General features: G+C 38.0%; 41 protein-coding genes and 8 pseudogenes. 40 read left to right on the top strand and 9 right to left on the bottom strand.

Translation table 11 applies throughout. The annotated features are described in order from the left end of the window. Nucleotides 1-942: 942 nt before the first annotated feature. The 5 genes from ACU52_RS10765 to ACU52_RS10740 all read left to right on the top strand — a co-directional run bounded on the left by ACU52_RS10765 (nucleotide 943) and on the right by ACU52_RS10740 (nucleotide 8,645). Nucleotides 943-2,691 (top strand): hypothetical protein, encoded by a 1,749-nt coding sequence (locus ACU52_RS10765; protein WP_147630846.1) that lies wholly within the window; start codon nucleotides 943-945, stop codon nucleotides 2,689-2,691. A 589-nt stretch (nucleotides 2,692-3,280) separates the two neighbouring features. Then, nucleotides 3,281-4,105 carry a GLPGLI family protein gene (locus ACU52_RS10755; RefSeq protein ID WP_162207769.1) on the top strand — a complete coding sequence of 275 codons (825 nt, stop codon included), beginning with the start codon at nucleotides 3,281-3,283 and terminating at the stop codon, nucleotides 4,103-4,105. Between the two features lie 151 nt (nucleotides 4,106-4,256). Then, the gene (locus ACU52_RS10750; protein ID WP_082335257.1) at nucleotides 4,257-5,054 is read left to right on the top strand and encodes a GLPGLI family protein; all 798 of its coding nucleotides are present in this window, start codon (nucleotides 4,257-4,259) and stop codon (nucleotides 5,052-5,054) included. Between the two features lie 168 nt (nucleotides 5,055-5,222). Continuing rightward, a complete protein-coding gene (locus ACU52_RS10745) occupies nucleotides 5,223-6,038 on the top strand; it encodes a GLPGLI family protein (protein WP_082335256.1) in 816 nt (271 codons plus the stop codon). A gap of 60 nt (nucleotides 6,039-6,098) precedes the next feature. Beyond that, nucleotides 6,099-8,645, top strand: coding sequence for a carboxypeptidase-like regulatory domain-containing protein (locus tag ACU52_RS10740; RefSeq protein WP_162207768.1), 2,547 nt, complete (start codon nucleotides 6,099-6,101; stop codon nucleotides 8,643-8,645). Nucleotides 8,646-8,949: 304 nt separating this feature from the next. On the opposite strand, the gene ACU52_RS10735 is transcribed toward ACU52_RS10740, so the two are convergent. Beyond that, nucleotides 8,950-11,250: a transglycosylase domain-containing protein gene (locus tag ACU52_RS10735; RefSeq protein ID WP_053398772.1), complete on the bottom strand. Its 2,301-nt coding sequence runs from the start codon at nucleotides 11,248-11,250 to the stop codon at nucleotides 8,950-8,952. Nucleotides 11,251-11,362: 112 nt separating this feature from the next. On the opposite strand from ACU52_RS10735, the gene pyrB reads away from it, so the two are divergent. The 13 genes and pseudogenes from pyrB to ACU52_RS15615 all read left to right on the top strand — a co-directional run bounded on the left by pyrB (nucleotide 11,363) and on the right by ACU52_RS15615 (nucleotide 24,650). Beyond that, entirely contained in the window at nucleotides 11,363-12,310 is a 948-nt protein-coding gene (gene pyrB, locus ACU52_RS10730) for an aspartate carbamoyltransferase (RefSeq protein WP_021854340.1), read from the top strand. Between the two features lie 26 nt (nucleotides 12,311-12,336). Further along, nucleotides 12,337-12,792 (top strand): aspartate carbamoyltransferase regulatory subunit, encoded by a 456-nt coding sequence (pyrI, locus tag ACU52_RS10725; protein WP_021854339.1) that lies wholly within the window; start codon nucleotides 12,337-12,339, stop codon nucleotides 12,790-12,792. A 96-nt stretch (nucleotides 12,793-12,888) separates the two neighbouring features. Next, nucleotides 12,889-14,169: a serine hydroxymethyltransferase gene (glyA, locus tag ACU52_RS10720; protein WP_021854338.1), complete on the top strand. Its 1,281-nt coding sequence runs from the start codon at nucleotides 12,889-12,891 to the stop codon at nucleotides 14,167-14,169. Between the two features lie 345 nt (nucleotides 14,170-14,514). Continuing rightward, nucleotides 14,515-14,832, top strand: a complete 318-nt coding sequence (rplU, locus tag ACU52_RS10715; protein ID WP_021854337.1) for a 50S ribosomal protein L21 — start codon at nucleotides 14,515-14,517, stop codon at nucleotides 14,830-14,832. A gap of 19 nt (nucleotides 14,833-14,851) precedes the next feature. After that, nucleotides 14,852-15,115, top strand: coding sequence for a 50S ribosomal protein L27 (gene rpmA / locus ACU52_RS10710; RefSeq protein ID WP_021854336.1), 264 nt, complete (start codon nucleotides 14,852-14,854; stop codon nucleotides 15,113-15,115). A 142-nt stretch (nucleotides 15,116-15,257) separates the two neighbouring features. Continuing rightward, a complete protein-coding gene (gene serS / locus ACU52_RS10705; RefSeq protein WP_053398771.1) occupies nucleotides 15,258-16,547 on the top strand; it encodes a serine--tRNA ligase in 1,290 nt (429 codons plus the stop codon). 104 nt (nucleotides 16,548-16,651) lie between these two features. After that, nucleotides 16,652-19,009, top strand: coding sequence for a bifunctional dihydroorotate dehydrogenase B NAD binding subunit/NADPH-dependent glutamate synthase (locus ACU52_RS10700; RefSeq protein ID WP_053398770.1), 2,358 nt, complete (start codon nucleotides 16,652-16,654; stop codon nucleotides 19,007-19,009). Beyond that, nucleotides 19,009-19,377: a DMT family protein gene (locus ACU52_RS10695; protein ID WP_021854333.1), complete on the top strand. Its 369-nt coding sequence runs from the start codon at nucleotides 19,009-19,011 to the stop codon at nucleotides 19,375-19,377. The genes ACU52_RS10700 and ACU52_RS10695 overlap by 1 nt, the downstream gene beginning before the upstream one ends. Before the next feature lie 31 nt (nucleotides 19,378-19,408). Further along, nucleotides 19,409-20,143: a PP-loop family protein gene (locus tag ACU52_RS10690; RefSeq protein WP_053398769.1), complete on the top strand. Its 735-nt coding sequence runs from the start codon at nucleotides 19,409-19,411 to the stop codon at nucleotides 20,141-20,143. 147 nt (nucleotides 20,144-20,290) lie between these two features. Further along, nucleotides 20,291-21,499: a hypothetical protein gene (locus tag ACU52_RS10685; RefSeq protein WP_053398768.1), complete on the top strand. Its 1,209-nt coding sequence runs from the start codon at nucleotides 20,291-20,293 to the stop codon at nucleotides 21,497-21,499. Nucleotides 21,500-21,518: 19 nt separating this feature from the next. Then, nucleotides 21,519-22,400: a nucleoside phosphorylase gene (locus tag ACU52_RS10680; protein WP_053398767.1), complete on the top strand. Its 882-nt coding sequence runs from the start codon at nucleotides 21,519-21,521 to the stop codon at nucleotides 22,398-22,400. Nucleotides 22,401-22,420: 20 nt separating this feature from the next. Then, entirely contained in the window at nucleotides 22,421-23,242 is an 822-nt protein-coding gene (locus tag ACU52_RS10675) for a carboxylesterase family protein (protein ID WP_053398766.1), read from the top strand. Between the two features lie 250 nt (nucleotides 23,243-23,492). Continuing rightward, nucleotides 23,493-24,650, top strand: a pseudogene (locus ACU52_RS15615) (IS256 family transposase). Between the two features lie 458 nt (nucleotides 24,651-25,108). Here ACU52_RS15615 and ACU52_RS10665 read toward each other — a convergent pair. The 5 genes from ACU52_RS10665 to uvrB all read right to left on the bottom strand — a co-directional run bounded on the left by ACU52_RS10665 (nucleotide 25,109) and on the right by uvrB (nucleotide 33,054). Next, the gene (locus ACU52_RS10665; RefSeq protein ID WP_053398765.1) at nucleotides 25,109-26,356 is read right to left on the bottom strand and encodes an ABC transporter permease; all 1,248 of its coding nucleotides are present in this window, start codon (nucleotides 26,354-26,356) and stop codon (nucleotides 25,109-25,111) included. Next, entirely contained in the window at nucleotides 26,353-27,558 is a 1,206-nt protein-coding gene (locus ACU52_RS10660; RefSeq protein WP_021855327.1) for a pyridoxal phosphate-dependent aminotransferase, read from the bottom strand. Before ACU52_RS10660 ends, ACU52_RS10665 begins: the two co-directional genes overlap by 4 nt. 94 nt (nucleotides 27,559-27,652) lie before the next feature. After that, nucleotides 27,653-29,986 (bottom strand): putative porin, encoded by a 2,334-nt coding sequence (locus ACU52_RS10655; RefSeq protein ID WP_053398764.1) that lies wholly within the window; start codon nucleotides 29,984-29,986, stop codon nucleotides 27,653-27,655. 257 nt (nucleotides 29,987-30,243) lie between these two features. After that, complete coding sequence (locus ACU52_RS10645; RefSeq protein ID WP_053398763.1) at nucleotides 30,244-30,885, bottom strand: DUF4468 domain-containing protein; 642 nt, start codon at nucleotides 30,883-30,885, stop codon at nucleotides 30,244-30,246. A 132-nt stretch (nucleotides 30,886-31,017) separates the two neighbouring features. Beyond that, entirely contained in the window at nucleotides 31,018-33,054 is a 2,037-nt protein-coding gene (gene uvrB, locus ACU52_RS10640; RefSeq protein WP_053398762.1) for an excinuclease ABC subunit UvrB, read from the bottom strand. 168 nt (nucleotides 33,055-33,222) lie between these two features. On the opposite strand from uvrB, the gene ACU52_RS10635 reads away from it, so the two are divergent. The 6 genes and pseudogenes from ACU52_RS10635 to ACU52_RS10610 all read left to right on the top strand — a co-directional run bounded on the left by ACU52_RS10635 (nucleotide 33,223) and on the right by ACU52_RS10610 (nucleotide 38,751). Further along, complete coding sequence (locus ACU52_RS10635; RefSeq protein WP_021855322.1) at nucleotides 33,223-34,050, top strand: outer membrane protein assembly factor BamD; 828 nt, start codon at nucleotides 33,223-33,225, stop codon at nucleotides 34,048-34,050. 16 nt (nucleotides 34,051-34,066) lie between these two features. After that, nucleotides 34,067-34,405, top strand: a complete 339-nt coding sequence (locus ACU52_RS10630; protein ID WP_021855321.1) for a DNA-directed RNA polymerase subunit omega — start codon at nucleotides 34,067-34,069, stop codon at nucleotides 34,403-34,405. Further along, nucleotides 34,402-34,860, top strand: coding sequence for a DUF4293 domain-containing protein (locus tag ACU52_RS10625; protein WP_053398761.1), 459 nt, complete (start codon nucleotides 34,402-34,404; stop codon nucleotides 34,858-34,860). Before ACU52_RS10630 ends, ACU52_RS10625 begins: the two co-directional genes overlap by 4 nt. Nucleotides 34,861-35,041: 181 nt before the next feature. Next, nucleotides 35,042-36,493 (top strand): tRNA uridine-5-carboxymethylaminomethyl(34) synthesis GTPase MnmE, encoded by a 1,452-nt coding sequence (gene mnmE, locus ACU52_RS10620; RefSeq protein WP_053398760.1) that lies wholly within the window; start codon nucleotides 35,042-35,044, stop codon nucleotides 36,491-36,493. Nucleotides 36,494-36,743: 250 nt separating this feature from the next. Continuing rightward, a pseudogene (locus ACU52_RS10615) lies at nucleotides 36,744-37,648 on the top strand (helix-turn-helix domain-containing protein). Between the two features lie 92 nt (nucleotides 37,649-37,740). Continuing rightward, entirely contained in the window at nucleotides 37,741-38,751 is a 1,011-nt protein-coding gene (locus ACU52_RS10610; protein ID WP_053398759.1) for a site-specific integrase, read from the top strand. 234 nt (nucleotides 38,752-38,985) lie between these two features. Here the strand turns inward: ACU52_RS10610 and ACU52_RS10605 are convergent, their stop codons facing one another. Together ACU52_RS10605 and ACU52_RS10600 are read right to left on the bottom strand one after the other, a co-directional pair. Beyond that, complete coding sequence (locus tag ACU52_RS10605; protein ID WP_053398758.1) at nucleotides 38,986-41,031, bottom strand: ATP-binding protein; 2,046 nt, start codon at nucleotides 41,029-41,031, stop codon at nucleotides 38,986-38,988. A 12-nt stretch (nucleotides 41,032-41,043) separates the two neighbouring features. Then, nucleotides 41,044-42,447 carry an SIR2 family protein gene (locus ACU52_RS10600; protein ID WP_053398757.1) on the bottom strand — a complete coding sequence of 468 codons (1,404 nt, stop codon included), beginning with the start codon at nucleotides 42,445-42,447 and terminating at the stop codon, nucleotides 41,044-41,046. Between the two features lie 131 nt (nucleotides 42,448-42,578). Here ACU52_RS10600 and ACU52_RS10595 point away from each other — a divergent pair, with 131 nt between their 5' ends. The 16 genes and pseudogenes from ACU52_RS10595 to ACU52_RS10515 all read left to right on the top strand — a co-directional run bounded on the left by ACU52_RS10595 (nucleotide 42,579) and on the right by ACU52_RS10515 (nucleotide 57,020). Continuing rightward, nucleotides 42,579-42,998, top strand: coding sequence for a hypothetical protein (locus ACU52_RS10595; RefSeq protein ID WP_053398756.1), 420 nt, complete (start codon nucleotides 42,579-42,581; stop codon nucleotides 42,996-42,998). Nucleotides 42,999-43,180: 182 nt separating this feature from the next. Continuing rightward, the gene (locus tag ACU52_RS10590) at nucleotides 43,181-43,828 is read left to right on the top strand and encodes a hypothetical protein (protein ID WP_053398755.1); all 648 of its coding nucleotides are present in this window, start codon (nucleotides 43,181-43,183) and stop codon (nucleotides 43,826-43,828) included. A 923-nt stretch (nucleotides 43,829-44,751) separates the two neighbouring features. Next, the gene (locus ACU52_RS10580; protein WP_053398783.1) at nucleotides 44,752-45,099 is read left to right on the top strand and encodes a hypothetical protein; all 348 of its coding nucleotides are present in this window, start codon (nucleotides 44,752-44,754) and stop codon (nucleotides 45,097-45,099) included. Between the two features lie 236 nt (nucleotides 45,100-45,335). Then, nucleotides 45,336-45,553: pseudogene (locus ACU52_RS10570) on the top strand (hypothetical protein). Between the two features lie 18 nt (nucleotides 45,554-45,571). After that, on the top strand, nucleotides 45,572-45,829 hold the full coding sequence (locus ACU52_RS10565; RefSeq protein WP_005650248.1) for a DUF6926 domain-containing protein: 258 nt from the start codon (nucleotides 45,572-45,574) through the stop codon (nucleotides 45,827-45,829). A gap of 7 nt (nucleotides 45,830-45,836) precedes the next feature. After that, nucleotides 45,837-46,247 (top strand): annotated as a pseudogene (locus tag ACU52_RS10560) (PcfK-like family protein). Between the two features lies 1 nt (nucleotide 46,248). Then, nucleotides 46,249-46,449 (top strand): annotated as a pseudogene (locus ACU52_RS14825) (PcfJ domain-containing protein); the annotation flags it as partial. After that, a pseudogene (locus tag ACU52_RS10555) lies at nucleotides 46,440-46,958 on the top strand (hypothetical protein); the annotation flags it as partial. The pseudogenes ACU52_RS14825 and ACU52_RS10555, both read left to right, overlap by 10 nt. A gap of 19 nt (nucleotides 46,959-46,977) precedes the next feature. After that, the gene (locus ACU52_RS10550) at nucleotides 46,978-47,628 is read left to right on the top strand and encodes a hypothetical protein (RefSeq protein ID WP_053398752.1); all 651 of its coding nucleotides are present in this window, start codon (nucleotides 46,978-46,980) and stop codon (nucleotides 47,626-47,628) included. Nucleotides 47,629-47,646: 18 nt separating this feature from the next. Further along, entirely contained in the window at nucleotides 47,647-48,477 is an 831-nt protein-coding gene (locus tag ACU52_RS10545) for a M23 family metallopeptidase (protein WP_053398751.1), read from the top strand. Nucleotides 48,478-48,488: 11 nt separating this feature from the next. Then, nucleotides 48,489-48,782: a hypothetical protein gene (locus tag ACU52_RS10540; protein ID WP_164487895.1), complete on the top strand. Its 294-nt coding sequence runs from the start codon at nucleotides 48,489-48,491 to the stop codon at nucleotides 48,780-48,782. A 3-nt stretch (nucleotides 48,783-48,785) separates the two neighbouring features. Beyond that, nucleotides 48,786-50,591: a hypothetical protein gene (locus ACU52_RS10535; RefSeq protein WP_053398749.1), complete on the top strand. Its 1,806-nt coding sequence runs from the start codon at nucleotides 48,786-48,788 to the stop codon at nucleotides 50,589-50,591. A gap of 8 nt (nucleotides 50,592-50,599) precedes the next feature. Further along, nucleotides 50,600-52,893 (top strand): annotated as a pseudogene (locus tag ACU52_RS10530) (MutS N-terminal domain-containing protein). A 12-nt stretch (nucleotides 52,894-52,905) separates the two neighbouring features. Next, a pseudogene (locus ACU52_RS10525) lies at nucleotides 52,906-54,440 on the top strand (glucosaminidase domain-containing protein). Between the two features lie 250 nt (nucleotides 54,441-54,690). Then, a complete protein-coding gene (locus tag ACU52_RS10520; RefSeq protein ID WP_053398748.1) occupies nucleotides 54,691-55,302 on the top strand; it encodes a hypothetical protein in 612 nt (203 codons plus the stop codon). 5 nt (nucleotides 55,303-55,307) lie between these two features. After that, nucleotides 55,308-57,020, top strand: a complete 1,713-nt coding sequence (locus ACU52_RS10515) for a zincin-like metallopeptidase domain-containing protein (RefSeq protein WP_053398782.1) — start codon at nucleotides 55,308-55,310, stop codon at nucleotides 57,018-57,020. 69 nt (nucleotides 57,021-57,089) lie between these two features. On the opposite strand, the gene ACU52_RS10510 is transcribed toward ACU52_RS10515, so the two are convergent. Beyond that, entirely contained in the window at nucleotides 57,090-57,458 is a 369-nt protein-coding gene (locus tag ACU52_RS10510) for a hypothetical protein (protein WP_053398747.1), read from the bottom strand. Nucleotides 57,459-57,671: the final 213 nt, after the last annotated feature.

Here is a 57,671-nt window from a genome sequence, read left to right as displayed (position 1 = left end):
TCTTTTTGATACTAAAACACGTCTTAAGCCATTCAATATGTTATTACACTTATGTCACGATTTTATGACGAAATAGAAAATTAAGCGCTCTAAAATGTATTGATTCGGTAAAGTTTATTTACATAATCACATAAAAGGCATGCTTTTATAAGACAATTCAGCCACTTTCGAGGCACAAATCACCCGTATTCTGGTTCCCAAAAGCCGATTTATATTATTAAAAAAAGAACGTTTGGGCATAAAAACACGCCAATTTAATTGCGCACATCGGCACAACTCCGCATAATACATTGAAACTCACTTGTTTACCCTTACACACAAAAACTATCTGTTTTCACGGCCAGCAAATTTTAATTTTTAAATATCGCCGTCTGAGAGCTCCATCTAAAACCAAATAGAAAGCAATCATGCGATAGTATTGACATTATGTCAATTTACGCCATCAACATAAATAACAAGTTCTTAAATAGATGAAAAGAAACAGAACACTGCATTTACCTATTCTAAATTTACGACACATTTACGAAAGCTAACAATCTCACATTGCAAAAAAAATGTTTAAATTAAAAGCAAAAACATGGTATGCCAATAAACAAATTAAATGAATTTCCGTATATTTGCATAATATAGGATTTGGCTCGGCAATACGAAAAATCAAAAACAAGTTTTTTGCTTTTTGCAATGCTCTCGCCTTTCGCTATATTTGCATAATATAGGATGCGACTCGGCAATGCAAATTCAAAAAAAGTGTTTTTTGTTTTGCATTGCACTCGCCTTTCGCTATATTTGCACTGCGCAGGACTCGTCAGTTCACCGCACAAGACGCAAAAACGCAATATATAAAAGAGCTGATGCCAAGTGTTTAAACCAACTTTACAAGCTATGCTTTCGGTAAGGCTTAATGCTGGTAAATTTAAACTAAGATAAAAGACTACAAGGCATATGACTTTAACTTCTTTAATAACAAAAGCACTCCCCTTCTTGTTGCTCTACACAACATTCTTTTCATGTCGTGACGGAGGCCGAATTGAAAGTATATTGCGCACGACAGACAGTCTTATGGAAGGACATCCAGACAGCGCATTGTCCATATTGAGGCGCGACTCGCTTGAGATATGCCGTTCTGGCAAAGACTATCGCTTATGGTACGCATTGTCGCGCACCGAAGCCGACGACAAATGCTATATTCTACATGTGTCAGACTCAACCATACGCGCTGCAGCAAACTATTATAATAGTCATGGCAGTGACCTTCAGCGCGTCCGTGCTAATTATCTTCTCGGCCGCGTCTATTGCGACATGCATCTTTATGGTCATGCCCTGACCTCGTTCAACAAAGCAATTAAAGTGGAGTCTGAAAACGATTCTGCCATAAACCGCTACAAAGCCCGTTCTGCCACATGGGCAGGATATGTTTATGAAGTGAAGGGCTTGCATAAAGATGCGTTGCGATATAATAAGTTGGCATACGGATATGCCAAGCAGGCAGGTGCACAGGTTACAGAAGTTTATTCATTGAGAGATATTGGACGATCGTATCGTGATTTGAACAGAAATGACATTGCTATACCTTATTATCAAAAGGCTGCAAAAAAAGCGAAGGCTATTAATGACAGTTATCTATATAATATGGTAAGAGGTGAATTGGCTGCTATATATATGAAAGAAGGTTTATTGGATAAAGCAAAATATATATTTAATATACCATTGAATGGCTATACAGAAAATAACAAATCAGCGAATTATTATATAAGAGCTGTATACTATGAAAATACAGAACATCTTGATTCTGCAATTTATTATAATAAAAAAGGGATGCAATATGGTTCTTTAAAACAAAACTTACAGGCATCTTTGGATTTAGCCAATTTATATATTAAAGCCGGTGATCAAGCTGATGCAATAAGTTATTATAGTCTCTATTCAAATTATGTAGATTCGTTAATGAAAAATCAGATTGTAGAATATGGAGACTTTATGTCCGGCATGGAACGTATGCTTGATGTTGAACGTAGAAATGCTGATTTGACATCTTCGCGTTTACATCTTGTCATATCATTGTTTGTTCTGATATTATGTATAATCATTTTCTGTCTTGCCTTAGCAAAAATATACCAAAAACGTAAGAAAAAGTATTTAGAGCAGCAAGAGCGCGTAAGACGATATCTCCGTGAACGAAGTTTAAAAGAACAGCAGCGTTCACAACAAAACAAACAACGTATAGAACTTCTTGAAAATGAACTGTCAGATTCAAATAAGATGTTGTCAGAACTCCATCAAAAGCTTATCCGCAATGAAACGGAGATGCTAAAATATAAAGAAACTCTATATGCCTATGAGCAAAAACACCAAGAGCTGTTAGTTGCTGACTTGGCTGATACGGATGTATATAAATTGTATCATACTCCAAATGCCGTACCGTCTTCTGCTGATTATCACAGACTTGTTGAAGCCTTGAATAATGCATACAACAATTTTACAAAACGTCTTAAAGAGTTTTATCCAGACATAAATGATAATGAAGTATGGATTTGCTGTATGGTGAAAGCAGGTCTTTCATCTAAAGAAATATGCAATATCTCACCTTATTCATATAGCTCTCTCGGAATGGCAAAGTCACGCTTATACTTTAAAATGTTTCAAAAAAAGGGAGGAGCAAAAGATCTTGACCATTTCATAAAAGAACTTTAGCGCTATTGTAAATAACTGAAAATCAATAGATTGTAATTTTGTGAAGTTTTGTGAAGTGAAATATTATCATATATTTCGCTATTATTTGTACTTTTGTATAAGTTGAATATGAAACTATGAAAAAGCCGTATCCTTATTATTTGCGATATGTGCAATCTTCGTTTTCGTAGCAATAATGCCTGATGGTTTGGCAGGAGATTCTGGATAAGGCATTATAATTGGTAATAGACTTATGTAAATTTTGGGTGGACAAAATATGATTATATTTAAGCTTTTAATAACAGTTGTGCTGCTTGCGGTGGGTATATATTTTGATATACGTAAGAGAAGAAATGCTCTCGCATGTTTGTTCTTTTACGTTTCTTTTCTCACAATGTTTGCCAACGTATTTGAAGATTTGACCAACTGGCATGAACTGGCCGTAATAGCAACTTGCCTGCTGATATTTGCGGGGATATTGCTTATTGTGAGAAAAATAAAAAACAAGTATAAAAGATAATTGTAAGTTGCTGATTTTATGATAGAAGAAATCTTAATGTATTTCTTCAATAAAGTTATGTACATACTGAATGAATATAAGAATTTAAATATGGCATATAAATTGGTTCTTTTGTTGTATTTCTTTATCAACTGCTTTACACTTTCAGCCCAGACAACTGACAGCGTGATAATGAGTATTGTTTATACATCTGAATACAACTACTCAAAGTATAGAAAGTCTGACCGCTGTGATATGATGCGTCTTGATATAGGAAAACGTTCATCACACTTTTTCAGCGACTATTTTGAGCAGAAACTGGCAAAGATGGACAGCATGAATATGAGTGGAAGTATAAGCATAATGCGTTTGGAAAAAGAGACGCGCGCCCTTGAAGTTGGTCAGACCTATGGCATTTATAAGAATTTTCCGTCAGACGGACGATTGACTTACACTGAGGATATACTTGACAACAGATTTGTTTGTGAGGAGGATATGCCACAAATAAACTGGAGTATTGTTGAAGGTGATACCGTTATCTGCGGTTACAGATGCTTAAAGGCTGAAGGAGAATTACGTAGACGCAAATGGAATGTATGGTTTGCTCCTGAAATTGCTGTAAGCGATGGCCCATGGAAACTTTGTGGACTGCCCGGACTGATATTGCAGGCTGTTGATACGGAAAACATCTTCTCGTTCAGATGTGTGGGTATAGAGAAGTCTGAGGGCAAAGCCTTAAAGATGGTTAACAGAAAATATGAAAGGTGTACACCGGAAAAGTTATATACAATTAGCACAAAATTTCTTTCGGATCCTTTAACTTATATGCGTGACATATATGGACTTATAATTCCGCAAGAAGTTATAAACCAATTTGTTCCTGAAGCTAATGCCAAGGCGAAGTTGCATTTTCTAGAGTATTATGACAAAGAATAAACAATATATATGTATGTCCTTAATTGCCAACGTAAGTATGAGGTCATTGAAGATGTGACAGTGTTTAGTTGCTGTCTTCATGAATTGTAACCAGCCATAAGAAAATACTTGTATGACAGATATTTCGTAATGTCCTTTAAATAAATAATATATGAGAAAATACATCTTATTACTTTTCCTATTGCATTTGGCAGCACTGTCGGCCGAGACAGCCGACAGTGTTATGCTGCACATCGTATATAATACAACTTATGCCACATACGGCAACGGACATAAAACTCATGACGTTATGGCATTGGATGTGGGGCATACCATGTCTCATTTTTATAGCGAGGCTCAAAGGCTGCGTGACGAGCAGATGAAAAAGATAAATGAAAGCAATCTGCCACTTGACATAGCCATAAGCAGCGCAAAGAACGTGGGCGGAGGCGGTTTGCAATGGCATGTATGCAAGCGCCCTTCAGGTGGTGACAGCATAACGTTTTATGATACGTTTGGGTTAGACGGAGTGAAATACACTGAAGCTGACAAACGGCTGCAGTGGAATATCGAAGATGGCGACACCACGATATGCGGATACAGCTGTGGCAAGGCATGGACGAATATAGGTGGAAGACGATGGACTGTATGGTTCACAGCAGACATTCCGGTAAGCGACGGTCCATGGAAACTGCGCGGACTGCCGGGACTCATACTCAAAGCTGTTGAATCCGACGGAATATATTCATTCTGCTGCACATCTATAACAAGCGGAAACGGAATGTTTGTGGAAATGCCTTCGGGAAATTATACAGATTGCACTTACGATGAATACAAAACGATTTATTATAAATATAACGACGACCCAATACAGTTTCTTGTCACCCGTACCGGCAACTCACTGCCCATTCCCGGCAGTAAACGGAAGAGCGCGATAATATCAATAGACGAAAAACCGTTTACGCACTGATTACGTCCCTCTCTCTGCGCCTTTTGCGTTATGACATATACTTGTCGCGCTACAAAATTTAAAGTTTTAAGCATGTAAGGAAACAATGCCATGACAAATTGGATTGCAACTTAATGAAGAGAGGCTGATAATATGTTGATGCATTGCATAAAAATAATAAGCTAAGATATGAGAAAATACATGATGATATTCTTGTTGTTGTCGTTTATGACGCTGTCTGCATCCACAGCTGACAGTGTTCGACTTAGCGTAACATATCAGGTGCGATATGCTAATGCAGAAGGTGAAAACGAAGCTAAACAGGATGTGATGAAGCTTGACGTAGGCAACAGTGCGTCACACTTTTACAGTTGGATGAACAGAATGAAAGAAGCCCTGATGGACAGCATGAATGCTACAGGGCAAATAAACTTAGAGAAGATACGCAAGCAGGTTAAGCCATATCAAAGCGGGCAGGCGTATCACATTTATAAGAATATTCCATCACCGGGAAGACTGGTGTATGTCGACAGAGTGCTGATAGATTTCTTTAAATATGAAGAAGACATGCCACATATAGAATGGACTCTGACAGGAAGCGACAGCACCGTGGCTGGCTATAGATGCCAAAGCGCTGTGGGCGAATTGCGCGGGCGCAGATGGCACGTATGGTTTACCACCGACATACCCATAGCTGACGGCCCGTGGAAATTGTGCGGCTTGCCTGGACTGATACTAAAGGCTGCTGACGAAACAGGAACATTCTCGTTTGCATGCACAGCCATAGAAAAAGGCGACGGGCGACTGTTGGCGGTCGACAAGCAAAAGTATGTAGACTGTACTCCTTTGGAGCTGCAAGACATCTACAAGGAATATTTTGCCAACATAAAACTTTATATGGAAAAGGTAAACGGTGTTCCGTTCACCAAACATTATATGGAAACAGGAAACACTGAAGCATTGAAGAAAAAGCCGGTGAATCTGATGGAGACATACAGGCCTTAACCTTTCAGCCTTAGTAATGAAACCGCTTATGATTATATGAAAAATAAATTATGCCCAATTATGAAAAAGATATTTGTCCTGATTTTACTTATGATTCCACTGCTGCTTAATGCCCGGACATTTACGGGCGTTGTTAAGGATGAGGGCGGTAAGCCGCTCCCCGGAGTGTCGGTTATGCTTAAAAGCACAGCAGGACGCATAAGAGCATACGCCATAACGGCTAAGACGGGAGCCTTTACGCTGAAGTATGAAGGAGAAGACGGACAAACCGACTCGCTCGTATTCAGAAGTATGGGCTATGCCACGGTTACGCTGGCTGCAAAGACATATAAAGACGGACGGACAATAACCATGAGGGAAGAAGCTTTCGCGCTAAAAGAAGTGAAGGTGAAACCGGACAAGATAACGCAGCGCGGCGACACGATAGACTATCTGGTGAGCAGTTTCCGTCAGAAAAACGACCGCTCTATAGCCGACGTCATATCACGTATGCCCGGAATGGAAGTTGGAAAAGACGGCAGCATAACATATCAGGGCAAAAGTATTAACAAGTTTTATATTGAAGGCATGGACCTCATGGGCAGCAAATATGGCGTAGCGAGCAACAACATAGATGCCGGCAAAGTGAAGAAGGTGCAGGTGATGGAGAATCATCAGCCTGTGAAGACACTTAAGGATGTTGTGTTCAGTGACCAGGCTGCGCTTAACATCGTGCTCGACGAGAAGGTGAAGGATATGTGGCAGGGAGAACTGTCGCTTGGCGGAGGCGCCACTCTGCAGGGCAAAACAGACGCATTGTATGACAGTCGGGCACTGGCAATGCTGTTTTCGCGCAAGATGCAGAGCATATCAATGTATAAATGCAACAATACAGGCAAGGACATAAGCAGCGAAGTTGGCTCATTGGCATCGCTCGAAGAGAGCGTGCCGACTGCGGGCGGACTGCTTTCAGGCATTGGTCTTGGCAGAACAGGACTTGACGAAAGCCGAACCATGTTTAACAACACACATATACTTGCCACCAACTGGCTGTTTAAGACGGCGGCAGACAACGACCTGCGACTTCAACTTACGGGGCTGTTCGACAAGAGTCTGGAGCGGCAGCAGTCGCAAACGGTTTATACCGACTTAGGCAGCGGAGCCGTGATAACACAGGACAACGACGCACGGGCATACCGCAACGAATATGAAGGCGAACTGATGTATAAAGAGAATAAAGACCGGCTATATCTTGTAAACACCCTTAAAGGATATGCTGACTTTAACCGCAGCCTCGGTACATCTGTACTTAACGGACAGACAACGCAGCAGAGCGTAAGACCGCGTGAAAGATATGTGGCAGACAATCTGCGTTTCATTAAGAATTTTTCAGGCGGAAACAGCTTCTCGTTAAGTTCAGCTGCAGCTTATCATTATAAACCCGGAACGCTGCTCATATCAGACGGATCGGCAGAGACGCTCAACATAGGTCAGTTAGACTGGAAAACTTATACAAACTTCAGGCACAGATTGTGGTTGCTGAATATTACATATACCGTAGGATTTGACCTGAAACGGCAGAACATTGATGTAGAAAACGCAGTGAACACAGCCACCGATAAATATGATGAATATAGGGTTTACGTATCTCCTGACATAAGCATCAAGACACACGACGTAAGTATCAGTCTTAATGTGCCGATAAACTGGCGATACCGCAGTCTGAATTCGCTGTCGGCACATAAGTTTACGGCAGACCCTTCACTCTATTTCAGCTATGAGCCAACGGCTCGATGGCAACTTACGGCATGCGGCTCATATTCATGGATGCCGCAGGACGCGCTGACATCCATGCCGACTCTGGTGTTCACCGACTATATAACAGCACGTCGCGGCAACGGACAGCTTGACTATATTGACGCTTTCGTATTGAATGCCGCTGCAAGATACAAGAACGTGATAAGCGGATTTTTTGCCAATGGCGGAATCGTCTACAGCCGTATGGGCAACATGCTGATGTATAAGGGTGAACTTGTAGATAATGTTTATTGCAGCACTCCGTCAGACCAACGCTCGTCCGTAAGCATGATTACGCTTAACGGCTCGGCAAGTAAGAGCTTCGACTGGGCCGGTCTGTTGCTTAAATTATCTGCACGGCAGACATGGAACAACTACAGCATGCTCATAAATGACAATGTGCAGCCATTCAGAATGGGAAGCAGCGAGATAAAGCTCAACATCTCTATTAAGCCTCTATATTGGCTTTCTGCCGACTTGACGTCTTCACTAAACCGTAACCATCAGACCAATCAGGAGAGTACAGACGGTTATGACGAAACATTATGTTATTTTACCCATAAACTGCGCACATATATCATGCCTGGCAACTGGATTATTGAGTTTGACAACGAGATGTATCACAGCAACGACGAATCGGTGTCGACAACATTGTTTTCCGACCTTTCGATAACATACAAGACACGACACATTGAGATAGGCGCAGCTTGTCATAACCTGTTTGGTAAAGATCTGTTTGAGCGCCGATATTTCACAGACACACAACGCATATATACATCCACCCGTCTGCGTCCACGAGAAATATTGTTCAAGGTACGTTTCAGTTTGTAGTGACAGAATGACCGTAAAAATTCATAGCGTTGCTGGCTAAAAGAACAGAATCGTCATCAGAATTGAAACTGTATTTTTGCTTTATGTTGAACGGATCTTAGTACTATTTTTCGCTAATATAAAATAGAAATGCGGCTGAAAGTATGGATGTGCAAAAAAGATAAAAATATATATGAACTAATGACTGATTTGAAGTAAATGTGATGGTATCTGAAAAAATAAGAGGGTGAGGCTAAACAATTAGCCCCACCCTCTTATTTTTGTATTGCTCAATAATAACGAACTATCGGATAATAATTAATTGCTATTCGAACACCTCTTCAATACCTCCTGCGCTATAGTCATCAAACTCTGAAACACAGGGGTTGAAATCTTCAGGTATATCAAACTTCTCGTTAGGATCGTATCCCAAAGAACGGTCGGCAAACACCTTCTTCATGTAATACGCCCATATAGGCAAAGCCATATTGGCGCCCTGTCCCATCCTGGTAGAGTCGAAGTGAATGTCACGATCTTCACCGCCAACCCAACAGCCGCTTACCAAAGATGGCGTGAAACCCATAAACCAAGCATCGGCATTACGGTTGGTGGTACCAGTCTTGCCCCCCATATCACACTCAACCTTATACTTATATCTCATTCGGCTACCTGTACCACCATCCATCACAGCCTTAAGCATCTCGAGCATTTTATAAGCACTCTCTTCGCTTATCACCTCATTCATACGTGGCTGGAACGTGGCTATTACGTTGCCTTCGTTGTCCTCTATCTTTGAAACAAACATAGGCGAACAATGTATTCCATGATTTGCAAACGTAGTGTAAGCACTTACCATCTCACATACAGAGGCTTCGTTAGGGCCAAGACAAAGTACAATAGACGGATATACGCCATAAGTGTTTATACCGAAATCACGCAATATACGCAAAAAATCCTGAGGATTAATACGACTCATCAAATACGCAGATATCCAGTTGTTCGACTGTGCAAGCCCCCATTTCAGAGTTACCATTTGTCCATATCTTGACCGACTGCCATTTCTTGGTGTCCAGTTGCCATAAGATCTCTGAACATTGGGTGCAACATCACAAGGCGACATACCGTTAGACATACTTAAAGCATAAAGGAACGGCTTTATCGTTGATCCTACCTGCCTGCGCCCCTGTGTAGCCATATCATAAGTAAAATGAGTAAAATCTACGCCTCCCACATAAGCCTTGACAGCACCATTATGCGGATCCATACTAACAAAACCAGAACGCAAGAATGATTTTATATAACGAATTGAATCAAGCGGTGTCATCACTGTATCTACATCACCATGATACGTGAATACGGACATCTCAACAGGTGTTCTAAATGCTTTTTGTATTTCATTTTCCGTAGCACCTTGCTCTTTCATTGCCCTATATCTCTCGCTCTGTCTTATAGACCTGTTCAGAATTCCTTTTACCTCTGCAGCAGTAAGAGCATTAGTAAACGGAGCGTTTGGCTTTGTTCTGTTCTCTTTCGTAAAAGCCGGCTGAAGATAATTCCCCACATGCTTCAATACGGCCTCCTCAGCATACTTCTGCATTCTGGAATCTATTGTTGTAAAAATCTTCAAACCATCTGTATACACATTATAAGGTTCACCATTCTTCTTATGATTCTTATTACACCAGCCATACAAAGGATCAGTCTCCCATGCCAAAGAATCAATTGTAAACTGAACCCTATTCCAAGATGGATAATCTTCCAACGTTGGTTTTTGAGCCATAATGTATTGTCTTAAAAACTCCCTAAAATAAGTTGCAATACCATCCTTATGGTCAACACGATGAAAATTAAGAGCCAAAGGCTCATCATGAGCTTTCTGATATTCTTCATTTGTAAGATATCCAGCTTTCAACATTTGCCCCAGAACAACATTACGACGATCTGTACATCTTTCAGGATATCTTACAGGATTAAAATAAGAAGGATTCTTACACAAGCCAATAAGTGTGGCAGACTCTGTCAATGTAAGATTTTTAGGATCCTTGTCAAAATAAACATCAGCAGCGGTCTTGATGCCTACGGCATTATGGAGAAAGTCGAAATAATTAAGGTACATTGTTATTATTTCTTCTTTTGTATAAAAACGCTCAAGTTTCACAGCAATAACCCATTCTATTGGCTTCTGCAACAAACGTTCAAGTGTGCTTTTAGCTGTAGCTGAATAGAGTTGCTTTGCAAGTTGCTGGGTTATTGTTGAACCGCCACCTGCGCTTTTCTGTCCTAAAATTCCACGTTTTACAACAGCACGAGTTAATGCGATAAAATCTATGCCGGAATGATCGTAAAATCGTTCGTCTTCTGTAGCGACCAAAGCCTGAACCAAATAAGGTGATATACCATCATAATCAACATGTACCCTATTTTCACGATTCATATTATATGTACCAAGAATCTTGCCGTCTACAGAATAAACCTGAGAGGCATATCGGCTAATAGGGTTTTGCAAATCTTCCAAATCTGGCATATAACCAATCCATCCAAACCATATGGAAGTAAAACTAACAGCCAAAAATACTATAACCGCACAAAGCGTTCCCCAAAGGATACGCACAAATGTTTTTCTCATTATTTATAATAAAAAACTAATTAGCTGCAAAAATACTATTTTTCTTTTGAAATATCAATCATAAATTAAAAATAATGCTTAACTTAGCGGTCGAATTAGAAACACTACATTAATGGGAAAACATAATTTTGTAACTATTGCTGATTTATCAAAGGAGAAAATTCTTTACATGATAAAGTTGGCACAAGAGTTTGAAAAACATCCTAACAGAGAAATTCTAAAAGGCAAGGTTGTAGCTACGCTTTTCTTTGAACCTTCTACACGTACTCGCCTAAGTTTTGAAACTGCAGCAAATAGACTTGGAGCACGTGTTATAGGATTTAGTGACGCGAAAGTAACAAGCGCGACTAAAGGAGAAACATTAAAGGATACGATATTAATGGTATCCAACTACGCCGATGCGATTGTAATGCGCCACTATATTGAAGGTGCTGCACAGTATGCAAGTGAAGTTGCCCCAATACCAATTATTAATGCTGGAGACGGTGCACACCAACACCCCTCACAATGTATGCTTGATTTATACTCAATATACAAGACGCAAGGCACACTTGAAAATCTGAATATATGTCTCGTTGGTGATTTGAAATACGGAAGAACTGTTCACTCACTTATCATGGCAATGAGACACTTCAATCCAACGTTCCATTTCATTGCACCAAAGGAACTTGCAATGCCTAATGAATATAAAATTTATTGTAAAGAACATAATATAAAATATGTGGAACATACGGCATTCAACGAAAAAATAATAAACGAGGCCGACATTCTATATATGACACGAGTACAGAAAGAAAGATTCTCTGACTTAATGGAATATGAGAAAGTAAAAAATGTTTATATTCTAAAAAACGACATGCTCAATAACGCAAGGGATAACATGAAAATATTGCATCCGCTTCCACGTGTTAACGAAATAGAATATGAGGTTGACACAAATCCGCATGCATATTATATCCAGCAGGCACAAAACGGCCTTTATGCACGTGAGGCTATCATATGCGACGTGCTAGGCTTGTCTATGGATGAAATCACTAACGACCCTACTATTATTAAATAAGCAGAACTTTATTAAGCCAGTAAACAATGAGCAAGAAAGAAAGATTGGTAGCAGCAATAGAAAATGGTACCGTCATTGACCATATACCTTCAGAAAAGACATACGAAGTGGCCAATATTTTAGGACTTCAGAATTTGAAAACTGTAGTTACTATAGGCTATAATTATCTGTCAAAGAAAATCGGACATAAAGGAATTATCAAAGTCGAGGACAAATTCTTCACAGATGAAGAAATCTCAAGACTTTCTGTTGTTGCTCCAAATGTCGTTCTCAACATCATACGCAACTATGAGGTTGTTGAGAAGAAAAAAGTCGTTACACCCAACGAACTTCAAGGAATCATCAAATGCAATAATCCTAAGTGTATTACAAATAATGAACCGATGAAAACCGTGTTCCATGTAATAGATAAAGAAAATGGCATTATTAAATGTCATTATTGCGACAAGGAACAAGATATTAATAAGGTTAAACTCGTATAAGTTATAGAATAATTATCTTGCATGCATCGATATTTTTTTATATTTTTGCATAACTATTAATAACCTAAACACAACATTCATATTAAAATCTATCGTATGGAAAGAGATCAAGTAATTTTCGACCTCATCGAAAGAGAACATCAAAGACAGTTAAAGGGAATGGAACTCATTGCCTCAGAGAACTTTGTAAGTGATGAAGTTATGCAGGCTATGGGCTCATACTTGACAAACAAGTATGCAGAAGGCCTTCCAGGAAAACGCTATTATGGCGGTTGCGGTGTGGTAGACGAAGTTGAAACACTGGCTATCGAACGCGTAAAAAAACTTTTTGGTGCAGAATTCGCAAATGTTCAGCCTCACTCTGGAGCACAGGCAAATGCTGCTGTTCTTTTAACTGTATTAAATCCAGGAGATACGTTCCTTGGGCTTAACCTTGCCCATGGAGGTCACTTGTCTCATGGCTCAAGTGTAAACACATCAGGTATATTATATAATGCTGTAGGATACAATCTCGACAAAGAAACTGGTCGCGTTGACTATGACGAGATGGAAAAACTGGCAATCGAGCATAAGCCCAAATTAATCATTGGCGGTGGTTCAGCATATAGCCGCGAATGGGATTACAAACGCATGCGTGAAATTGCAGACAAAGTAGGAGCAATTTTGATGGTTGACATGGCTCATCCTGCAGGTCTTATTGCCGCTGGCCTTTTGGATAATCCTGTTAAATATGCACATATTGTAACATCTACAACTCACAAAACACTACGTGGCCCAAGAGGCGGTATTATCCTTATGGGTAAAGACTTTGAGAATCCATGGGGTAAGAAGACACCTAAAGGTCAAATCAAGATGATGAGTCAGCTTCTTAACAGTGCTGTATTCCCTGGTACACAGGGCGGACCGCTGGAGCATGTAATAGCAGCAAAAGCAGTAGCATTTAATGAAGCACTACAACCAGAATTTAAAGAATGGGCTATGCAAGTTAAGAAAAATGCGACTGTACTTGCTGACGAACTCATTAAACGCGGCTTTACTATCGTAAGTGGAGGAACAGACAACCACTCTATGCTCGTTGACCTGCGTTCTAAATATCCTGATCTTACAGGAAAAGTTGCAGAAAGTGCATTAGTTGCTGCTGATATAACCGTAAATAAGAATATGGTTCCGTATGATACACGCAGTGCATTCCAAACATCAGGAATACGTCTTGGCACTCCTGCTATAACAACAAGAGGAGCAAAAGAAGACCTCATGGTTCTTATCGCAGACCTTATTGAAGAAGTTCTGAACAGTCCTGAAGATGAAAACGTAATTTCTTCAGTGCGTCAAAGAGTGAATGAAACAATGTCAAAATACCCACTTTTTGCATATTAATATAAACAGAAAGTAATATATTATTATGGCATGCCTACATTACCTGAGGCATGCCATATTATTTATATTTACATTGACGACAAATAGATAAATAATATCCATATATAACACTAAAACGATAAGACTACCCAAATACAGAACAAAGCAAGATGTAAAATCGCACAATGATAGACCAAGAAAGGATTTTTAAATATTTTTATTACAACAACCAAACCAACAAACACAAAAAATTTGGAAGTTTAAATTATTTGTTATAATTTTGCAGCCGATTTAGTCCGTATAGGCTCAAACAAGCTATGACACGATGTCATACGCCTTACGGAAAAAACCGTTTAACATAATAAAATGTACGCAATTGTAGAAATTAACGGTCAGCAGTTTAAGGCAGAACAGGGCAAGAAACTGTTCGTTCACCACATGAAAGATGTGAAAGAAGGCCAGGCTGTTGAATTCGACAAGGTACTGCTTGTCGACAAAGAAGGTTCAGTACAGGTAGGTGCACCAACCGTAGACGGTGCAAAGGTAGTATGTGAAGTTGTAAATCCTCTTGTAAAAGGTGACAAAGTCATCGTTTTCAAGATGAAGCGCAGAAAAGATTACCGTAAGAAGAACGGACATCGTGCTCAATTCACTGAAGTACAAATCAAAGAAGTAATCGCTTAAATTTTAGGAGGAACAAAAAATGGCACATAAAAAAGGTGTAGGTAGTTCTAAGAACGGACGTGAGTCAGCTTCTCAAAGATTAGGCGTTAAGATTTGGGGTGGTCAGAAAGTAATTGCTGGTAACATTATTGTTCGTCAGCGTGGTACTAAGCACAACCCTGGCAAGAACGTAGGTATTGGTAAAGATGATACTCTTTATGCTTTGGTTGACGGCGTGGTTAATTTCCACAAGGGCCGCAGAGACAAGAGTGTTGTATCTGTAATACCTGAAGCAGAAGCTTAAACAAAAGAATTTTTAATTATTTATTCCAAACAAACACAAGAATCCCTTTTCTCACACGAGAATCGGGATTTTTGCTTTTTTTAGTCGCTACAAAAAATATTTTTTGTAAATTTGCATCTGTTATTATAAAATATAAATTTGTATGCTTACACTAAAACTCATCAGTGAAGAAACTGAACGTGTAATTAAAGGGCTTGAGAAAAAACACTTTAATGGTGCCAAAGAGGCTATTGACAATGTCTTAGCATTGGATAAGACCAGACGTGAAACCCAGCAAAAGCTTGACAAAAATCTGCAGGAATGCAAATTGTTGTCAGCACAAATTGGCTCTCTAATGAAAGAAAAGAAAACAGACGAAGCCAATGCGATTAAAGAAAATGTATCCAAGCTAAAAGAAAGTGCCAAAAATCTTGAGCATCAATTAGATAAAACCCAAGAAAAACTGACAGAACTACTCTGTACAATCCCCAACATTCCAAACGACGATGTTCCGGAAGGTAAAGATGCATCAGATAATGTTATCGTAAAAGAAGGCGGACAAATACCCGACCTTCCAGAAGATGCTTTATGCCATTGGGATCTATGCAAAAAATTCAATTTAATAAACTTCGATTTAGGTGTAAAAATTACAGGAGCCGGATTCCCTATATATATAGGAAAGATGGCACGTTTTCAAAGAGCGCTCGAAGCATTTTTTCTTGAAGAAGCACGTAAAAGCGGATACTTGGAAATACAACCTCCATATGTAGTAAATGAAGCATCTGGATACGGAACAGGCCAGTTACCAGACAAGGAAGGTCAAATGTATCATTGCAACATGGACAATCTTTATCTTATTCCTACAGCAGAAGTTCCTGTAACCAATATATTCAGAGACGTCATATTGGACGAGAAAGATCTTCCAATCAAAAGATGTGCATATTCTGCATGTTTCAGACGTGAGGCTGGTTCATATGGTAAAGACGTGAGAGGACTTAACAGATTACATCAATTTGATAAGGTTGAAATTGTCCGCATAGATAAGCCAGAACATTCTTATGAATCACTTAATGAAATGCTTGCACATGTTGAAGGATTGTGTCAGAAACTAGAATTGCCATATCACATTTTACGTCTTTGTGGAGGAGACATGAGTTTTACATCAGCTATTTGCTATGACTTTGAAGTCTATAGCGCTGCACAAAAGAAATGGCTCGAAGTTTCATCTGTCAGCAACTTCGAAAGTTATCAGGCTAATCGTCTAAAATGCCGCTATCGCAATTCTGAAACAAAAAAAACAGAACTGTGCCACACATTAAATGGCTCTGCATTAGCTTTACCTCGCATTGTAGCTACAATAATTGAAAACAATCAAACACCAGAAGGTATTAAAGTTCCCAAAGCGCTTATACCATACTGCGGATTCGATATGCTTGACAATAATAACTTTTAATTACAAGTCTATTGCAAAACCTAAATTTATGGTTTATGGTTTGCTACCATAAACCATAAATTATATAACACCTTAATTATTAAATACTACACCATAAAACAACAATGAACAAGATTATCCGTAAGGAACAATTCTCAGAGAAAGTATTTCTCTTTGAAGTAGAAGCACCACTGATTGCAAAAAGCCGGAAAGCCGGTAATTTTGTGATTGTAAGAATTGGCGAAAATGGCGAACGTATGCCGCTCACAATTGCAGATGCAGACATAGAAAAAGGAACCATTACAATGGTTGTGCAAAAAGTAGGTCTGTCATCAATTAAGATGTGTAATCTGAACGTCGGAGATTATATTACAGACGTTGTTGGACCACTTGGAAATCCTACAGACATTAAAAAATTTGGAACCGTAATATGTGCAGGAGGCGGAGTTGGAGTTGCTCCAATGCTTCCTATTATAAAAGCATTAAAAGCAGCAGGCAATAGAGTTTTATCTGTAATTGCAGGACGAAACAAAGATTTAATTATACTTGAAAATGAAGTCCGAGAGAATAGTGATGAAACTATAATAATGACAGATGACGGGTCTTATGGGGAAAAAGGAGTCGTAACAGTCGGTATTGAAAAACTTATAAATCAAGAACATATTGATAAAGTTTTTGCTATCGGACCTCCTATTATGATGAAGTTTAGTTGCATGCTCACACAGAAATACAATATCCCAACAGATGTATCCCTAAATACAATCATGGTCGATGGTACTGGAATGTGCGGTGCATGTCGACTTACTATTGGTGGAAAGACAAAGTTTGTTTGCATTGACGGTCCTGAATTTGACGGAGCATTAGTTGACTGGGATGAAATGTTTAAACGCATGGGGACATTCAAACGTGCAGAACAAGAAGAACTAGAACATTTTGAAGAGCACCTAAATGCGACAAAACAAAGCAATGGGGATAAAGAAGAGCACCTAATTAGCGCAAACGACCAAAATACAGACGAACCTATAGACGTTTTGACAGACAGAAACTCAGAATGGCGTAAAGCTCTGCGTGCAACGATGAAACCTAAAGAGCGGACTGCCATTAAACGAGTAATAATGCCAGAATTAGATCCTTCTTATCGCTCTACCACAAGATATGAAGAAGTTAATAAGGGTTTGACAAAGGAGATGGCTATGACTGAGGCTAAAAGATGCCTTGACTGTGCCAAAGCAACATGTATAGAAGGCTGTCCGGTTAATATCAATATTCCGTCATTCATCAAGAATATTGAACGAGGCCAGTTCTTAGCCGCTGCTAAAGTACTTAAAAACACCTCTGCCCTACCTGCTGTATGTGGACGTGTTTGTCCACAGGAAAAGCAGTGTGAAAGCCAATGTATACATCTTAAGATGAATGAACCTGCTGTTGCAATTGGATACCTTGAACGTTTTGCTGCAGATTATGAACGTGAAAGTGGACAGATCTCATTACCAGAAATAAGTTCTTCCAACGGTATTAAGATTGCTGTTGTCGGCTCTGGGCCTGCTGGACTAAGCTTTGCAGGGGACATGATAAAAAAGGGATATGACGTATATGTATTTGAAGCTTTACATGAAATAGGTGGAGTGCTTAAATATGGTATACCAGAATTCCGTCTTCCAAACAAGATCGTAGATGTAGAAATTGACAACCTACGAAAAATGGGAGTTCATTTCCAAACAGACTGCATTATAGGAAAAACTATCAGTATAGAACAGCTTGAGAGTAATGGTTTTAAAGGCATCTTCGTCTGCTCTGGAGCCGGTTTGCCTAATTTTATGAACATACCTGGTGAAAATCTGATAAATATTATGTCATCTAATGAATACCTGACACGTGTAAACCTAATGGATGCAGCCAACCCAACAACCGACACACCTCTAAATATTGGCAAACATGTACTAGTTGTAGGTGGTGGAAATACTGCGATGGATTCATGTAGAACAGCTAAACGTTTAGGAGCAGACGTTACATTAGTATACAGACGTTCTGAAACAGAAATGCCAGCAAGATTAGAGGAAGTCAAACATGCAAAAGAAGAGGGAATTAATTTTATGTGCCTACATAATCCGATAGAATATATATCGGATGAAAATGGTGCTGTAAAGCAGGCTGTGTTACAAGTTATGACTTTAGGAGAGCCTGATGCGTCAGGAAGAAGAAGTCCTGTACCTGTTGAAGGTAAAACAATCACAATAGACGTTGACCAAGTCATAGTAGCCATAGGTGTATCACCAAACCCGTTAGTACCGAAATCTATTAAAGATTTAACTCTCGGACGCAAAAATACCATAGTTGTAAATGATGAGATGCAAAGCTCGCGCCCAGAGATTTATGCAGGAGGTGATATTGTAAGAGGTGGAGCTACTGTAATATTGGCAATGGGTGACGGACGACGCGCAGCTCACAACATGGACAAACAACTCATGAAAGAAAATAAATAATGAATGGATTATATACAATCATATTACTCATACTAAGCAATGTGTTTATGACACTTGCTTGGTATGGGCATTTAAAACTTCAAGCATCAGGAATATCAGCAAAATGGCCCATGATAGGAGTTATTCTTTTTTCATGGGGTATTGCATTCTTTGAATATTGCTGTCAAGTTCCTGCAAATCGCATCGGATTCCAAGATAACGGAGGCCCTTTTAATCTTATACAACTTAAAGTTATTCAAGAATGTATAAGTTTAGGTGTATTCGCCGTAATAGCAAATATTCTGTTTCAGGGTCAAACACTGCATTGGAATCATGTACTTGCATTTTTACTAATAATATGTGCAGTATATCTTGTTTTTATGAAATAACAAATATTTCTAATCATAAGAACAATATATCATGCCTATTTTATCTGATAACGAAAAACTTGAAAGAAAAATCATAAGTCGCTTTCAAAAAGCGATTTATGATTATAATCTTATTTGTGATAATGATAAGATTTTGATCGGAATATCTGGTGGTAAAGATTCCCTTTGCCTAGTAGACTTAATCAGTAGAAGACTAAAAATAAATAAGCCTTCATTTTCTGTCGAAGCACTTCATATAAGAATGGCAAACATAAAATACGAATCAGATATATCTTATCTTAAAAACTTCACAGAAAGTAGAGGTATAAAGTTTAATGTTGTGACTACAGAATTTAATGCCATGACAGATAAAAGGAAATCACCATGTTTTCTATGTTCATGGAATCGCCGCAAGCAGTTGTTCACAATAGCTCAAGAACTTGGATGCAATAAAATAGCTTTAGGACATCACATGGATGACATAATTCATACAACTATGATGAATTTATATTTTCAAGGCAGTTTTTCAACCATGCCAGTACGCCTAAAAATGAGAAAAATGCCAATCACAATAATTCGTCCTTTATGTCTAGAAGAAGAAAAAGATATCAAGCAATATGCAATAAACAACAACTATAAAAAACAGATTAAATTATGTCCATATGAAACTGATTCACATAGAAATGATATCTGTTTGTTGTTTAATGAAGTTGAAAAAATGAATAATGAGGCAAGATATTCCATCTGGAACGCATTAGAAAAGAATGGAAAACTCATTGAAGAATAGCCTAATTTTAGTTAAACGAAAATTTCGCCATTCAAAAAAGACATTTATCCTTTCCACTTTCAAACAAATTACGCTATCTTTGCATATCGAGGTGTACTATATATCTCGTAAAAGCATTGTACTCATACAAAAAGGATTCCAAACAATATGTTTATCAAAATAAATAATAACCTTAAAAAACTAGTTAAAGTAATGTCAAATAAACGTTTCATATATTTTATACTGATTATTTTGGCAACAAATGTATCATTTAATGTCTTCGCGCAAAAATCAAGAACCACAAAAAAGGCAGCCACAACAAAAATAACATCAGAAGATCAGGCACAGATGTTATACGAAACGATGCTACCTTCAACAGAACAGATAATGATAATTGATAGTATTATTGCTGATAAAAATAATTTTTTGAACAAAATACCATTGACCAAAGAATCTGGGAGCGTGAATTCTTATAACAACTTTTGGAAAGTATCCGACCAAGCGCAATCGTACACATATATGAATGAATTTGGAAATAAAGTATATTTCTCAAAAAAAGATGAAACAGGCCATTTACGACTTTATACAGCTGATAAACTTAACGGAAAGTGGAACGATATAAGACGTATAACAGATTTTGATGATGAATTTACTGATATAAATAACCCATATATGATGTCAGACGGAATAACTTTATATTTCGCAGGTAAAAGCAAAGATAATTTAGGTGGCTATGACATATATGTAACTATGTATGATGCAGATTCTGCCCGTTTCTACAAACCAGAGAATATAGGTCTTCCATACAACTCAACAGGAAATGATTATTATTGCATAATAAACGAATTTGATTCTATTGGATGGCTTGTTACAGACAGAAGACAACCTGAAGGTAAGGTTTGTATATATACATTTGTTCCGTCAACATCACGTACTATATACGATGACGTTAATATGGATGATAACAAATTGAAAGATCTTGCAGATATCAAAAGTATACAAGCGACATGGACAGATGCAAAAAAACTTAAAGATGCTAGAAATAGGCTGTCCAAACTTATTAAGCGGAAAACGGAAAGTGAAAACAAGAATATCTCATTTATCGTAAATGATAATACAGTATATACTAGTCCTACAGACTTTAAATCAGTAGCAAATCAAAAACGTTTTTTACAATTATGCGAAATGAAACAAAAAATAAAAGATACAGAATTACAACTTGAAACATATAGGAAAAGATATACGACAAATAAGAATAAAGCATTAGGTAAAGAAATTAGAGATATAGAATACCAGCTTGAGAAACTTCACAAATATACCCAAACATTAGAAAAAGAAATAAGAAATACTGAAAACATTGCAATTAATGAACAATAAAATATAGGAGGAAAAACATATGGGAAAACGATATTTTGAAGAGTCTGAATTAATAATTAATCCAGATGGTAGTGTATTTCATCTTCATGTAAGACCCGAGGACCTTGCAGATAAGGTTATTCTTGTTGGAGATCCAGGAAGAGTTGAATTAGTAGCTTCACATTTTGACACAAAAGAATGTAATATTGAAAGTAGGGAATTTCATACAATAACCGGAACATATAATGGCAAACGAATAATGGTCACATCAACAGGTATTGGCTGTGACAACATTGACATTGTAATGAACGAAATCGATGCACTTGCAAATATTGATTTCAATACACGTACAGAAAAAGAAAAAATACGACAGTTAGATATTGTTAGAATAGGTACATGCGGAGGTTTACAACCATACACACCTGTTGGAACTTTTATTTGTTCAGAAAAATCAATTGGATTTGATGGACTCTTAAACTTCTATGAAGGGCGTAATGCCGTGTGTGATCTTGCAATGGAAAGAGCACTTTTAAATCATCTAGGTTGGAATGGAAATATGTGTGCACCTGCTCCGTATATAATAGATGCAGATTCTGAGCTTGTTGAACGCATAGCTGATAAGGATATGGTTAGAGGTGTAACTATTGCCTGCGGTGGTTTCTTTGGGCCACAAGGCCGTCAATTACGCATTCCATTGACAGATCCAAAACAAAATGAAAAGATAGAAAAGTTTGAATATAACGGCTTAAAAATAACAAACTTTGAAATGGAAAGTTCCGCTCTTGCAGGACTCGCTCGCCTTATGGGACATAAAGCAACAACATGCTGCATGGTTATTGCTAATCGTGTTGCAAAAGAAGCAAATACTGGTTATAAAAATCAAATTGATGATTTAATAAAAATTGTTCTTAATCGCATATGATATATGCATTACATTCAAAAATGAAACAATTATTATTAGTCTGTATGATGCTGTGCTATAGTCAATATTTATTAGCACAATACGACTTTATTCGACCTGTAAAAGATTCAATACCCGGAGGATATAATTTCTGGGTATATACCCCACTCGACTATTATTATACGCTTGAGAATACACCAGTAATAATTTTCTTGCACGGCCAAAGTTTATGTGGAAATGACCTTAATAAAGTAAGGCGATATGGACCATTAGATGCAATAGTTAAAGGCAGACAAATTGATGCATTAGTTATTGTTCCACAAAACCCTGGCGGCTCATGGGATCCGTACAAAATAAATCAAGTTTTAGAATGGACAAAAAATAATTATTCAATGGACTCAACACGCGTATATGTAATTGGAATGAGTCTTGGTGGATACGGAACGCTTGATTTTACCGGAACTTATCCAGATAAAGTCGCTGCAGCTATGGCGCTTTGCGGCGGATGTACGCTCAAAGACAAAACTGGTTTAGGAAAGGTACCATTATGGATAATACATGGTACTGCCGACAGAGCAGTATCAATAAAAGAATCAAAAGTCGTTGTCGACGAATTAAAACAAACAAATAATGACACAAGACTTAAATTTGACTGGCTAAAAGGTGCTTCACACGGGGCATTAGCACGAATATTATATATGAATAAAACATATGAATGGCTCTTCTCACATTCTATTTTAGATAATGGCCGACCTGTTAATAATGACATTGATATTGTAAAGTCTGATTTATCAAAAGCATATCAAGATATGATATCAGGTTCACCAGACCCTGAAGTTGTATATGACAAAACCATTTATTAGAAAATGCCCTTGTCGTCCCTTAAAAAGCCCTTTTTGCGAGATATTGTTCAAACACAGTATCTCGCATATTTTTTGATGCATGCAACAAAGAGCTTTCATGGTTCTTTTGAAGTTATAAGCCGCTGCTACCAGAAGAACGTGATACTGTCTCAAAAAGTGTGTCTGATAAGCAGTAAAAAAGGGGCGCCTTTTGCGTGTCAGCCCTGAAGTTTGTAATTTAGGAGTGACCAAACCACTAAATATACAAACTATGCACTTCACGAAAGTACAAATTTCTGAGCTCATGCGCAAGCATGCAGAGAAAGAAAATGGTCTACACGACCTGATGGAAATCATGCTTGAAAGCATGATGGTAGCAGAACGGAGTGAGTTTCTGCATGAAAATCCTCAAAATAAGGGCAATGGCTATCGTTTTGGACATGCCTATGGCCAAGGAAGAAAATTGGAATTCCGTATTCCCCGCGACCGTTATGGCAACTTTCATCCCCGGATACTTGTCATCCCTCGCAATCAGGAAGAGGAATGTGACCGGTTGGCCGGAGTCTTATATACCAAAGGACTTACGCAGGAACAGGTCGGAGATGTCTTTGAGCAGATTTACGGGCTGCACTATTCCAAGTCCAGCATCAGCCGGATGGTCGACAGCGTTCGTACCTAGGTAAACGCCTGGCTGGTGCGCAGTCTTGAGAGTTACTACCCGGTCATGTTCGTAGACTGTGTGCATATTAAGATTCACCATAAACGTTCGGTATGCAGTGAAGCGTTCTATGTCGCATTGGCCGTTACAGAGGAAGGCCGCCGTGATGTGCTGGGTATATTCAATATTCCTACAGAGAGCGCAACAGGATGGAGTGATATCTTTGACACTTTAAAAGAAAGGGGCATCCAAAAGATTGGGCTCATGGTTGCAGACGGTATTAAGGGTCTTGATGTCGTTGTGGGAGAGAAATTCCCCGGTACTCCGCTTCAGAGATGCGTAACCCATCTCAAACGCAAGATGTTTGCCAAGGTCAGTCATGGAGACAAGGGTGCTTTGGCTTCTGACCTGCGTGATATATTCCGTACCGGACAGCGCGATTACACCATTGAGATGGCATGGAAGAAATGGCAGGATATGTGTGAGAGGTGGGGTAAAGACTACCGGGCATTCAAACTCATGCGTAACAACGCCGACTACAAGGCATACATGACTTACTTGAACTATGCTCCGGAGATTCAGTCCATGATATATACCACTAATTGGATCGAGCGCCTCAACCGGGACTTCAGGAGAGTGACCTGAATGCGTACAGCCATGCCTAACGAAGAATCAGTACTGACGCTCATGGGCAGTGTCGCCATGGAACACAAGGCTTTTGACCGGCTGCTACCCAACATAACCTGCGACAAGACTCTGTTTCCGGACTAATGGAATAGTTCTTTTAGCAGAAAAGCCTGCCTGAAAGCAAAAAAGGAGTCGCCACCATGACGACTCCAGGATAGTTCTTGCTATCAGTATAGGCCTAGCCATGTTGCTGACGGGGTGCTCCTCTGCAGAACCCGTCCCTCGTCCAGCTACAACATAAAATTCACTTTTTTGATATGAAATACAAAATTGTCTATTAACTTTGTATCATCACTTCTAAGGCAAACTTGCCTCAGACACACTTTTTGAGACAGTATCATAAAATCTGCAAGTTTCTTAACCAAAAGATAAGAAAACTTGCAGATTCATCAAAGACTTTTATTGATTAAATTACTGAATACCAGTAGATAATAATCTTTTTAAGGGGCGACTAATTAGAATTTAGGGAAATTTCTTTTATTAATTAAATCACTTACAAATATAATAATGAAGCCTTATCTTAATCATTTATATTTAGACTTTTATTCATATCTCATTGACTTTGCAGGATGTACACGTGAAACAAGAAAGCTTGGTGCTATAAGCACAAAAACACTTATAAGTAAAGTGGCAACATTAAGTAATATAATTAAAGGTAAATTAATTTCAACTGGTACGGTCTTAACATAATAAGTTGAAGGATCTAGAGAAACAATACCTGTCAGTTTTTGTAATAAAACTAGTCCAAAACCAATAATATTTCCAATAACCATACCTTTCCCTATAATAAAAATAGCAAACCATAAAAAAGTTTTACGGATTATCGTATTCTTTGCACCAAGAGCTTTTAAAGTACCTATCATACTTGTACGTTCAAGAATTATTATGAGTAATCCTGAAATCATTGTAAATCCAGCAACACATAGCATAAGTGCCAGTATTATCCAAACATTTAAATCTAAAAGATCAAGCCATGAAAAAATTTGTGGATTCGCCTCTTGAATTGTTTCTGAAGAATAGGCTTCTCCATAAGTATCAGTAGTTCTATTTACTTTAGAAATAAGAATATTTTCGACATTATTAATCTTATTGAAATCATTCACAATAAGTTCTGCACCTGTAACTTGTCCTGTGTCCCATCCATTAAGACGGGATGCAGTATAAAGATCGGTAAAACAGATTGTTTTATCATATTGTGTAAGGTTTGTTTGATAAACTCCTGATACAGTAAATCGTCTCATTCTGACATCATCATTATCAATAAAATATGCAAACACCTTATCACCAGTATTTATCTTGAGCATATCCGCCATAATCTTAGATATAACAATCTTATTATGGCTTTTATTGTCACTAAATGCAGGAATAGTACCACTTATCATATTATTGTGGATAAAAGCAGTATCGTATTCTGAAGCAATGCCCTTAAAAGCTATTCCCAGAAAATCGCTGTCTGTCTTCAATATGCCTTGTTTAATTGCATAACGTTGTACGTGCTTAACTCCATTAATGGATTTCAATACATTCATCATACTATCAGGCATAGCAATAGGCTTCTGTTCATAGCCATGTAACGTCATAAAGTTCGCAACAGTAATATGGGAACCAAAGCCTATAACTTTATCACGTATAGTATGCTTAAAACCTAAAACAATACATACAGAAATTATCATTACGGCTAACCCTACGGCAACACCTGCTGTTGCGATATGGATTGCCGGCTTACTAACTTTTTGCTGAGCGTTATTGTCTGAATAAATACGCTTTGCTATATATAATGGTAAATTCATTCTTCATCAACCCTCCCCGGATAAGTTTCAAGCGCTTTTCGTAATATAAAAAGCGCACGTATTAAATCTTCTTTTTTTAACACATATGCTATACGTACTTGATTATATCCAGCTCCAGGTGTTGTATAAAATCCTGACGCTGGAGCCATCATGACAGTTTCACCTTCATAATTAAATGTTTCCAAACACCAACGGCAAAACTTTTCACTATCATCTACAGGTAGTTTTGCAACAGTATAGAAAGCCCCCATGGGTATAGGTGAATAAACACCTGGTATACGATTAAGGCCATCAATAAGACATTTACGACGTTCCACATATTCGTCATATACGCTACGTGAATATTCTTCTGGCACATCAAGAGATGCTTCTGCTGCTATTTGTCCGATTAATGGCGGTGACAAACGGGCTTGACAAAATTTCATCACGGCTTGACGTACATCCAAGTTTTTTGTTATCAAGGCTCCAATACGTATTCCACACTCGCTATATCTTTTACTAACAGAGTCAATAAGAACTACATTTTGCTCAATACCTTCAAGATGACATGCACTGATATAAGGCGAACCTGTATATATATATTCACGATAAACTTCATCAGAAAAAAGATACAAGTCATACTTCTTAACCAAATCTCTAATCTGGTTCATTTCACGTCTTGTATACAAATATCCTGTAGGATTATTGGGGTTACAAATAAGTATTGCACGTGTACGATCATTTATCAACTCTTCAAATTTCTCAACTTTTGGTAAAGAAAATCCTTCATCTATAGTTGTTGCAATAGTCCTTATTTTTGCTCCAGCAGAAATAGCAAAAGCCATATAATTAGCATATGCAGGTTCAGGAACAATTATCTCATCTCCTGGATTTAGACACGACATGAAAGCAAAAAGAACCGCTTCACTTCCCCCACAAGTTATTATAATATCATCAGGACTTACATTAATGTTGTACTTTTTATAATAATTCACAAGCTTCTTTCTGTATCCAAGATATCCTTGTGATGGTGAATATTCAAGAATTTCTCTATCAATATTACGTATAGCGTCAATAGCAACTTTGGGTGTAGGCAGATCAGGCTGTCCTATATTAAGATGATATACTTTTATTCCGCGATTTTTGGCAGCTGTCGCTAACGGAGCTAATTTTCTTATTGGCGACTCCGGCATTTCTAATCCACGTACTGATATTTGAGGCATAATTTGATATTTTCTAACAAAATTAATATAAACTTTAATAAAAGACTAATCAACAATAAAATTTATTTCATCAGTCAATGTTGCAAGATTACTATCAGTTGAAAAAGTTCCATGACACACCAAAACGTAGCACTCTTCCATTCAAAGGATAATGAGGAACGAGGAAATATTCACCTGCACTTGCATTAACATGGCTCATCATAATGAAAAATCGCGTATGCTTTAGATGTAAATTGGCGTATACATTTACATAAGGATAATTCCCTATTTCAACATTATTCTCACCATTGTCCTGTACGGTATATTGACCTAATGCCGGACTATAATCCAACGCTTTATACTTTGTAAAATAACGCAAATCAGCCCCGAGATCAACACTTAACACACGAGCAACCTTAAACTTAAAATATAAATTAGTGTATATATTTAACAGAGGAACAGGCAAGACTTCTTCATTACTTGATTTCTGATATGTTATTTGATTTTCCCAATTAAGAGGACCAAATTTAAAATCCTGTGACAATTGCAAAGTGAATAAATTTATATTCCCTGAGCATTGCTTTACAGAAACCACATTCCCTGCCCGATTAAAATTATCGGTAATTGTATAACTTTGACTCAAATATGTATAATCTTTTAAATCATCAATAGCTACACGCAATGTAGTATGAGTACGCCTTAAAGAAAAGACACCTTCTATACGGGTACGTATTTCTTTACTAAGACCATCATTATCCCACCAAAAATGTTTTGAATGATAATGTCTATAATAAAATGTTGGGTTAAGGCGATAAAAAAACATCCGTGCAGCTAGAGTTACTGTATCATTAAACAGACGAAAATTAAGATCTGCGTTTGCATCAACTTTCAATTGTCCGGCGTCTTCTCCTGCAAGCCATGCTTCAGCTGTAACATCATAGTGCAACGTTGTTCCTTGTTTTTTTATTAATTGACCACCAACACTCAAATTATGTTCGTTATAGCTACTTGTTCCGCCTAAAGAATCAGGCAAACTAAAATGCCGTAAATCTGATGTAACAAAAGCCCTTAGTCCTGCTTTCGCCCATTTATTAAAACCTTCTAGCAATGCTATAGCAAATGTATTTTTTAATGAATAATGGTTAGTCTTGTCATAAATTGAATCCCCTTCAAACTTCTCATTAACAGGGAATGTATTTGCATAATAATTTTCAGGAGTTCTATATGCTTGATATATACGACGATAATTATCAAATTTTAAAGTATGTATAAAGCTTGTAACTGGCACGTATTCATCTTTCATCCATGCAGTATCCACATTAGCAACATTTTTATCGTCTATATGAACGTTAAGCAAACTATCTGCGGCTGTCTTATCAAGAACTATTCTATCGCTTGCTGTATTAGTCGTATCGGCAGGCTCATCACCAGCTATTATAGCATTGTCAGGACGCCCTGAAAATGTCTTTTTCTCATCATATGCATTTTCATCAAATTCACGTCCTTCCTTAATAGCTTTCTTCCGTGCCTCTTCTTTTGCCTTATTTGTTTCATTCTCCTTTTGAGAAGCTATTGCGAACTTTCGTGCAGCAATCTCTTCTTCTGTCATTTTTACTTTTCTATTAAATCCCAAATTATAGCGGTGTGTGAAAAATATATGTTGATTATCATTACGATTCCAATTTTGTTCTAAAACGGTAGGTATTTCACTCTCCCTAAAATTATCATCAAATGCTTCAGGATGTGTTATGTACCTATCATCAGTTATACCACCATTTTCCGTCACTTTCTGGTGATTAGTTGATAATAAGATATGAGCATCATATCTGTCACCTAGATATGAGCCATACATAGTATAATTAAAATGCGACGTGCTCTGATTTTGATAATATCCACGGCCATAGATATAATCAAACTTAAAACCTACGCCTAACTTTTTACCTGCATTAACACCAAAAATTGCCTTAAAATGATCTTCACCATTTGTTCTATCACCACATTCATCATAAGAAATATTGGTAATCGGCGAAAGAGTGTTCGTAAAAAGGAATTTGTTGACAGGCGTCAAGAAATAATCATATGGTTGTGTGAATACAAACTGGGACGTTTCATCTCTATCTATAAAAATACGACTAATACGTGGCGCTCCTAAGTTTCCTGTAGTATTGTATTCTCCACGCAGGCCTGTTGTAAAAATTGAGTTCATATACATATGCTGCATTGTATCTGGTACAGCAGCCGTACGTTCCCCAAAACGTTCATCAATAGTCCAAACTTTCAATCCTTTTGGAATTTCTTTATTCCCAGATGAAAGTGTATCACTTTTTGAACTTTTATTTGATCCAGCTTGTGTAAACTCGCCCGTATCTGTTAACTGATTATAATCTTGTGAATAGACCGATAAACAAAATAATATATACGTTATCCCTATTAATATCCTTTTACTCATTTTATGAAGCGAAAAACACATTCAACAATTTTAAATAACATGGAAGACAATATTACGATTGTGCCAATTTGATGATCTACTTTAAAATAAATTACCATACCAATCAATGCTCCCAACATGAAAATAATATTTAATATATTACGAAGAAACATAAAGCGTTCACCTCGACTTCCATATTTCCCACAAGAATTAAATTTCTTGTTATTATCATCTGTATTTACAATCATTGCTTTTAAATAAAAATATCAAAAATAAGCTTATTTCAAAACATTTTCTTTAATTGTATTAAAAATATAATCTTTACGATCAATGGTCTTTCTTCTAAATTTTGCAGAACCAGGCAACAAACGTGTCTGTTTACGATTTAATGCATTTTCATCATTAATCCATTCTTCTGCTTTATACACATATCCACCTCTAACGCGTTCTTCATCATAAACATATAATATACGTCCCATTGTAACCGTAAGATGGTTATCTTTACAATATGCGATTAAAGTATAATTAAATTTCGTTCTGTCTAAAGACAATAATTTATCTGTAAAAACGAGCCACTCTTTCATACAAGCAACTACAATATGGTCCTTTTTATTGATAAGTGAAATACGACTACCTTCAAGTTGATTTTCTGTTTTAGTTAAACTCGTAAAACAATCAAATATTATATCGTATATATCCTGAGCATTTTTCTTTGGGACATCAATATCTAAGCGCCATTCAACTTTTCCATCAACCTCAGGAACTGCTCCTTTTAAATATTTAGCTTCCGAATTCTCTTTATTATCAATAAATGTACTTGTTGTGACTTTATGATCCTCGGCATTAGGTGCTTCCCAAACACTCTGTGCCAAACCAATCATTGGAATCAAATACATAGAAAGGATAAAAATCAGTTTCATACGAATATATATTTTTGCAAAATTAATAAATTAAAAGTTATAGGCGCAACAATAAGCATAATTTAACAACTAGAATTAGAATAGCAACAAATAAGCACCGATATAAATTACTACATAATGTTTTTATAATTATCAATATTTACCATCAAGTATATTTTGCAGACGAATTAATTCATCTCGAAATTGTGCAGCCTGTATAAAGTCAAGATCTTTTGCCGCTTTTTTCATCATCCTTTGGGTATTTGCAATTGTTTTTAACAACTGATCTTTATTCATCTTGGTTACAATAGGATCCGCAGCAAATGCGACATGGCCTTCTTCAATATAAGCCTCATACTTTTTGTTTGCAACTGGCATATCAATAATACTAGCAGATCCCAATGTATCATGATTTATTACCTTAACAATTTGTTTAGGAGTAATATTATGCTCTTCGTTATATTTCAATTGCTTTTCGCGACGCCTTGCAGTTTCATCTATCGTCATCTGCATACTTGCAGTAATATGGTCAGCATACATTATTACTTTACCATTTACATTCCTCGCCGCTCGGCCTGCAGTTTGAGTCAACGATCTGTGTGAACGCAAAAAGCCTTCTTTATCCGCATCCAGTATCGCGACAAGCGAGACTTCAGGCAAATCAAGCCCTTCACGCAATAGGTTCACTCCAACAAGAACGTCAAAAACGCCTTCACGTAAATCATTCATAATTTTTACTCTATCCAAAGTAGCGACATCACTGTGTATATAATTAGCTTTAACATCGTGATTAAGCAAATATTCTGTCAACTCTTCAGCCATACGCTTTGTCAATGTAGTAACCAAGGTACGTTCATTTTTCCCATTACGTATAACAATCTCTTCCATGAGATCATCAATCTGATTTTCACTTGGTCTTACTTCTATTTCCGGATCCAACAATCCTGTTGGGCGTATAACCTGCTCTACAACAACTCCTCCTGCTTCCTCCAATTCATAATCTGCAGGAGTTGCAGAAACATAAATTACCTGATGTATCATAGAGTGAAATTCTTCAAACTTTAATGGACGATTATCAAATGCTGCCGGCAGACGGAATCCATATTCAACCAGATTAGTCTTTCTCGCCCTATCGCCACCATACATCGCACTAATTTGAGGAACACTCACATGACTCTCATCTATCACCATCAGATAATCTGACGGGAAAAAATCCAAAAGACAATATGGTTTTTGTCCTGCTTCACGTCCATCAAAATATCGTGAATAATTTTCTATCCCCGAACAATGACCCAATTCTTTTATCATTTCCATATCATACTCCACACGTTCCTTAATACGCTGAGCTTTAATATCATCCCCCAATTCATTAAAGTAATATATTTGCTTTAACAAATCATCTTGTATTTTACGTATAGCAAGTTCAGTTTGCTCTTTTGATGTGACAAAAAGATTGGCAGGATAAATTTGATAATTATCAAAAGAAGCAATTCGATGAAAATCAATTGAATCTATTTCCTCAATACTATCAACCTCATCATCCCAAAATGAAATTCTAAGGACATAATCACTATAAGCCATAAATACATCAACAGTATCTCCTTTAACCCTAAAATTACCTCTCTTGAGTTCTATGTCATTTCGAACATACAAAGCTCCTACGAGGCTACGCAAGAAGTCATTACGATCTAAAATCTGGCCTCGCTTTAAAGATATTATACTTTTTGCCATTTCAACAGGTCCGCCCATACCATAAATACAGGAGACTGACGATACGACAATAACGTCTTTCCTTCCAGATAGCAATGCAGAAACAGCAGATAAACGTAAACGGTCTATTTCCTCATTAATAGCAAGATCTTTTTCAATATATGTATCCGTCTGTGGTAAATATGCTTCAGGCTGATAATAATCATAGTATGATACATAATACTCCACCGCATTATCAGGGAAAAAAGATTTCATTTCACTGTAAAGCTGAGCTGCAAGTGTCTTATTATGGCTTAAAATTAACGTTGGTTTATTTACATTGGCGATAACATTTGCAACCGTGAAAGTTTTACCCGATCCAGTTACTCCTAGTAACACTTGTGACTTTTCACCATTAAGTATCCCCTCTGTTAATTGCTTAATAGCTTCAGGTTGATCCCCTGTCGGCTTATAATTTGAGGTAAGCTTAAAACCTTTCATATAACAATAAACACAATAAGAACATTAATAAATACATAACAATTCAAGATGCAAAAATACAAATATTACAAAGAAATCACCTAATAAAGATATTTTTTCTTAAAAATAAGTTCAAAACTTTGTTACTTAATAGAATAATATGTACTTTTGCAAGCCAAATATTGAATTATGAAGAATAATATTATCATCTCCATATTTGCTGTCGTGTTGTTTTCTGGATGTGCACACGAATTCAATCAAGTTTATAAGTCACAAGACTATAATTATAAGTATGAATATGCAAAAGAGTGTTTTGCGTATGGCAAATATACACAGGCAATTACTTTGCTTGAAGAACTTGTAACAATTCAAAAAGGAACAGACAATGCTGAAGAAAGTCTATATATGCTTGCAATGGCACAATTTTGTGACAAGGACTATGAAAGTGCTGCAATGACTTTTAAAAAATACTATAAGACATATCCCAAAGGTATTTATTCAGAAATGGCCTCATTCTACATTGGCGAAAGCCTGTTTATGAGTACACCGGAACCAAGATTAGATCAAACACAGACTGTAAATTCAATTGCTGCTTTTCAAGAATACTTGGATATATATCCAGAAGCCTCTTTAAAAGGTAAAGCACAGAAACGCCTTTTCGAATTACAGGATAAACTTGTAAAAAAAGAATTATATTCTGCACAATTATATTATAATTTAGGTACATATTTTGGTAATTGTACAAGTGGAGGAAGCAATTATGAAGCATGTATTATAACGGCACAAAACGCAATCAATGATTATCCATACAGTTCTTTGCGCGAAGACTTTGCTGTTTTAATAATGAAAAGTAAATTCGAATTGGCAGAACAAAGCGTTGAATCAAAGAAAATAGACCGCTATCGAGATGCAGAAGACGAATGTTATGGATTCATTAATGAATATCCAGACTCAAAGAATAAGGCATTAGCAGAAAAATACATATCATCTTGTAAGAAATATACCAAAGAGAAATAAATATAACATAAAGAATATGGACTACAAAAAATCAAAAGCACCATCAAACACCGTAACCAGAAACATTATGGATTTATGTGATGAGACAGGCAACATTTATGAAAGTGTTGCTATAATCTCAAAACGTGCAAACCAAATTTCTGTAGAAATAAAACAAGATTTAAGTAAGAAGCTAGCAGAATTTGCTTCATACAATGATAGTTTAGAAGAGGTTTTTGAAAATAGAGAGCAAATAGAAATATCAAGATATTATGAAAAACTCCCTAAACCGACATTGTTAGCTACTCAAGAATTCATTGATGGCAATATATATTGGCGTGACGGTCAAAAAGACAATTTAAAAGATATGCAATGATACAAAGGAAACAAACTTTATTCCTTTTGGCAGCATTAATTTTAAATATAATCTGTCTATGCTTGCCGTTAGGACATTTTGTTGCAGATGGAAATATAAATTCCACATCTACAATGTTTAATTTGTGGATTACGATGCCGAATGGAAGTCATAATTATTCTGTATGGGCCCTTTTTGCAACTTTACTGATTACATGTCCGATTTCGCTGATTGCAATTTTTATGTATCACAACAGAATTGTACAAAGTCGGTTCTGTATATTTAACATATTATTAATCTTAGGATGGTATGCAGTTTACGCTGTGTTTGCAATAAATTTAACGGAATCTATAGGACATTACAAAATTTCCTTTACATCAATACTTCCACTTATAGCTGTTATTTTATATTTAATGGCAAGAAGAGCTATACTCGCAGATGAAGCATTAGTCAGAGCTGCAGATAGAATCAGATAGATGATATGATACCAGTAATATATTATCAATAATATAATGGCTGTCTCAAAGATAAGTAATGAGGCAGCCATATTTATATGATACATATTCAATAACACTAAGTTTTAAAGTCTTTATATATTTCTGCTTTTTATTTATAAATCAAACATTAAATTATCCTACAACATTGAGGCTATATAAAATGGATATACAAGATACAATATGCGCAATTGCAACAGCGAATGGCGGAGCTATAGGCATAATACGAATATCAGGACAAGATGCTATAAGCATCACTGATAAGATTTTTTATCCAGTGGGAAAAAAGTGTATGCCATTAAGTAAAAAGGCTGCGAATACCATAACCTATGGCCTAATAAAAAATAACGAAAAAGAAATCATTGACGAAGTTCTTGTAAGTATTTTCAGAGCACCGCATTCATATACAGGAGAAAATTCAGTAGAAATATCATGTCATGGGTCATCATATATATTGCAAAATATTATGCAATTATTAATCAAAAATGGATGCCGCTCAGCCGGCCCTGGTGAATATACACAAAGAGCCTTTCTTAACGGGAAGATGGACCTAAGTCAGGCAGAAGCTGTTGCAGATTTAATTTCTGCAACATCAGCAGCTACACACCGCATGGCAATAAATCAAATGCGTGGAGGCATCAGTAAAGAATTATCACTCTTACGTGATAAATTACTTCAACTTACATCTCTAATGGAACTTGAACTTGACTTCAGCGATCATGAAGAATTAGAATTTGCAGACCGTTCAGAACTTAAAGATATAGCTAATCAAATAGAAAAGGTAATAAGTCTACTAACAAATTCTTTCAATATGGGCAATGCCATAAAAAATGGAGTTCCTGTAGCTATCGTTGGAGAAACAAATGCAGGAAAATCAACATTATTGAATGCCTTACTAAATGAAGAACGTGCCATAGTAAGTGATATCCATGGTACTACACGCGATGTTATTGAAGATACTATAAACCTTGAAGGAATAACATTCCGCTTTATTGATACAGCCGGCATACGTGAGACAACGGATGCTATTGAATCCCTTGGCATCAAACGTAGTTTCCAAAAATTAGAACAAGCAAATATAGTTCTATGGGTCATAGATGCTACTTGTGCAGAAAAGCAATATAAGCAACTGTCAGAGCAAATTATACCAAGATGTAAAGACAAGCACCTTGTAATTATACTCAATAAGTTTGATTTACTTAATGAAAATATAAAGAAATCATTGGAAAACAATATAACAAATAAAGATACTGCGGACTGCTCATATATGTCAATATCAGATGGCATTCCATCAAAATATGTTACTATACCTCTATCTGCTAAAAACAAAGATGGGCTTTATGATTTACAACAACAACTAATTGAGTTTACGATTACACCTGACATGTCTCAAAATAGTGTTGTTGTAAGCAACCTACGCCACTATGAGGCACTCAGTCATGCCCTTTCATCTATCCACCGTGTCCAAGAGGGCCTTAATACCCAACTTTCTGGTGATTTGATAAGTGAGGACCTTCGCCAATGTCTTTTTCACCTAACAGAAATTGTAGGTGGCGAAATAACCACAGATGAAGTATTAAGCAACATCTTCAAACATTTCTGCATCGGTAAGTAAATACCTGATTATCAAATAGTTAAATTAATTATAATCGATTGATATGGCGCTCTTTAGGGGCGCCTTTTTTGTTGCTCAAGTATCGTTGATAATCGTTGCTAAGCCTTTTTACGCCATTTTTTGTACCTCCTGTGTACCTCACCACGAAAATCCGAGGATTATCGTTGGCAAGGTCGTGGAGAACTTTTACGCCATTTTACGGGATTTTACGGAGTTATACAAAAATATTGGAGAAATAAGGAGAAATAACATGAGTAGCAACATTGAAATCAGACGAATCTGTGCGTGGTGCAAGCAAGAATTCATTGCGCATAAAACAACTACAACCTGTTGTTCGCACAGATGTGCAAACCTTCTGTATAAACAGAAGAAACGTGAGGCTTCTATTAAGGCCAACAACCAAATTGTCGAAAAAGTCATCAAGGAGAAGCCGATTGCAAAAATCAGAGACAAGCCTATTCTTACTATCACAGAAGCTGCCACATACATAGGCGTAACCCGACCTACTCTTTATGGCTATCTGAAAAGAGGTGAACTTAAAGCCATCCGACTTGGATATAAGTTTCTATTGAAAAAGGAGGATATTGATAACTTATTCAAGAAGTCTATAGAATTTAAGATTCCGGTAAGAGACAAACCTTCCATTAATGATTTCTACACCACCGCCGAAATCAAGGAGAAGTATGGCGTAAAGGATTCCTGGATATTTCATATCGCTAAGGAACATAATATTCCACGAACCTTTCACCGTGGAAAACCTATTGGAGCAAAAAGCATATTGATGACTACTTTGCAAAGAAAGCTCCCGATCCTGAAATCAAGGAATGGTACAGCACGCAAGACATGCAGGAGAAGTTCGGTATGACACTGACGGCCATCTATTCTTTTGTTTCAAAGAATGCCATTCCCAAGAAGAAGGTCGGCATCATGGTGTACTACTCCAAAAAGCATGTGGACATTGCCAAAGGTCTCATTGCCCCAGAAGAGCCCAAATACTACACCATTGCCGAAGCGATGGAGCGATTCAATCTGACACGAGACCAACTCTACCATTATGTGAAATACTATAATATCCCCCGTATCAAGGTCGGTAAATATACCAAGATCCTGCGGGCAGAGTTGGACAAGTTCTTTGAGCCTCCAAAGATAGAATGAGTCGAAAGTTATTTTCCGGTGATAAATACCACCATTAGAACACCTATTTTATTTGCAACAAAAACAAGTATTAATCAAAAAACAATATAGCTATGACACTTACATGCACCAACGTAACTTTGAGACAAAAGCCATTGCGTAACGACCGCATATCTCTTTATCTGGATTATTATCCGGCCATCCGCAATCCTTATACGATGAAGATGAGTCGCCGGGAATTTCTCGGCATCTACATCTATGCCAAGCCAAAGAACGAGCAGCAAAGAATGTTCAACCAGGATATGCTGAACAAGGCAGAAGCAATCCGCTGTATCCGTGTCCAGTCGCTTATCAATGAAGAATTCGGGTTCCTGGACAAGAACAAACAAAAGGTAGATTTCCTCGCCTATTTCCGGACTAAAGCACGAGAAAAGTATGAGAAATGGGATTGCGTTTACAACCACTTCGAGAAATTTGTCGGTGGCAAATGCACCTTTGGTGATGTCACCGTGGAACTGTGCGAGAAGTTCAGGGATTACCTGCTCAAATGCAAACAGATCAATCATCCTAATGCTTATATCTCACGCAATTCGGCAGCAGGCTATTATTCTACATTCCGTGCCCTATTGAAAATAGCCTATAAAGAGAAGATGTTGCGCGAGAACTTGAACGACTTTCTGGAAAAGATAGAATGGAAAGAGGTCAAGAAAGAGTATTTGACACTTGATGAAGTCAAGAAACTGGCAGCTACACCCTGCAAGATTCCAGTCTTGAAACAAGCCTCCCTATTCGCTTGCATGACCGGCCTCCGTATCAGTGATATTTTGAAGCTGGACTGGCGTGACTTTGAGGTTGGGCCGGACCAAGGCTACTACATCCGTATCTGCACCGAAAAGACAGAAACCGAGGCCACCCTCCCTATCAGTCAGGAAGCACTGGAGTTGTGTGGCGAATGGGGCACCGGAAAAGTCTTCAAAGGCTTAACCCGATCCATGACTCATCATCCCCTGAAACAGTGGATAGCCGAAGCCGGAATCAGAAAACACATAACCTTCCACTGCTTTAGGCATTGCATATTCTCTTATTCACTGGAAATAAGAAATTTACAAGAAGTAAACCTTTAGACAGGTAACGATTTAGAAATGAGCTAATTTCTATTATCTGCCTAGTTTTGCATTAAGTCAAAAGAACATTTTCCAAATTCAAATATACGAAATTTATGTTTTATAAGCAACAATACAGTATGATTTATAGCAGCATCAAACTTTATTTGTCTATTTTATTTTTAAATTCTATCTCTAAAACATTCATAAAATAAAATGAGGATGATCAAAAATAAAAAGTCATCCTCATCTTACCTACATCTCTTTTTTCTTACTCTGCCATTCGTCAGCAATTGCATTCCAGTCTATTCTACGATTTTCAGATCCAACCCAAACATTCCAGAAATCAGGGTCATCAGACTGAGGACATTGATTTTTGGGTAATGTTCTCATTTTAACCATGACAGGTAACTCGGATGCCCATCCCAATAATATTGCATATTGAGAAGGTAATGATGGCATTTCACGAAGTATTCCCCTCATATTATCAGGTAACAAACGGCTAACCAATTCCTGATCTCTGTCATTGGATATACGATGTAATAAAAAAGAATTACATTGCGACAACACAGTAGGAGATAATTCGGATGGTCTTTGAGATGATAAAACCAATCCTAATCCAAATTTTCTCCCCTCCCGTGCAATCTTCTCAAATACTTTACAACATTGAGTAGTTGGTCCAGTATTCTCAGCATCATCATTATATCGTTTTACAAAATAATGTGCTTCTTCCATAACCAATACGGTTGGAAGGCATTGCTTATTCAATTTGAGATATCTCTGCTGTGCTTCAAAAATCATGCGAGCAATAACAGCTGTAATAATTCCTGTTACCTCTGACGGAAGTAACGATAGATCAATTATTGTTAGTGACTCTTCATTATCAGAACCTATATAATCTTCTAGCCACTTACTCAAACTAAGGCTTTCATTATCAATAACTTTTCTTACGCGCACATCTGTCAATAATGCCTTGATGCGAGGCATTAATGTCACTATATAATCTGTTGTATTTAGTATCTCTGCATTAGCTTCAATAGAACGAACAAAGTTTTCTCCCGTAAATGGTATAGGGCTGTCCTCATCAATAGGAAGAAGGTCCTCTTCTTTCCCTCCTGCTTTGGAAAAGACACATTCCATTAAAGTAATCAATTCATTGATTTCTTCTCTTGTATAAGTGTAGTCAATATAGCCATCTCCTGACCTATTAGTACAGAATTTTAATATTTTGGAATTTAAGTTGATTAATGATTCTTTTAATTCATCTGAAAATTCTTCTTCTGCCTTAAATCCCTTACTCCACTTTACTAAAGAATTATGAAAGCCGAATGCAGGTCTTTTAACAAATGGTGCTCCTTCTTTAACACTAATATTAATAGCCTGTAAAATGACTTTAATATAATTGGAAAGTTCTTTTTCTTTAGATAGACATTCCACATTAATACCACTTCTCACCGTTTTTAGCGCATGAACAATTGTAGTTCTATGAGTTTTGGGCGATGCCTTAGTAAATCCACACCATTCATCTGTGTTCCATAACCATAATGGAACTTCTAGTTGCTTTTTCCCATCTCCAGTTTCTAAATTCACGGTATAGACTTTTGCATCCGTCTTATCTGAAAAAGCTTTACTATATTCTCCATTTGGATCTAAAATAATAAAACGACAATTTATTGATTTTGTTTTATCAATAAGTTGCTCTTTGGCACTTTCAAGTGACCAGCGTATCAATCCTGCCACAGAACAAGATTTTCCACTTCCGGTATTACCCAATACTGCAAGATGGCGCCCAAACAAACGGTCTGGATCAATCATTACTTTAGCATTGCTAATTAGTGGACTATTACCTATATAAACGCGTCTATTATCTCCTGATTCAATAATAGAACGTAACTGCTCTTCGGTTGGTAATATGACAATATCTCCAACAGATGGGAATGTTTCAAGCCCTCGCTTAAATTGATAACTATCATTTTTAGCGACAAGAGTTCCTACTGGTTGAAGCTCCATTTTCCTTAATGGGAAAGGTAAATCTATCAATCCAAAATCTTGAAAACCACTACGTTTAGGATAAGGAGACCGTTGAATAGTAATCCATGATACTTGACCAACAACAAAACCAAGGTCTATAGGTATCATAACATAACCATTTATACGCGGAAAGTTTCGTGGTGTTCCTGTATTTAAGGCTATACTATCAGGAGACTCTATATCCAATTGCACCTCTATCCTATCTGGAGAAATATATTCCACTGTACCTATACGTAATGAAGCAAGATATTCAATTGGTGTTGTAATCATAAGCTATAATGTTTAAGATGTTTTTGATGTATTTGCTGCAGATGAGGTAAGTGGTGTTATTGAAGATACAACAGGAGCTGCTCCAATACGGTGCTGTAATAGTTCAGCCATTCTAATAGTAGTCCGATCAATAGCAGATTTAGGTAAATAATCATTTGCCAAATTAGTAATGTCTCCCAAATTATTACCAATCAAAATTGATATTTGGGCATAATGTGCTACTTCGTAATAGAACCGCAGAATACGCCCTATTGGATCGTTGAACGAAATAACAACTAGATGGGTTGATGGTATAGTAAGCATATCATGAATTACTCTATTTATGTGCTCATCTCCAAATCCATAACCATAAGTGACCAAAGTGCTATTCGGTCTACAAATAGAAGCAGCAAAATCACGGAACAATTCAACGTATGGATATTCAGCGGTTTCACGATCTTTTGCAGAATTGGGGTAAATCATCAGTTTTAAGGCATTTGCTCCATATAGTCCAGGTGCTTTTAAATAGGCCTCTATGTCATCTGCTCCAAACGGAAGCCCTATACGACGTATTGCACCACCATTCTGTATCCAATCTACAGATCCATGAAGTTTTGTCAAACGTGCAACGCCTTCCAAATAGCGAGGTTCTCCTCTAATTCCAGGCGGATTGTAATGAATATCCAAGTTTAATCTTGAAGACCTGAAAATAGGCATCATTGTGCCTACAAATCTATCCATTAAATGAATACCTGCTAATTCAGCACCAATTTCAATCAGACGATCATAGTTAGTTGTGAAAATGTTCAACCTCTCCCTATTCCCTGTGCGACTAGCAAAACTAAGAAGGAAATTGACTAGTACTGAATATGCATTTTCACGTTTTTCTTCATTCGCAGTTGCTATTCCGTTTTCAGACTTTAATATAGACTTCGCAAACTCTGAAATTATTACATTAAGTTCTGTTTCTAATTCTTTAGCATCGCCGTCTTTCTTTAGAATTTTCAATCCACGAAGTAAATCATTTGCTGTTCGTATTTGGTCTTCAATATTACCACTTCCACGCCCACATGCTTTTGCAGAGACTTCCGCGGCGCTTTTAATTTCATCTTCATACTTGGTAAATGTAGTTGCTCCCATTGTAGTACCGCCATTTGATCCTGCTAAGAAACTTATAGCATTTGTTATGCCTGAGCCGCAAAGCAGTGACAAATGTTCAGATTGAAACAATGAAGTTAGCCAGGGCTCAATTCGATTACGAAATACAGAATTTGTAACAGTTTCCGTATTATTAAGTCCCCAGTCAAAACCACTTGTATTCAAAATAGTTCCATCTTTATCAATAAAAACCAACTCATGGTCATCACGGGTTTTAATGATATTTCCACCAGCATTAAGCAGTGCTTGAGCTTCATCTATTTTTTGTTTTATACTCATTTTATAAACTTTTTATATCTTCAGAAAACATTGCCTTAAATATAACTAATTAGAATATAAAAATAGACATTATTTCTCAAAAATTTCATTATTGCAGTATAAAATAGTATCTTCACCCCAAATTTTTAGTCATGATAATTACAATTGTATCTTTGTTGGATCAGGTTCTAAATATAAATTTACCAACGTACAAAGACTATGAGTTTTTCTCTAGCCTATTTGAATCAAATAATAAAAAGCAAATATTCACCGTTCAAGTTGCAAATGAGAACTTTAGGTCTCGTCTAAAAATATTTGATGAGTTAAGTAAAATAAAGAAAGATTGCTTAAAAATAAAATCTGTATTTGAAAATATACCAGAGAACAGTAAATTTGTTGTTGTATCTGGTAAAATTGATGATGCCATATTACTATATAATTTAAAACAGGAAGTAAACAAATTAAATGGTATCACAACAATACCTTCCAATTTGGATAATACCAAATACCAGATAGCATCATTATACTATACACAAACTTTTAATGGCAATACAAAAAAAGGCATTATATAGGAGAAATAAATAAATATAATCGAGTTTGTAGATTTTGTAACAATAAAATTCCAATAGTATCTTTCAAGCATACATCTCATGCTATCAGTGAATCTTTAGGAAACAAAAGTATTATTTGTCTTGAAGAATGCGATAATTGCAATGAACGGTTTAGTAGAACCATTGAACCTGATATAGCAAATATGCTTTCATTTCTTTTGACAATTCATTCTATTCATGGCAAAAATGGTATTAGAAAAACAACAGGTAAGAATTTTAAAATATCTTTGGACGAGTCAACTAAAAGTGACACAAATATAGGAACAATAACAATACAAATAGATAAAGATCTTCCTGTAAATATAGAAGATTTTTTCAAAGAGAAATTGTTACTAGATACCAGTTCATTAAAATTCTTACCTCAAAATGTTTATAAATGTTTATGCAAATATGTTATTAGCGTTATTGAAAAGCGATATTTACTTGAATTCAAAGGAACAATTAATTGGATAAATTCTTCAACAAAATATTGTAAATTACCATTAGTTGCCATTGGTGATGCTAAAACCCCAATTGATACTCCATATTTGATAGTTTCAGTACGAAAGACAAACGATTATAATTATCCATTCTGCTATGCTTTATTTGCAGTTGCCAACATAGCTTTTGCATTTATTATACCATTTTCTTCAAAAGATAAGTATCATTTTACAACACAAAAAAAATATGAGAATTTTCAGAAAATGATTCAATCATGGTATAAAGGATATAATTGGTCGTTCAATAATTTATCTTCTTCAAAAGCTACATACACACCAATAGATTTCATAATAAATATACCTTCAAAATAAATTAGAAAAACTTTATTTTAAAGTCAATAAGCCTATAAAAAGGGAACTGTAAATATATGAATTCTCTATAAGTTATAAGTAACCCAAAATAAGTTACAAAGTTGTTAATCATATAATATTATTTAATAAAAATCCAGCTTTTTAAGCTCCACAGACAAGTTTTTCCGTAAAAGCGAATTTATTCGTAGGAACATCATCATCAATAAATTGACGACCATGTTCCTACTATTGCATAAGCATAGAAAAGGGCTTTGCGTCACGCCTGAACCATGTTCAGACTGATGATGCAAGGCCCCTTTCTTTTTTTTGCTTATGCCACAAGCGGTGCTTTTACGGCTGTTACCTGTTGATTTTCTTTTTTTGTCGCTTCCTCTAATCGAAAACGGAAGTCATGGGTAACCACACCTTCCATAAATGAAAAGTGCCATTACCCATGACGGCAAACCGGAAAGAAAATTGCAACCGCATAACTAAACAGGTTTAGCCACACGGTTGCAACATACTTTCTTGGAATGTTTGCCGGTTTCACGTTTTCGCCGTATCCCTTTTTTTGACATTTCCTTTCTTTCTTTTCCCGGAACATTTCATATCCAATATACCTCCACATCCGTTTACCTCCATTTTGATGGTCTTTCAGGCAGTCGCATCAGGTGGATCGTTCCCGTTCTGGGTGCAAAGGTAAATCCGGGATTGGGATGCTCAATGGTTTTTAGAAAAAATCTCCAGCCCTGCGGGTAGTATTTTTTCTTTGAAAACCCTTGCTCTACCCACTCCCTACCTTTTTTGAAGCACCCGAAACGAAAACGACCGAAGCGACAGAAAGACGCATTAAAAAAAACTGTCGGATAAACGGGAGGCATATAAGGTTGGAAACTCAACTCCCTCAGCTCTCGAATCCGCATTAAAAATAAAAACAAATGGATATGGAAGCAGCAGTAGCAACAAAATTCGTGAAGTGGGAAGTTCCGACATTGGAAAGCCTACATGAGTGCAAGGTTTACAGACTTCGTATGAAAGTGAACAATGGCGAGGTGCTGAACAGAGAGGAAAAGAATTGGATAACCGAAAAGGTAAACGGCAATACCTATTTCAAAAGTGCGATACCATTGCAAGGATGGCGGTTTGACTTCTCCAACATACTGAGGACATTCCTTGTAAGCCAGTACGGACAATGGAGAGAATACAAGGCTATGGACAAGACGGCACTCCGCAAGATATTGTACGGAAGAATTGACAGAATTGTAGAACTTGACAAACGACACCCAAAATGACAGCAGCAATGAACATAAGACAGACAGCGCAATCCATTGGACTTGCAGTATTCGCATTTCTGTTGCGCTGTTTCCTTTGGATAGTCAATATCCTTTGGTACATCATCAGAGAAATAGTCTGTGGAGTATTCCGAATGGTTATCAATGTAATGGTATTCATCATATTCCTCATTGCCATTTTCGGCTTTTTCCTATGGCTACTGACACTTTGAATTAACTCCCAAAAGCATAACATTATGAAACGATACAGCAAGACAGCAGCGCAGCAATGCAGATTTTACGAGGTGGACAACATCTTTGAGTATATGGTGGAAACCTACATCAACGGCAACCATTCAACCCTAAGAAGGCTATACCACGAACTCAACAAGGAAGCGAGAAAGGATTTTATCGGTTTTCTTTTGGTGGAATGCCCCCACAATACCACACGGAGATTTTACAAGAGATTGTCTGACCACATAAAGGAACGGATATGAACAGGACAACGGAAAAGATACCCACATGGAGTTTAGCCTACATCATCAATGGCGATGCAACCGCACTCACAGACGATGAAGTTCAGACAATAGACAGATGGATGAAGCAATGGCAAGTACAAGATGTTTCACCCCTCACAGATGAAGAAGGGAACGCACAGCCTTATTTCACCCATTACCCCCTTTTCGGACTTCCCACAGAAGTGGAAGATTGCGAGATACTTTATTTGAACGACAACCCGACTAAAATTTGAGATTATGATGAAAGGAACAGACCATTTCAAACGAACCATACAGATGTTTTTGGAGTAGAGAGCAGCGGAAGATGAACTATTCGCCAAAAACTACCGCAACCCAGCCAAGAACATAGACGATTGTGTCACATACATTCTGAACTATGTGCAGAAAAGCGGTTGCAACGGCTTTTCAGACGGAGAGATTTACGGACAAGCCGTTCACTATTACGATGAAAACGAGATTGAAGTAGGCAAGCCTATACAATGTCAAGTAGTTGTAAACCATGTGGTGGAACTGACAGAAGAGGAAAAGCAGGAAGCAAGAAGAAAGGCGGTTGCCCAATATCAGCAGATGGAACTCCAAAAGCTACAGAACCGCAACAAGCCGACAGCGAAAAAAGAAACACAAGTCCAACCCTCATTATTTGATTTTTGATATGAAACCGAGAACACGCATACAGAAAGAGGTAGTCCGTTTGTCAAGCGGACTGCCCGAACTGACAGACAAGCAGAAAGCATACGCTTTTGAACATTGCTTCAAGCATCATGCCTACCGCACAAAAGGCGGAACTATCACTTGTTCGGAATGTGGACACCGCTGGAAAGGCGGACACACTCTTGCGGAAACTATATATGGACAAAGGAAGAGGTCGAGGCTGTGACAGACTTGCAGAGAGAGTTCAACGACTACCTTGATTCTTTTCGTTCAATCGTTAGCTATGCAGCCCAAATTTACGGTTTCTACCATGAGATAACCAACCTGACTGAAAACATGGGAGAGTTTACCCGTCAACTTGCAAGGAGTCCCGACAACGCATTGGCTGTTGCATTATCCACAAACAGGAACAAGATATACAGAGAGCTAATCTACAACTCAGTAGAGATAGTAAATGATATACGGACGACGTGCCTGTCTGACAATAAGATGACCGAGAAAGAACGCATGGAGATAGTGTTCGGCATTCGTCCTAAGTTGCAATATATGAATAAGAAACTGCAAAGGCTAAGTATGGCTGTTAAATATACCTCACTTGGTGACATCTGGGCTGAAATCAGTGAACTGGAACGTCCTAAAGCCAACAAAGCGAAGATAGTTGAATCAGCGATGAGACGCTGGAAACGAAGTGGGAAAGCTGGAAAATATTGATAATTAAAAAACGAAGAGTATGGGATTTTGGAGTTCTTTTTTGAAATACGGCGGAAAGGCTGCTACGGCAACAGGTAAAAGCATCGGTGGCGCAGTCCTGCATCCGTCTCAAACATTAAGGGGCGCAGGAAGTGCCATGAAAACTGCTACGGTTGGTGCAGCAGCCGGATATGCAGGTTGGGAGAAACTGACTACGGACAAAAGCGTAGTACGAATTGTCAGTGATGCAATAGTTGGCGAAAAGACCAGTGATGCGATAGGTAACACTTTGGATTCAGCCGGAGCCAAAGTAAGCAACCTTACGGACAAAGCGGAAAGGGCCATTGATGGTGTCAGCCAGTCAGCTGAAAACTTATCGTCTTCTCTCGACGGAATTTCCAGTTTTATTGGAGGAATTGGTGGAGGCAATGCTGGAAACATGTTCGAGAACTTTTTCAGCAATCTTGGCAAAGGCAAAGTGTCAGGGCTGAGCATAGTAGGATTGATTGCCGGAGCATTCCTTGTCTTCGGAAGGTTCGGATGGCTTGGCAAAATAGCGGGAGCCCTATTGACCATGATGCTCATAGGTAATAACTCCAAACAGCAACAGGGAATTACAATAACCGAAACTGCGAGGCATTCACAATCACAAGAGGAACAGCAAGGCTACAGCAGTGGAATCAGACGATAGGATTTAATAAATTATGATATGAAATATACAGAAGAAATGATCTTGCAATCGCCAAGTGGCTACTGTATGCCCTTCGAGGAAGACGAAGGCAAAGATATAAAGGTCCTTATGGGCTATGGCGAACAGAAAGATACTGCAACCGGGAATACGTTCTTCAATCATGGCATAGACTTCGGAATCAGTCATCATCCGCTGGCTGCACTGGCAAGCGGTATCATTTCCGGAGTTGGGAATGATAGAGAACAGGGAATTTACCTGACTGTTCGATATGGGAAGTATGAAGTATCCTATAGTGGCCTGGCAAACGTATTCGCCCAGTTTGGACAAACCGTGAAAGCAGGGCAACCTGTTGCTGTCAGCGGAAACAGTTTGCATTTGGCAGTGAGCTTCAATGGTGAAGAACTGAATCCGATAGAGTTTCTGACGATGCTGTATGGTAATATTCAGGCCACAAAATTCTCCAGAGACAAAGAATTATCCGGTATGGGTAATTTTGATAGTGGGCTGAAGACAAAATATGATAAGGACAAGGAAGAAATAGAAGAACTTATGCTTCGTTTTCTTCCTGTGTATATGAAAGATCTTTTCCATGGAGACTACATCGTACCGGAATATACTGTACAGTCTCTAAGAAATGTGTTCTCGGTAGGAGCCATAAAGAATTATTTCTATGAAACTATGCCAAGCATGGCAAATCCTTTAGGAATTGGCAGCAGGGCATTGCCGTTAGCAAATAAGGTTCAGAATCTGTTGATTGCCGACTTCTTGAACTATCTCGCTCTCAGACATAACGTATATATATCCTCTATGAGCGAAGAAGTAAAAAAAAACTTCAGGCCGAAGCAATAGTTGATAGCGGTATCGTTGACCCTTTAGCCGAATTGGATATTGATGTACAGAGTTTTGATATTCCGAGAATAGTTTCTGTATATCCGGACCGTGCTGGAGTTCGTTGGTGGACCAAAGCATTGTTCAACAACCATGAGGAAGGTGAAATGTCTGTAGAAATTGACAAGGACAGCGCAATCAGATTCATCCAAGACAGAATAGAAAAAGACAAATGGCTGGAAGAGTTCTTCCCGAAACAAATGGAAATATACCACAATGCCATAGAACAAACCAAAGAACAACTGTTGAAACAACAGAACTATTAGTATATGAACGAGATAAAGAATAAGGAACGTTTTGCCGAAATAGAAAGGGTGCTGGATGATTACTTCGACCTGCATATCGCACCTGTTATGCGTGACACGGAAGAATATCTTCAGAAAAAGCAACTCGAAGAGATGGCAGAGTATTCAAGAAGTCCTGCCGGTATTCTCAGTACAATGGCATCTGCACAGAATCCGATGCTTGATCCATATCAGACGTTGAAACTGACTGGTGAATGGAACTCAAAGACTACTGAAGATTATATTGCAATGTGCAATGATAAGGTTACTGGTAATGAAGACTTTCAGGAAGATCTTGCAATGCTGGCCAATGAATGGCGTTCTACAGTGGTTTCAGAAGTTGGCAGAGAACGGTACGATGAACTTTCTTCAAATTTGGGAGGAGACCTTGCATACGCATACATACAGTATCGCATTGAACAGATGATGATAGACAGACTGGTAAAAGACAGTATGCCGAAATCTTCTGCGGAGTACATCATACGAAAAGCTGCACAAAACAGTTTATTGGGATTGGCTTCTACCCTTAACCAATCGCCTCTTGCCGCAGAAATAGAGCAACGGGGTGAAGCAGCATATAAACCATCAAAAGCTGAAAAAGGTGCAGGATGGGCAATCGGAGCGGGCATGGATGCCATTTCATTTGGCGGTATTGGCAGCTGGGGAGCTTTTGCACGATTTGTTGGATTTGACCTTGCTATCAATGCAATTGCGTCGCCAAATGAAAAGGATAAGCCTTTATCGGTAGAGAATTGTATCAGTAAAGGCGTTTTCGGAAGTGATATTAATGTCTTTGTCGATTTTCGTAAACAGGCAGATAAAATAAGCAAAGAACAAAACGAATATATCATCGCTACCAATGAGCGTCTTTCTCAGAAGATAGACATTTCTACTTATGACTTTTCAGAATGGATGACAAAAAATTCTCCAAACATGTTTTCAAAATTCACACAATCTGTTCAGAATCAAAAGGAAAGATATAAAGATGTCCCCAAAGTCATAGCACCGGGATATGAGGAAGCCTATCTCAAAGGACTTGAACAGAGGACCGCTGAGAAAGAGAGGAAAAGATACGATGTCTTCAAATCTTCAGGTACAAAGTCCCCTACTGATGAGTCTTCTGCACCTGCGGAATCAACTGTATTTGAACAACAGGATAGCAACGTAGTACAATATCATGAAGAGAGAGAGGTTCAGCAAACGAATGAAAACGGCTGGGAAGGTTTTGTGTCAGCATTGGGACTTGGTGACTTTGGTGCAGTTACTAAAAATCTGGGATATGTATTTTCCATGTTGCCCGATATTCTGTTGGGAATATTCACAGGTAAAACAAAATCATTGAATATTGGCGATAATCTTATACCTATTGCCAGTATAGTTGCCGGGGCTTTTATAAAGAATCCTATTCTCAAAATGCTGATGATAGGATTCGGCGGTGCAAATTTATTGAACAAAGCCGGACATGAAGTCCTGGACTGGCAACAGAATAATGCAAATAACAGCAAGAGCAAGAAGAATATCCGTTATCGCATCTATCAAGAAGAAGCTCTTAATCCTAGAATTTCCAACCCGATATTGCAAGGAGGTAATCTCATTGCTGTAATAGATAGAATCCCATGTACAATCCAATTGCCTGAAAAAGTGATTGCCGCATACAATGCAGGCGCACTGCCTCTTAACACTCTGGCTAATGCAATTCTAGCAAAGTGCGACCAGACTCAGCAATTGGCAGAAATGAACTATGAGAACAATGATAGAGAAACTATCATAAGGACCAGAGGAATACAATGACAGGAAATATGAAAGAGAAGACAAAGTTTGAAATAAACGCAGCAGAGAAACAGATTGAATTGCTTTCCAATGCATTGAGTGGAGCAGCTGAAGCTGGTGGTCACTGGCTCAACGTTTCAGGAAAAGGTTATCCATGCTTCTATCCGACAGGAGTATCAGTGAGTCCATTCAATGCCTTGTTCATGGCGTTGCACTCAGACAAGAATGGCTGCAAAAGTAATTTATTCACGTTGTATAGCGAAGCCAAAGCCAGGGGTGCATCAGTGAGGGAAAACGAAAAGGGCGTACCGTTCCTATTCTATAATTGGAATAAGTATGTAAACCGGAATAATCCCGATGAAATAATATCAAGATCTGACTATGTACGACTGGCTCCGGAAGAAAAAGCTCAATATAAGGGTATACACAATGCAGAAGTGCGGACATTGTTCAATATTGATCAGACTCTGTTGCCCTTTGTTGACAAGAAAGAATATGAAGAGGCCTTAGGCAAATACGGCAATAGTATTGAACAGGGATTTGGCGAAAAGGAACTCAGAGAGTTAAGGCCACGATTCAATAATTTTCTGCAATCCATCACTCAGAATCTGTCCCCTATCCGCACTGATGCCAGTGGAATAGCTCATTATGACACACAAAAGGATGCCATATACATTCCTCGTCAGAAAGACTTCATACATTACACAGACTATGTACAGGAGGCTCTACGGCAAATTGTGTCTGCAACCGGTCATCAGCAGCGTCTTGCCAGAGAAGGTATGATTATGAAAAATGGTATTCCTCCTACTGAGGATGCTGTCAAGCAAGAAAAACTGGTTACCGAAATCGCTTCAGGGATAAAGATGCTGGAGTTTGGTTTGCCTGCCAGATTATCTGATGCCAGTCTTGAACTGACAGATTATTGGAATCGGGAACTGAAAGAGAATCCCAATCTGATAGATGCTATCGAAAGTGATGTCAACAACGCTCTTGAAGTAATACGTAAAGCAGAACGCGGAGAGAAGATTGAGTATGCCACTTTGCGCAACCATAGGCAGACCGAACAAATGAAGGGACAGATGCCGAAGCACTATATTGTCGCTGACGAAATCAAGAAATATCCGGACAAGGATAATAAGACCATCGTTCTTGTCATTGACAAAGAGAAGGGTATTGCAGATGTAATACTCCCTGCAGGTGCATCGCTGGAAGTGAACAATGAAATAAAGGGCATGAATAAACAACGTATTCAGACAGCGTTGGAGAAGAATGGAATGAGAGAAGTAAGATTCTACAATCCGGACGGTGCCTTGGGATTTAGGCCAGATGATAGATATTTCGCAGAAAAACAGATTGAAGTCGCGAGACTAAAGAACTGGGCATTGGAAACACTCTCAACAATAAATGCAGCCCCTGCCGTAAAGAAAGCTGAAGAAATGTCATTTGAGCAGGTTCAGATGGTGCAAGATGACAATAATCGCTGGGCACTCTTCATCAAACCAGAGGGTAAGGATGGCTACAGTGTCTATCCAGACAAGGAAGACCTTAACCGTTTTTTCACTACTTTGAGGCAATCATTGGATAATATTGATAAAGTACGTGACGAACTTGCAAAGAAATATTATACACTTGCTGAAAGCAAACCTGACCTGAAAGTGGATCTTTTCCATACAGCAGACGAGAGCATTGACCTTAACCGCATACAGCGTGTATCTGTATTCAAAACCAAGAATGGAGCCATACTCTGCGCAGCAACTATAGACAGCCAAAAGCTGCAACCACGGGTGTCACACCGCAGCAGTGGCAGCAGATGTGGGTGGCGGAGAACAGGGATACGTTCAAACAACATCTTGCCGCAACTCTTTATGCAGATGTCCTGAAAAAGGGACAGTCACAGGAACAGATTCCTTCCGAAAAGGAAACTGATGAAGCTGTCCAAAAAAATATTCAGGACAATCTTGAACCTAGCAATAAGCCTGAACAGGTAACAGAGAAATCAGAAACGGCAAAACAATGGGATAAAATCAAGGACAAACATCCTGATGCCGTTCTTCTGTTTCGTACTGGTGAGAAATATAGAATTTACAATCAGGATGCTGAGAAGACTGCAAATATATTGGGTTTGCCTATTCAAAAAGATTCTGACAGTGTATTTGAAAAAGTAGTCGAATTTCCATTGCATTCTCTTGACAGTCACCTTCCCAAACTGATTCGTGCTGGGGAACGTGTTGCCCTTTGTGACAAACTGGAAGAAAAGCATAAGATGACAGATGAAATTACCTCTGCACAGGAAAACGAGAAGCCCCATGGTCTGCGCAGATAAATCAACAACTATATGAACAAGAATATACAGTATGCAGAACAATATGCCGAAATTGCCATGGAGCAGATGCGCAAATATGGCATTCCGGCATCCGTTACTCTGGCGCAGGGAATATTTGAAAGCAGTAATGGTCAGAGCCAGTTAGCTCTTAATGAAAACAACCATTTTGGCATAAAGGCCACTTCCAAGTGGATAGAACAAGGAGGACGATATGGCTTATATACTGATGATAAAGCAAATGAAAAGTTTTGCAGCTATGACAGTGTTACTGAGTCCTATGAGCATCATTCGATGTTTCTTGTAGAGAATAAGCGTTATTCCAACTGTTTCAAACTATCGCCTGATGGCTATAAAGGATGGACTGAAGGCTTAGCTGATGCCGGCTATGCAAGTGGTAGTAATTATGCTGACAGCCTTCAGAAGATCATTGAGATTAATGGCCTGCAAAAGTATGACCAGATGGTTATGGAAGAATTGCATTCCGAAAAGAAAGAGAAAGTGTCTGAGCATGAACAAAAACACTATTTTTTCCTGTAAAGAGGGATGAGTTCATGTTTGTTACTTCTCCTTTCGGTATGCGTGCTGACCCTACTACTGTAGGATCTGGGCAAGTTATGCATAAAGGTATTGATATACGTTGCAATAAAGACGAAGTTTTAGCTACAGAAAACAATGGTAAGGTCGTAGCAGTCAATCAAAACATCAATGCGCCTGGGGGTAAAAGTATAACGGTAGAATATGAACGGGAAGACGGGAGCAAGATTCAGAATGTATATATGCATTTGTCGGTTATTGATGTCAAGTTGGGCGACACTGTTCAAGCTGGACAGAAACTTGGTGTTTCCGGAAATACGGGTACACGAACGACCGGCGAACACCTGCATTTTGCTGTGACACAAATTACTGCTGATGGCTCGAAAAGGGATGTCGATCCAGCAATTTATCTTGCTGAAATTGCAGAAAAAGGCAACATCGAAACAAAGGCACTGCATGATGGCAATGATCTATTAGCAAAATATAAAGCTGATCCTGCACATGCACAGCGTGATTCCAAAGTTCAGAGTCCTGAAGAATGGATGAAAAAGCTTCTTTCATCAGAAGACAGTGGTGTCGGCTTGTCTGACAGCAATGATCCTATCATTGATATGGTCGTCACTGCATTCTCCTCGCTTATGGCACTGGCTGTCATTATTGACAATAAAGACGAAAAAAGTCAGCTGGCTGCTGTTTCGGACATGGCAAACCGACGTACGATTGATTTGACATCTCTATTACCCAATATGAAGACCTGTGATATCGTTGTCAATGAGGACAACAAGGCTGTTTTGAAAGCCGACAATGGTAATGTGCAATTCATGAGGGAGTTGTCCTCAAATGAATTGAGTCGGCTCTCAGTAATTCTCAACAATCCCAACCTGTCTGACGAGAGTAAACGTATGAGAATTGCCGGAATGGTCAATTCCATCGTACTCTCATATCAGGTATCGGAAAATTTTGAGCAATGTCTTTCTGAACAACAGAATAGGAATGAGCAAATCAGAAGATAATGAAGCGCGTGATGATTTACATAGGAGTATTGATTGTCGGACTATCCTGGACTGTGCTGTATACCTATCTATGCTATCGATTATTTGGATCTGTGGCTACACTCGTGATTATAGGTATACAAATAATTCTTGGTTTAGGCATAGTCTTTATAAGAATTCGTGGACCGGATTAAGTTTGTGTTGTCGGTAGTTCAGTTTAACAGACAGAAAATGGTCAAATGGTCTTTGGTTAAATTCAAACTACAACAATATGATTAAATGTGATGTGAAAATCTGCGGAACAGTCAGCAGAGCAGCAGAAATGCGCACAAACAAGAATGGAGAGTCTTATATGGCATTTGCCATGAGCGTAACGATTCCTGCAAAAAGCGGCAATGGGAAATTGATTGATATTTCGGTCAGCAGTAATGGAGATGAAAGAGATTTGGCAAGTTTTGTCGTTGGGAAAAGAGTTGAAATATCAGGTATGCTGACATTCAAGAAGCGTGGTGAGAATATCTATTTCAATCTCTCTGCTTCATCGGCCAATTTTACCGGAGTTTCAGGCGAAGATTCGATTAAAGGCATTATGCTTTTTCGAGGTAAAACAGGCAAGAGTATCGATGAACGACAAGACAAGAAAGGGAAAAGCTATATCCAGTTTTCTGGCTTTACTACAGAAAAGGTCAATGATAGTTTTGAATATTTGTGGGTGAGGTTCTTCAGCTTTACCGATAAGCGCGAAGGGTGGCTTCAGCCACAGACTGCCATTGAAGTCAAAGGGGATTTGGACCTGTCTGTATATAACGACAAACTGAATGTCAGTTGCAAGATAACAGAGATGTCGGAGTATGTGAAACCGCAGTACAATCCTAACAACTGATGGATATGGCAGGATATAAGAATTATAAAAGTGATGAAAAATCCAGTGAAGATAAGGCTCTTGATCTTTTTGCCGAGATGATGATTGAACGTATTGAAACCATCAGCAAAGATTGGAGCAAACCCTGGTTCACAAAAGGTAGTCTAAGATGGCCTAAGAATCTGTCAGGACGTGAGTACAATGGTATGAATGCGCTTATGCTCCTTATGCACTGTGAGAAAAATGGTTATACAATACCTCGATTCTGCACTTTTGATGGCATACAACGTCTCAATCAGCCTAATGGGAAACAGAAAAGCAGCGATAATCAGCCAAGAGTTTCCGTGAATAAAGGAGAACGGTCATTCCCTGTGATGCTTACCACTTTCACTTGCATTCATAAGGATACAAAGGAAAAAATCAAATACGACGATTATAAGAACCTTTCCGAGGATGAAAAGAAAATGTATAATGTATATCCAAGAGTGCAAGTCTTTCGGGTATTCAATGTGGCCCAGACTAATCTTCAAGAAGCCCGTCCTGAGCTTTGGGCAAAATTGGAAGAGGAGAACTCTTTAGGAATTACAGAAGAAGGCGACAAAATGACATTTGAACCTATTGATGTGATGATTAGGGACAATCTTTGGATTTGTCCGATCAAGACACAATATCAGGATCATGCATACTTCTCCATTTCGAAAAATGAGATTGTCGTCCCGGAAAAGAAACAGTTCAAAGATGGTGAATCTTTCTACGGAACAGTTTTTCACGAAATGACCCATAGTACAGGAATCGAGGGACAGCTTGACCGTATCAAGCCGACGGCTTTCGGCTCAAAGGAATACGCCCGTGAAGAACTTGTTGCAGAACTGGGCAGCGCGTTGGTTGCCCAAAGATACGGAATGAGCAAAGTCTTGAAGGAAGATAGCTGTGCTTATCTTAAATCATGGCTATATGAGTTAAAGGAATCTCCGCAGTTCATAAAGACTACGTTATTCGATGTAAAAAAGGCGACCTCTATGATCACACAAAAAGTGGAAAAGATTGCAGAAGAATTGGAAAAGGAGAAAAAGGAACAGCAGGATAACAAGCAAGGCGTGAAAGTTGAACAACCAGTATCCAACGCAAAGATTTTCTATTCTTCCGTTGCCTACCTGCAATCATCCGATGACACTTCCCGACTGGACGAATTCCGTGACAAGGGCAATTATGAGGGATTGCTCCGAACTGCAAAAGAGTACTATGACGGAAACGGCATCAATGAGCAATATACCTTCTCCTCTCCTATCAGGAACAAGGGTGATGATCTGCTGGTAGAAGACAAGGATTTTGCCGTTGTATATAACAACAGTGTGGGTGGCACATATGAAGTTATGTTGAAATACTCCGAGCAGGAAATTCGTAATCACATAAAAAGGTATGGTACCAGACAAGCAAGCGACGATATAAAAGAAGTCGCAAAAGATATGGTAAATGAAGAGTTCGCCAAGATGGTTAAACAAAGGGTGCCGGCCATTGAATTGCCAAGCGGAGACACGTTGTATTTTGCCTATAACAGGGAAAACGATTCTCTTGATTTCGGAACTACATGTAATGCCGGTCTAACAGTCAGCCACAGTTTTCCCTATGACCATGACTCTTCACTTGATATGAATGTCCAGGTGGCTAATGAAAAATTAAATGAAATGAAAGATTATCAGGCACAAGACGTCGCATACAGTTATGGAATGCGGCGATGACTATAAAGGAAGAGTTTTCGCCATTCAGCCGTAGGTAACGAGGTCTCCTACGGCTGAATGGTAATATATTCAATGATTCAATGCCTTTAACCGTAGAGTCTCAATCAGCTCATATATCTTATCTTCTGCGTCTTCCATATCAGTTACAATATCTTTGATATGATATGGGGCACCATGCTTTCCATGCCCATCCTCACCAATCCACAAACTGGCTTCGTAATCTGGGTCAAATCCCTCATAATAGTGCTCGATATTGGATATAAGGGAGTCAATCTTCCCGTTAAGCATATTGACACCGAAATTGAAATTCTGTCCAAATTTGGTATAGCGTTGGAAATCAAAATGGACATTTGACAGCTCTTTATCGTCAACCTCTACGTTCCATCCTGCATATTGAGAAATATCAATGATTCTTTTTAGGATTCTTCTTGTATTCATATTGTTATCAGGTTTTAAGTGGGGAAACCATGAGAATTTCCCCACATTTGGATTAGTCTGTTATCCGGAAATAATATTCCTGCTCCTCGTCCGACCATTCAGAGGTCATTTCGTCAGCTTCACGCCAAAGCTTATCATATAGAATGGCCTTCTGTCTATCAGTCTCATGCCATTGCCAAATCTTATGATTGAGTACAAGGCACACAGGGGATA

Origin of the sequence: Xylanibacter rarus (assembly GCF_001275135.1) — a bacterium.
Taxonomy (GTDB): domain Bacteria; phylum Bacteroidota; class Bacteroidia; order Bacteroidales; family Bacteroidaceae; genus Prevotella; species Prevotella rara.
This window is presented reverse-complemented; position numbering and strand designations above follow the sequence as displayed.

Excerpts from the sequence above, each read along its gene's own strand:
- ACU52_RS10630 (WP_021855321.1), top strand. The coding sequence starts at position 34,067 with ATGGACTACAAAAAATCAAAAGCACCATCAAACACCGTAACCAGAAAC.
- ACU52_RS10590 (WP_053398755.1), top strand. The coding sequence starts at position 43,181 with ATGCTTTCATTTCTTTTGACAATTCATTCTATTCATGGCAAAAATGGT.
- ACU52_RS10695 (WP_021854333.1), top strand. The coding sequence starts at position 19,009 with ATGAATGGATTATATACAATCATATTACTCATACTAAGCAATGTGTTT.
- uvrB (WP_053398762.1), bottom strand. The coding sequence starts at position 33,054 with ATGAAAGGTTTTAAGCTTACCTCAAATTATAAGCCGACAGGGGATCAA.
- pyrB (WP_021854340.1), top strand. The coding sequence starts at position 11,363 with ATGGGAAAACATAATTTTGTAACTATTGCTGATTTATCAAAGGAGAAA.
- ACU52_RS10595 (WP_053398756.1), top strand. The coding sequence starts at position 42,579 with ATGATAATTACAATTGTATCTTTGTTGGATCAGGTTCTAAATATAAAT.
- ACU52_RS10515 (WP_053398782.1), top strand. The coding sequence starts at position 55,308 with ATGGCAGGATATAAGAATTATAAAAGTGATGAAAAATCCAGTGAAGAT.
- ACU52_RS10755 (WP_162207769.1), top strand. The coding sequence starts at position 3,281 with ATGGCATATAAATTGGTTCTTTTGTTGTATTTCTTTATCAACTGCTTT.
- serS (WP_053398771.1), top strand. The coding sequence starts at position 15,258 with ATGCTTACACTAAAACTCATCAGTGAAGAAACTGAACGTGTAATTAAA.
- rplU (WP_021854337.1), top strand. The coding sequence starts at position 14,515 with ATGTACGCAATTGTAGAAATTAACGGTCAGCAGTTTAAGGCAGAACAG.
- ACU52_RS10750 (WP_082335257.1), top strand. The coding sequence starts at position 4,257 with ATGAGAAAATACATCTTATTACTTTTCCTATTGCATTTGGCAGCACTG.
- ACU52_RS10510 (WP_053398747.1), bottom strand. The coding sequence starts at position 57,458 with ATGAATACAAGAAGAATCCTAAAAAGAATCATTGATATTTCTCAATAT.
- ACU52_RS10635 (WP_021855322.1), top strand. The coding sequence starts at position 33,223 with ATGAAGAATAATATTATCATCTCCATATTTGCTGTCGTGTTGTTTTCT.
- ACU52_RS10700 (WP_053398770.1), top strand. The coding sequence starts at position 16,652 with ATGAACAAGATTATCCGTAAGGAACAATTCTCAGAGAAAGTATTTCTC.
- mnmE (WP_053398760.1), top strand. The coding sequence starts at position 35,042 with ATGGATATACAAGATACAATATGCGCAATTGCAACAGCGAATGGCGGA.
- ACU52_RS10625 (WP_053398761.1), top strand. The coding sequence starts at position 34,402 with ATGATACAAAGGAAACAAACTTTATTCCTTTTGGCAGCATTAATTTTA.
- ACU52_RS10740 (WP_162207768.1), top strand. The coding sequence starts at position 6,099 with ATGAAAAAGATATTTGTCCTGATTTTACTTATGATTCCACTGCTGCTT.
- ACU52_RS10655 (WP_053398764.1), bottom strand. The coding sequence starts at position 29,986 with ATGAGTAAAAGGATATTAATAGGGATAACGTATATATTATTTTGTTTA.
- ACU52_RS10645 (WP_053398763.1), bottom strand. The coding sequence starts at position 30,885 with ATGAAACTGATTTTTATCCTTTCTATGTATTTGATTCCAATGATTGGT.
- ACU52_RS10660 (WP_021855327.1), bottom strand. The coding sequence starts at position 27,558 with ATGCCTCAAATATCAGTACGTGGATTAGAAATGCCGGAGTCGCCAATA.
- ACU52_RS10680 (WP_053398767.1), top strand. The coding sequence starts at position 21,519 with ATGGGAAAACGATATTTTGAAGAGTCTGAATTAATAATTAATCCAGAT.
- ACU52_RS10600 (WP_053398757.1), bottom strand. The coding sequence starts at position 42,447 with ATGAGTATAAAACAAAAAATAGATGAAGCTCAAGCACTGCTTAATGCT.
- ACU52_RS10675 (WP_053398766.1), top strand. The coding sequence starts at position 22,421 with ATGAAACAATTATTATTAGTCTGTATGATGCTGTGCTATAGTCAATAT.
- ACU52_RS10610 (WP_053398759.1), top strand. The coding sequence starts at position 37,741 with ATGACACTTACATGCACCAACGTAACTTTGAGACAAAAGCCATTGCGT.
- ACU52_RS10550 (WP_053398752.1), top strand. The coding sequence starts at position 46,978 with ATGGGATTTTGGAGTTCTTTTTTGAAATACGGCGGAAAGGCTGCTACG.
- ACU52_RS10520 (WP_053398748.1), top strand. The coding sequence starts at position 54,691 with ATGATTAAATGTGATGTGAAAATCTGCGGAACAGTCAGCAGAGCAGCA.
- ACU52_RS10605 (WP_053398758.1), bottom strand. The coding sequence starts at position 41,031 with ATGATTACAACACCAATTGAATATCTTGCTTCATTACGTATAGGTACA.
- glyA (WP_021854338.1), top strand. The coding sequence starts at position 12,889 with ATGGAAAGAGATCAAGTAATTTTCGACCTCATCGAAAGAGAACATCAA.
- ACU52_RS10735 (WP_053398772.1), bottom strand. The coding sequence starts at position 11,250 with ATGAGAAAAACATTTGTGCGTATCCTTTGGGGAACGCTTTGTGCGGTT.
- ACU52_RS10665 (WP_053398765.1), bottom strand. The coding sequence starts at position 26,356 with ATGAATTTACCATTATATATAGCAAAGCGTATTTATTCAGACAATAAC.
- pyrI (WP_021854339.1), top strand. The coding sequence starts at position 12,337 with ATGAGCAAGAAAGAAAGATTGGTAGCAGCAATAGAAAATGGTACCGTC.
- ACU52_RS10545 (WP_053398751.1), top strand. The coding sequence starts at position 47,647 with ATGAAATATACAGAAGAAATGATCTTGCAATCGCCAAGTGGCTACTGT.
- rpmA (WP_021854336.1), top strand. The coding sequence starts at position 14,852 with ATGGCACATAAAAAAGGTGTAGGTAGTTCTAAGAACGGACGTGAGTCA.
- ACU52_RS10535 (WP_053398749.1), top strand. The coding sequence starts at position 48,786 with ATGAACGAGATAAAGAATAAGGAACGTTTTGCCGAAATAGAAAGGGTG.
- ACU52_RS10690 (WP_053398769.1), top strand. The coding sequence starts at position 19,409 with ATGCCTATTTTATCTGATAACGAAAAACTTGAAAGAAAAATCATAAGT.
- ACU52_RS10580 (WP_053398783.1), top strand. The coding sequence starts at position 44,752 with ATGGAAGCAGCAGTAGCAACAAAATTCGTGAAGTGGGAAGTTCCGACA.
- ACU52_RS10565 (WP_005650248.1), top strand. The coding sequence starts at position 45,572 with ATGAACAGGACAACGGAAAAGATACCCACATGGAGTTTAGCCTACATC.
- ACU52_RS10765 (WP_147630846.1), top strand. The coding sequence starts at position 943 with ATGACTTTAACTTCTTTAATAACAAAAGCACTCCCCTTCTTGTTGCTC.
- ACU52_RS10745 (WP_082335256.1), top strand. The coding sequence starts at position 5,223 with ATGAGAAAATACATGATGATATTCTTGTTGTTGTCGTTTATGACGCTG.
- ACU52_RS10685 (WP_053398768.1), top strand. The coding sequence starts at position 20,291 with ATGTTTATCAAAATAAATAATAACCTTAAAAAACTAGTTAAAGTAATG.